We start from the raw sequence: 57093 nt of genomic DNA on the forward strand, positions 1-57093 counted from the left end.
TCCCGCTCGAAACGATGTGGCTGTCGGCATTGCAGGATCCGACCGCGAACAGAACCTTGTTGATCCGCGCCTGCGCCGCAAGCTGGTCCGCGATGCGTTCGACCCGAACGGGTTCGAGGGCCGCGCTACTCCGCCGCGTCGACCGTCAGCGGCAGAAGCCGCTCGCGCGACGCCGCCAGCAGGCCCGTCATCGCCGCCGCCGCATCGTCCGGCCGGCGCGATACGATCGCCTGGCACACCGCCGCATGCAGCGCGATGTCCTCGGCCGGCTGCGTGGCGTTGCGCTGCAGCATCTCCGAAGACACCCGCAGCGCCGACTTCACCGCGCTGCCGATCGTCACAAACAGACCGTTATGCGACGCGTTCAGGATCGCCAGGTGGAAGCCCAGCGCCGATTCCGACGTCGCCTTGATCGGCAGCTTCTGATCATACGCCGACACCAGCTCGTCAAAATAATGCTCGATCTGCGCAAGGTCCTCCGACGTGCCGTCGCGGGCCGCAAGATACGAAGCGCGAGGCTCGAAGCACAGCCGCATCTCGAAGATGTCCTCGACGATCTTGTGGTCGAACTGCGCCTGCAGGCGCCAGGCGAGCACGTCGCGGTCGAGCAGGTTCCATTCGGCGAAGGGCAGGACCCGCGTACCAACCTTCGGGGACACCTCGATCAGCCGCTTGCCGGCGAGGCTCTTCACCGCCTCGCGGATCGTCGTGCGGCTGACGCCATAGGTCTGGCAGAGCTCGCTCTCGATCGGCAGCGAGGTTCCGGGCGCGAACTCGCCCGACACGATCCGGACGCCAATGTGATTGGCGACCTGCGCGCTCATCGTGCCGACCGATAGAAGCTCACGCTCCAGCATTACGCCCTCTCCCGCCAAGCTCGTTCCTTTACGCGGTTTCCGATGCGCTGGCCAAGTCCCCGCATGCGGCTGCGGCTCGCTTTCCGAACCGGGGACCCTTTCCGAAGCGGAAATGCGGCCCGAAAGTCGGATTGACAAAGCCTCGGATCAAAATCATGATCGATGCATATGATAATACCATTAGCGGTCTCTGGGGAGGGGCCACGGTGGGAAATCGTATGGGGCCGAAATCGGGGGAGATCCGGTAGCAGGCCAGAATCGGGATCGCGCACCGAGCGCGGCGTGAGCCGGCGGTGGCGGCGCGGATCTGTGGCGCCGGTCGGCGGCACGGGTTCGTGTCGGCCGGGCGATGCCGGAAGCGCCCGGCTTGGGCGGGCGAACGAGACGGAATGTCGCCGGAGGACAGGCCTTGTTGGGAGGCCTGAGGCGCGACGAAAAGCGGAGGAATCGCATGATGCGGAAGCTGATGACGAAGGCGCTCGCCACGGCGGCGCTGCTGGCCCTGACCGTTGGGGCGCAGGCCAAGGAAACCGTGGTCTGGTGGGACTTCCTGTCCGGCGGCGACGGCGTCCGGATGAAGGCACTGATCGACGAGTTCAACAAGACCAACCCGGATATCGAGATCCAGGCGACGACGCTCGAGTGGGGCGTGCCGTTCTATACCAAGGTCCAGACCTCCGCCGCCGTCGGCGAGGCCCCTGACGTCATGACCTATCACCTGTCGCGCCTGCCGCTCGGCGTCGATTCGGGCGTCTTGCGCGAGCTGTCTGCGGACGAGCTGAAGGCGGCCGGCATTGACGGCGCCAACTATGCGCCGGCCAACTGGAAGGCCGCCCAAGTCGACGGCAAGCAGTATGCCGTGCCCTTCGACATCCATTCGATCGTCCTCTACTACAACAAGGACGCGCTGAAGAAGGCCGACCTGCTCGGCGAGGACGGCAAGCCGAAGGGCCTCGACGGAATCGAGAATTTCGACGCCGCGCTGAAGAAGCTGAAGGATTCCGGCTCCGAATACGGCATGACGTTCCAGACCGCCGGTGACGGCGGCGTCTGGCGCATCTTCTACTCGCTCTTCAACCAGCAGGGCGGCGAGTTCTTCAAGGACGGCAAGTTCCTCGACGGCGACAATGTCGACAAGGCCGCCAAGGCCGCCGGCACGATGGCGAAGTGGGTCTCGGACGGCGTCGTGCCGAAGCAGACCGACTACAACCCATCGGTCGCGCTGTTCACCTCGGGCAAGGCCGCCACGATGATGAACGGCGTCTGGGAAGTGCCGACGATGGCCGACCTCGCCAAGCAGGGCAAGCTCGGCTTCGAGTGGGGCGCGGTGCAGATCCCGACGCTGTTCGACAAGCCGGCGACCTGGGCCGATTCGCACGCCTTCGCGATTCCGGACCGCAAGGGCAAGGAAATCTCGCCCGAGAAGCTCAAGGCCGTTCTTGCCGTTATCAAGTGGATGAACGAGCACTCGATCAGCTGGGCGAATGCCGGCCACATCCCGGCCTATCTGCCGGTCACCCAGACCGAGGCGTTCAAGACGATGGAGCCGAACGCGACCTATTCGTCGCTGGCCGCCACGGCGGTGTTCGATCCGTCCTCGAAGCTCGCCGGCGTCGCTTCGCCCGTCTATGAGGCGACCGCCAACAACATCACCACCACGGTGAACGGCGACATGGACCCGCAGGAAGGCGCCGAGGGTCTGCGCGACGAACTCCAGGGCCTCGTCGACTAAGTCGAGCGACTGCCGCTTCTCGACCCGGCCGGTTCGCCGGCCGGGTCATCCGTCTGACGCCCGGATGCCGCCCATGCAAAGCTCATCGCGCGAAAACTGGATCGCGGCCGCCTTCGTCGGCCCCTTCGTGATCGCCTATCTCGTCCTGTTCCTGTACCCGACCGTGCGGATGGTCATCCTCACCTTCACCGACGCTCCGCTGATCGGCGAGGGTGCGTGGGTCGGATTCAAGAACTATGTCAGGCTCTTCAACGACAAGGCCTATCTCAACGCCGTCTGGCACACTTTCTATTTCGTGCTCTTGACGGTGATCCCGAACACCTTGCTCGGCCTGGTCTTCGCGATGATGGTCAACCGCCAGAAGGGCTACATGCAGAGCCTGATCCTGGCGGCGTTCTTCCTGCCTTACATCCTGCCGGTCTCCGTGGTCTTCCGCATCTGGGAATGGATCATGGACTACCAGTTCGGCATCGCGCAGTACGCGTTCGACGCCGTCCTCGGCGAGCGGATCGCGGTGTTCCGCAACAAGTACTGGGTGATGCCCATGATCGCCTTCGTGACGATCTGGTGGACGATCGGCTTCAACGTGCTGTTGTTCATCGCCGGGCTGCGCAACATCTCGCAGGACATGTATGACGCGTCGGCCCTCGATGGCGCCGGCCGCTGGAAGCAGTTCCGCTACATCACCTGGCCGCTGATCTGGCCGGTCACGGCGCTCGTGCTGACGATCCAGCTGATCCTGCAATTGAAGATCTTCGACCAGCTCTACCTGCTGACGCTCGGCGGCAACGTCAACAACTCCATGGTGCTGGTGCAGTACATCTACAAGCAGGCCTTCCAGCTCAACAAGGGCGGCTATGGCGCGACGGTGGCGTTCTCGCTCTTCGTCATCATCGTCGTCGTGTCCGTGCTGCAGTACCAGGCTCTGAGGGCCAAACCCCGATGAACATCCAGAAGATCGATTTCGCGGGTAGGCTGTTCTCGCTGCTGACGCTGGCGCTGGCCATCATCTGGGCCTTCCCGCTCTACTGGGCCCTCGTCACGACGCTGAAGCCCGAGTTCGAGGTGGTCCAGCCGGGCTTGAACCTGCTTCCCAAGACCTGGACGCTCGAGGCCTACACCCATGTGCTGACGACCACCAAGATCGGCGTCTGGTATGTGAACTCGATCGTCGTCTCGCTGGTGGTGACGTTTCTGGTGGTGCTGATGGGCGCGCTTTGCGGCTATGCCCTGTCGCAACTGCGCTTCCGCGGCCGCACCCTGCTCTGGTTCACCGTGCTCGCCAGCTTCATGGTGCCGATCCAGGCCCTGATCGTCACCCATTTCGTGCTGATGAGCCAGTTCGGGCTGATCAATACGTGGCTCGGCATCGTCCTGCCGCAGCTGATCGTCCCGGTCGTCGTCATCGTCTACAAGCAGTTCTTCGACAGCGTGCCGAAGGACTTTCGCGAGGCGGCGCGTGTCGACGGTGCCAGCGAGCTCAACATCTTCCTGCGCGTCTACCTGCCGATGAACTGGGGCGTGACCACCGCGCTCGCGATCATCACCTTCATCGGCGCCTGGAACAGCTTCCTCTGGCCCTTCCTCGTGTCCACCTCCGAGGAGACGATGACGATCACGGTCGGCATCACCCAGGTGAAGGAGAATTTCGGCGTCCAGTACGCCCGCAATCTGGCCGCCGCGGTGCTCGCGGCGCTGCCCGTCGCCATCGCCTACCTGATCTTCCAGCGTCGCGTGACGCAGGCGATCATGCTGTCCGCCGGCATCAAGGGCTAGCGGCGCCGTTCACCGCCGCCGCCCGGCTCTGGCCGGCGGCGGCTCCCCCACGACCCTCCGAAGACCAATCCGAGAGCTTTCGTCCATGTTGAATGCCAAACTCATCGTCGACCGCGACTTCGTCGTCTCCGATCTCGACAGGCGCATGTTCGGCACCTTCGTCGAGCATATGGGCCGCTGCGTCTATGGCGGCATCTACGAGCCCGGCCATGCCACCGCCGACGAGGACGGCTTCCGTGGCGACGTGCTGGAGCTGACCAAGGAGCTCGGCACCACCATCGTCCGCTATCCGGGCGGCAATTTCCTGTCCGGCTACAATTGGGAAGACGGCGTCGGCCCGGCCGACAAGCGCCCCGTTCGCCGCGACCTCGCCTGGTTCTCGACCGAGACGAACCAGTTCGGCACCAATGAATTCATGAAGTGGGCCGCGAAGGCCGACATCGAGCCGATGTTCGGCGTCAATCTCGGCACCAAGGGCCCCGACGAGGCGCGCCAGTTCCTCGAATATTGCAACCACGAGGGCGGCTCGGCGCTGTCGGATCTCCGCAAGGAGCACGGCTACGAGAAGCCGCACGACATCAAGTTCTGGTGCCTCGGCAACGAGATGGATGGCCCCTGGCAGATCTGCCACAAGACGGCCGAGGAATATGGCCGCGTCGCGCTCGAAACCGCCAAGGTGATGCGCTGGGTCGATCCGACCATCCAGCTCGCCGCCTGCGGCTCGTCCCACCGCAACATGCCGACCTATGGCTCGTGGGAGTACCAGGTCCTCGATCATTGCTATGACGAGGTCGACTTCATCTCGCTGCACACCTACTTCAACAACCACGCGGATTCGACGGCCGAGTATTTCGGCGTCATCGAGCTGCTCGACGCCTTCATCAAGGAAGTGGCGGCGATCTGCGACGCGGTCGGCGCCAAGCGTCGCTCGCACAAGAAGATCATGCTGTCGCTGGACGAATGGAACGTCTGGTACAAGACCCACAAGATCGAGAACATGCGCGTGCCCGGCTGGCCGGAAGCGCCGAAGCTGATCGAGGAGGTCTACAACACCGAGGACGCGCTGATCGTCGGCGGTGCCCTGATCGCCATGCTCAACAATGCCGACCGCGTGAAGACCGCCTGCCTGGCGCAGCTCGTCAACGTCATCGGCCCGATCATGACCGAGACCGGCGGCGCCGCCTGGCGCCAGACGATCTTCCATCCCTTCGCGCTCGCCTCGAAGTACGGCCATGGCCGCGTGCTGAAGAGCGTGGCGGAGTCCGGCTCCTACAGCGCCAAGACCTTCCCGGAGATCCCGTATCTCTACGCCACGGTGATCGATAATCCGGCCGATGGCACGACGACCGTGATCGCGCTGAACCGCAGCCTGTCGGATTCGATGGAGGTCGAGGTCGAGCTGCGTGGCCTCGGCAAGGATCGCGAGCTGGTGCACGCGACGGAGCTGCACCATTCGAACCTCAAGGCCGTCAACACCAAGGACGCGCCGAATACGGTCGCGCCGAAGGAAAACAAGGACGTCAAGATCGACGGCGAGCGGATGACCATCCGCCTGAAGCCCGCCTCCTTCAACGTCATCACCACCAAGGCGACGCCGGCCGGCAACGCCTGATCGGCCTGCTCGGTCCCGAAATCGACGCCCGCATCCTCTCGATGCGGGCGTTTTCTTTTGGCGCGGCTCAATCGGTCGCGTTGCGAAGTTCACCACCTGACCCTATGACATCGGCATGGCCCTGCTCGACCTCGCCAATCCGACGCGCTTCATGTCGCTCACCGACCGTCTCCTGCCCTGGCTGTGGGCGGCGACGGCGATCGTGCTCGGCGCGGGGCTCTATCTCGCCTTCTTCGTCGCGCCCGCTGACTACCAGCAGGGCGAGACGGTCAAGATCATGTTCATCCATGTCCCGGCCGCGTGGCTCGCCATGTTCGGCTACGGCATGATGGCGGTGTCGGCGCTCGGCACGCTGGTCTGGCGCCATCCGCTCGCCGACGTCGCGGCCAAGGCGACGGCGCCGATCGGCGCCGCCTTTACGCTGGTGGCGCTGATCACCGGTTCGCTCTGGGGCAAGCCGATGTGGGGCACCTGGTGGGAGTGGGACGCGCGCCTGACCTCGGTGCTGATCCTGTTCCTGATGTATCTCGGCCTGATCGCGCTCTGGAACGCGATCGAGGATCCGAACAAGGCCGGCCGCGTCGCCGCCGTTCTGATCCTGGTCGGCTCGATCAACATCCCGATCATCAAGTTCTCGGTCGACTGGTGGAACACGCTGCACCAGCCGGCCAGCGTCTTCCGCATGGGCGGCTCGACCATCGCGCCGAGCATGCTCTATCCGCTGCTGATCTGCGCCGTCGGGGCGACGCTCCTGTTCCTGGCATTGAGCCTGATGGCGATGCGCAACGAGATCCTGCGCCGCCGTATCCGCGCGCTGCGCCTCGTCGCCGCCGCGAGCCCTGCGGGAGCCGCCGCATGATCGAAATGCTCGGGCCGCATGCCGGCTTCATCCTCGCCGCCTATGGCGTGACGATCGCGATCGTGCTGGCGCTCGTCGCCTGGATCCTGCTCGACGGTCGCACCCTGCGCCGCCAGCTCGCCGATCTCGAGACGCGCGGCATCCGCCGCCGTTCGGCGCGCAAGGCCGGCATCGACCGGACCGCGACGCCATGAGGACGCCATGAGCGAGACGAAGGTTCCTGGCGAAACGAAGCCGCCGCGCTCGATCGGGCGCCGCCTTGCCATTCTCGCGCCCGCCGCCATTTTCGCCGCGCTGGCCGTGATCTTCATCATCCGGCTGGAGCAGGGCGGCAATTCCTCGCTGATCCCGTCGGCCCTGATCGACCGGCCCGTGCCGGTCACCGTGCTGCCGCCGCTCGCCGGCCTCGACAGGCCGGGCATCGACAGCGCCGACTTCCTCGGCAAGGTGACGCTCGTCAACATCTGGGCGTCCTGGTGCGGCCCCTGCCGCGAGGAGCATCCCTTCCTCGAGCAGCTCGCGACCGACAAGCGCATCAACCTCGTCGGCATCAACTACAAGGACCAGCCGACCAATGCGCGGGCCTTCCTCGGCCAGCTGGGCAACCCCTACGCGGCCGTTGGCGTCGACGAGAAGGGCCGCAGCTCAATCGACTGGGGCGTCTATGGCGTGCCGGAGACCTTCGTCGTCGGGCGCGACGGCACCATCCGCTACAAGTTCGTCGGCCCGCTGAGCGCGGAAAGCCTCGAAAAGGTGATGATGCCCGAGATCGAGAAGGCGCTCGCCGGATCGTGATCGGGTTGCGTCCTGCAGCCTAAGGGCGCATTCGCAGGATCGCGTCGCCCCGGCGGAGGCCGGGGCCCATGAACACCCGGCCAGGCAATTCCGGCTCAGCCTTCAGGCCTACGGGCCGGTGGGTCTGGATCCCGGCCTTCGCCGGGATGACGACCGAGGGGTGGCACGGCCTGAGCCGCTCATCGACGGCGTGGGTCGCACTGCGTGCTTCGAGACCGCCCTTCGGGCCTCCTCAGCATGTTGAGAGCGATGTTGCGTGAAGGTCTGCTCAGGAAGACGTGAAGAGCAGTGCCCGCCCCTCAGCGGGTCGGCTGCGTGCCCGTCTCGTCTTCCGCAATCGTCGTGCGGGTGATCAGCGGCAGCTGGAACAGGGTGAACAGGAAGGTCAGCGGCATGATGCCGAACACCTTGAAGTTGACCCAGAGATCCGTCGCTGCCTTGGCGTCGGCCGTGTAGTAGGCGTCGGCGCCCTTCCAGACGACGATGTTCAGCACCGCCAGCGCCAGGAAGAACAGGCCCCAGCGGAAGGTGAGCTTGTGCCAGCCCTCATTGGTCAGCCGGAACACCGAGTCGAAGACATAGCCGAGCAGCGGCCGGCCGAAGGCGAGGCCGCCGAGCAGCACAGCGCCGAACAGCGTGTTGACGATGGTCGGCTTCAGCTTGATGAAGGTGTCGTCGTGCAGCCAGAGCGTCAGCCCGCCGAACACGACGACGACGATGCCGGTGACCAGCGGCATGATCGGCAGCTTGCGCGTCATCGCGTAGGAAACGGCGAGCGCCACCAGCGTGGCCCCCATGAACAGGCCCGTCGCCCAGTAGATGTCGGCGCGCGCATTGGCGAAGAAGAAGACGCCGAGCGGTCCGAGCTCCAGCGCCAGCTTGAGGAGCGGGTTGAGCTCCTTGCGGGCGGGGTCGTTGGGGGCGCGTTCGATTTCGATGGTCATGATCGGCTTTCGGTGCTGGTCGCCAACAGATAGGGCCCATAAGGCGGCTGATCTATGGCGTCGGTCACGCGATCGTCACGCCGCGATACCGGCGATGGCACGGGCGAAGTCGTCTGCGGCGAACGGTTCGAGGTCGTCGATGCCCTCGCCGACGCCGATGAAGTGGATCGGCAAGCCGTATTTGGCGGCGATGGCGACGAGGATGCCGCCGCGCGCCGTGCCGTCGAGCTTGGTCATCACGAGCCCGGTGACGCCGGCGACGCGGCCGAAGATCTCGACCTGCTGCAGCGCGTTCTGGCCGGTGGTGGCGTCGAGCGTCAGGAGCACGCTGTGCGGCGCGGTCGGGTCCTGCTTCTTGATGACGCGAATGACCTTCTCGAGCTCCGCCATCAGCTCGGTGCGGTTCTGCAGGCGGCCGGCGGTGTCGATCATCAGCACGTCGGTGCCGTTCGCCTGCGCGTCCTTGAGCGCGTCGAAGGCGAGGCCGGCGGCGTCGGCGCCGATCGAGCGCGCCACGACGGCGGAGCCGGTGCGCTGGCCCCAGATCTTCAATTGTTCCACCGCCGCGGCGCGGAACGTGTCGCCGGCGGCGAGCATCACCTTTCGGCCCTCGGCGCTGAGCTTGGCGGCGAGCTTGCCGATCGTCGTCGTCTTGCCGGTGCCGTTGACGCCGACGACGAGCACGACATGCGGCTTGCGGGCGGGATCGATGGTGAGCGGCTTCGCCACCGGCGCAAGGACCTTGGTGACCTCCTCGGCGAGGATCGCCTTGACCTCGTCGCCGTCGATCTCCTTGCCGAAGCGGCCCTTCTTCAGCGCCTCGATGATCGCCGATGACGTCGTCAGGCCGAGATCTGCCTGGATCAGCACGTCCTCGAACTCTTCCAGCGTGTCGGCATCGAGCTTGCGCTTGGTGAAGACCGAGACGATGCCGTCCGAGATCGCGTTGGACGAGCGCGACAGGCCGGCCTTGAGGCGCTGGAACCAGTTCTGCTTCGGCGCCGGCTCGGGGGCAGGGGCGGGCGCGGAAGGCGCGGCGAAGAATCCGGTCGGGCGCGGCGCGCTGACGGGCGCCGGGATTGGCGCGGGCGCGGGTTCGACGACCGGCTCGGCCGGCGCAGGAGCGACAGCGACTTCCGGCTCGGCCGGCGTCGGCCCGGGCTCGGGTTCGACCTCGACCACCGGGGCAGCCGGCGCGACGGGCTCCGGCGCTTCGGCGGGGGCGTCGACGACGGTCGCCGGGCTCGCGGGCTCGACGACGGCCAGCTCAGGCTCGGCGGCGACCGGTTCGGGCGCCGGGGCCTGCGCCGGCTCCGGCGCGACAGCCTCTTCGGCTTCCGCCGGCTTCGGGGTGTTGCCGCCGAACCAGCGACGGAACAGGCCCTTCTTTTCTTCTGCCATGGTTCAGGCGGCCTCTGCGAGTGGGGTGGCGAGGAGGCCCGAAGCGGTCCGTCCAACGATGTGGGCCGGAACGATCGTTCCGGCCGCGAGTCCCGGCATGGAGACCGGGGTGAAATGCTCGGTGCGGCCGACGCCGCCCTTTTCCATCAGCACGCGCCGGGTGGTGCCGATCTCGCGCGCGAGATGCGCCTCGAGCGTCGCCTTGCCCTTTTCGCGCAGGCGCGCGGCGCGGGCCTTGATGGTCGCGTGGTCGAGCTGCGGCATGCGCGCGGCCGGCGTGCCGGGGCGCGGCGAGAACGGGAAGACATGCAGATGCGTCAGCCCGCACTCATCGACGAGGGCGAGCGAATTCTCGAACATCGCCTCGGTCTCGGTCGGGAAACCGGCGATGATGTCGGCGCCGAAGACGATGTCGGGCCGGAGCCGCCGGGCCTCGGCGCAGAAGCGGATGGCATCGGCGCGGCCGTGCCGGCGCTTCATCCGCTTCAGGATCATGTCGTCGCCGGCCTGCAGCGACAGGTGCAGATGCGGCATCAGCCGCTCGTCCTCGGCGATCGCCCGCATCAGCGCATCGTCTACCTCGATCGTGTCGATCGAGGAGAGTCTTAGACGCGGCAGTTCCGGAACCAGTTTCAGGATCGTCGCGACCAGCGTGCCGAGCGTCGGCTTGCCCGGCAGGTCGGCGCCATAGGCGGTCATGTCGACGCCGGTCAGCACGATCTCGGCATGGCCGGTCTCGACGAGCTGGCGGATCTGCTCGACGATGGCGCCCATCGGCACCGAGCGGGAAGGGCCGCGGCCATAGGGGATGATGCAGAAGGTGCAGCGATGGTCGCAGCCGTTCTGCACCTGGACGAAGGAGCGCGTATGCCCGTCCATGCCGCCGACGAGGTGTCCGGCGGTCTCGCGCACGTCCATGATGTCGGCGACCTTGACGCGCTCATGCTCGGCGATGGCAAGTCCGAGCGGGCGGTAGGCGGCGGCGGTCAGCTTTTCCTCGTTGCCGAGGATGAGGTCGACCTCGGCCATCGCCGCGAAAGTGTCGGGGTCCGTCTGAGCGGCGCAGCCGGAGACGACGATCTTGACGTCCGGCCGCTCGCGGCGGGTCCGGCGGATCGTCTGCCGCGCCTGGCGTACCGCTTCGGCGGTCACGGCACAGGTGTTGATGATCACCGCGTCGGCAAGCCCTGCCTCCGCCGCTTTCGTCCGCATTACCTCGGTCTCGAGCGTGTTCAGGCGGCAGCCGAAGGTGATCGTCTCGATCGTCATGCGCGGCGGGCAACCGTGTCCGGTGCGACCTCGATCCGGATGTCGTCGCCGAGGCGGATGACGCCTTCGTGCTCGAATTCGGCTGCGCCGGTCATCCAGATGTGGTTGTCGGGTCGCCATTCGATGTTGAGCACGCCGCCGGGCAGGCGGACGTCGACGGTGCGGCCGGTCTTGCCGAGCCGGGCGGCCGAGACGGCCGTGGCGCAGGCGGCGGTGCCGCAGGCGAGCGTCAGGCCGGCGCCGCGCTCCCAGACGCGCAGCGTGATCGAGCGGTCGGAGGTGACTTCGGCGATCGAGATGTTGGCGCGCTCCGGGAAGATCGGGTCGTGTTCGAGGATCGGGCCGATGCGGCCGAGATCGATCGCCGCGACGTCGTCGACCCAGTAGATCACGTGCGGATTGCCGATGCTGGCGGCGGACGGACGCGACAGGATCGGCGCGTCGACCGGGCCGAAGCTCAGATCGATGGCGGTCGTGTCCTCGAACGGGATCGCGAGCGGGATGTCGGCCCAGCCGAAGCGCGGCTCGCCCATGTCGACGGTGATGGCGTCGGCATTTTCGACGCGCACGTCGAGCAGGTCGGCGGAGGTCTCAAGCTTCAGCGCGTCGCGGCCGCTCTCGCGGTTCAGCACGAGCGCGACACAGCGCGTGCCGTTGCCGCAGGCGCCGGCCAGCGAGCCGTCGGTGTTGAAGATCGTCATGAAGGCGTCAGTGCCGGCGGTCCTCGGCGACTCGATCACCATCAGCTGGTCGAATTCCGTGCGCGGATCCTCGGCGAGGGCGCGCGCCTGCGCGGCGTTCAGCCGCGTCTCGGCGCCGCGCATGTCGAGCACGGTGATCCGGTTGCCGATGCCGTTCATCTTGGCGAAGGGGGCGTTCATGACGTTCCGTTCATCACGCGGCGGGCCATGTCGGCGGCTCGCTCTTTCGGCGCATATATGGCGGAAAGATCAGAGAAATTCCATACTGCCGCGCGGTTTCCGGCATGGGCGCGCAGGCAGGCGCCGGTCGCGGGCCCGATCGAGCCCGGCGACCAGCCGCGGCTCGCATCGCCGGCAGTGAAAAACAGGCCGCAAAACAGGGGGGAAGTGACGTAAACTGCCAGCCGGTAACGGCTTCTCTGCACAGCCGACTTGCGGGCGGACGCAGGGGCTGCTTCATTGGCGGGCCACGTTGCAAGGATTTCGCCCGCCTCTCGACCGCCCCGTCATCCGATCGCCCGTATGAGGGCCGAGACCGGGCCCGTCTTCCGCTACGGACATTCACATGTCGCTCGATATCGCCACCCGCGTGTACAACCACGGCTTTCGCATCGACCCGATCGTGCGGACGCTGCTCGACACGGACTTCTACAAGTTCCTGATGTTGCAGCTGATCCGCGCCAGGTCGCCGGACGTGCGGGCGACCTTCGGGCTGATCAACCGCACCAAGTCGGTGCGGCTCGGCGAGGTGATCGACGAGCAGGAGCTGCGCGACCAGCTCGACCATGCGCGGACACTGCGCTTCCAGAAGAACGAGCTGATCTGGCTGGCCGGCAATACGTTCTATGGCGTGAAGCAGATCTTCAAGCCGGACTTCCTCGACTGGCTGGAAGGCTTCCAGCTGCCGGAATACGAGCTACGGCGCACCGAGGACGGGCAATACGAGCTGCTCTTCGAGGGGCTCTGGTCCGAGACGACGCTCTGGGAGATCCCGGCGCTCGCCATCGTCAGCGAGCTGCGCGCCCGCGCCGCGATGAAGGGCATGAGCCGGTTCGAGCTCGACGTCCTCTACGCCAAGGCCAAGGCCAAGCTCTGGGGCAAGATCGAGCGGCTGCGCCTGCTGGCGCAGGAGGGACCGCTCAAGGTCTCGGATTTCGGCACCCGTCGCCGCCATGGCTATCTCTGGCAGAAATGGTGCGTCGAGGCGTTGCAGGAGGGTCTCGGCGAGAACTTCGTCGGCACCTCCAACGTCAAGATGGCGATGGCGGCCGGGCTCGAGGCGGTCGGCACCAACGCGCATGAGCTGCCGATGGTCTATGCGGCGCTGGCCGAGGGCGACGAGGCGCTGCGCGACGCGCCCTACCAGGTGCTGCGCGACTGGCAGGAGATGTATGACGGCAATCTGCTCGTCATGCTGCCGGACACCTATGGCACGACGCAGTTCCTGCGCAACGCGCCCGACTGGGTGTTGAACTGGAAGGGCCTGCGCCCGGATTCGAAGCCGCCGATCGAGGGCGCCGAGGAGGCGATCGCCTGGTGGCAGCTGCATGGCTGCGACCCGCGCGAAAAACTGATCGTTCTGTCGGACGGCATGGACATCGACACGATCGAGGAGGCGGCGCGCCATTTCCGCGGCCGGGTCAACCTGTCGATCGGCTGGGGCACCAACGTCACCAATGATTTCCGCGATTGCGCGCCGGACGGCAAGAATGATCGCCTGCAGGCGATCTCGCTGGTCTGCAAGGTTGTCTCGGCCAATGGCCGGCCGGCGGTCAAGCTCTCCGACAACGCCAACAAGGCGACGGGGCCGGCCGAGGAGATCGCCCGCTACCGCCGCGTCTTCGGCCACCAGGACCTGATGGCGCAGCCGCTTCTGGTCTGAACGAAGGGAGGCACCCGAGCGGGTGTCGAAGACGCCTTCCGTCTGAATGACTACGGCGCGTGTGCTTCGCCTCTCCCCGAGGGAGTAGACCGACGGCCGTGTCCGGAGTGGCCCAGTCATTCGATACATTGGCTCCGACCGAGCCCCCCGCTCGCCGTCATCCCGGGCTTGACCCGGGATCCATTCGGCCGGGTTGTCGGTCGGTCGAACCTCCCGAGGCGCGGCTGTATGGATCCCCGCCTGCGCGGGGATGACGGGGAGGGGTATGGCCGCTGAAGCCGCTTACCTTCTACGCCACTGGCGCCCCCAACAGATGCGGGCTCTTGAAATCGAGCCTCTGGAGGCCGCGCCGGATCTCGGGGTCGCGCATGACGAGGTCCCAGACGAGGCCGCTGCGGTGGTTCTCGATCATCACGACCTGCGGGCCCTGGTCGATGGCGAGGTGGGTCTTCGCCGTCCAGTTCGCGCTGTCGCTGAAGGCGTCGAAGAAGCCGTATTCGCCGAACAGCTGGTCGCCGCGATCGTCGTGAAAGTGGCGGAGCACCGGCATGATCAGCTCCGGCGCATAGGGCAGGCTGGAAATGGCGGCCGTCGGCGCGATGACGCCGCGGTCGTTGTCCGGAGAATGGGCCGAATAGCCCTCGGGCCCGTCGCTCGCCGTCAGCCCCCAGCTCTTCGGACCGTAGCCCTCGAAGCCGCCGGGATTGGCGATGCAGTGCGCCCGGTTCAGCCGGGTATGGGCGACGTTCTGGGCCCAGTAGTCGGCATAGCGGTCGGCCAGGCCGCGCGGATCGAGCCCCAGGAACGAGTAGTGCGCGAAGAACAGGGGGCCGCCGCCATCGGGGCCGAGCGGCAGCAGGATGCCGCGCTGCGGGCGACGATTGTCGAAGGTCCGGCCCTGGGCGAAGCCGTTGTGGTAGGCGGCCGGGCGGATCGAATGTTCTTCGGCGCCCGCCGCCAGCACATAGGCGATCAGGCACTCGTTCCAGCCGCGCAGCTCGAGGTTCATGGCGAAGCCGTTGTTGGGGCTCCAGTGCCAGGTCAGCACGTCGCGGCCGTCGCGGGTGAACCAGTCCCATTCGACCGCGCGCCGCATCTGTTCGATCCGGCCGCGCAGCCAGGGTTCCTTGCCGTCGGCGCGATCGAAGAAGTGCTGCGCCGCGATCAGGCCCTGGATCCAGAGCGCCGTCTCGACCAGGTCGGCGCCATCGTCCTTGCGGCTGAAGCGCACCGTCGCGCCGGTCGCGCCATGCATGAAATGCGGGAAGGCGCCGTGATAGCTCGGCGCCCGCTCCAGGAAGCCGATCATCCGGTGCAGCCGGTCGACCGCCTCGTCGCGCGCGATCCAGCCGCGCGCCACGCCGACGACGATCGCCATGACGCCGAAGCCGGAGCCGCCGAGCGTGACGACGTCGTCATTGCCGAGGGTGCGGTCGCGGGCGAGGCCGCTCGTCGGATGGCCGAAATCCCAGAAATAGCGCAGCGTCCGGCGCTGGACGCGATCGAGCAGGTCCGCGTCGGAGAGGCGCGCGGCCGGCCGGGGGGCCTCGCCGGCGGCCTGCGTCGTCGCGCCCTTCTCGCGCGCGGACGCGCTAATTCGCCTCGGCGATGCCTGCCGCGTCGGTGTTCTGGTTGTCATCCGCTGCCGCTCGCTTGCTGTCCGCTGGTTCCGCGGCTTCCGTCCGGGCCGCCGCCGCTTCTGGTTCCGCGCCGGAATCGTCGAGGACGAGATTCACGGTGCGCGTATAGAAATCCGTCGCCGAGGCCCGGCTCGAGACCGTGACGAGCCCCGCCTTCGCCAGCTCGTCTCGCAGGATCGAGGTGAAGATGGCGCGCTGGTCCTCGTCCATTCCGTCGATGGTCTGCTCGGTGAAGATCCATTGCGGCTTCAGCAGCAGTAGCCGGGCGAGCGTCAGCCGCACCTCGTCGTCATAGGAGATCTCCTTGGCCCAGCGTGCGCGGCGATCGAGCGAGGCGCCGAGCCGCGGCAGGCCGACCCGCTTCAACGAGGCCGTCAGCTCGTCTTCGCTGAAGGCGGTGGACGCGAGCGGATAGGTGAGGGCGGCGCGCAGCGAGCCGTCGGGCACATAGGGCCGTTCCGGCATGAACATCACCTTGGCGCGCGGCGGCAGGCTGATCTTGCCGGCGCCCCAGGGCCAGAGGCCGGCGAGCGCCGAGAACAGCGCGCCATGGGCGGAATCGGTTCGGTCGACGATCAGCACGCGGTCGCCGGGCGAAACCTCGACGAGCGGCGCGTCGAGGCGGGCGCGCTCGCCCATCCACGTTACCGCGACGTTGTCGAGCTCGAGATGGCCGAGCGGCTCGAGGTCGTATTCGATCCGCTCGCCGCTGTCGCGCGGCTGCTCCAGCGTGGTCAGCGCCTCGCGGAAGCTCATGACGCGGGCCAAAGTGGCGCGCCAGTCGGCGATGGCGCTGAAATTATCGACGAACCAGCGCAGGCAGTTCTGCACCTGGTTGAAGGCGCCGACCACCATCATCAGCTCGCCGAAGGAGAGTTTGCCGCCGAAATAGCCGGGAGCCGCGATGACGATCGGCGCGACGATGCCGATCCAGCCATAGCCGGCCGTCACCCAGGTGAGGCGCGCCACCGCGTTGACGAAGCGGCGCATGACGTCGAGCACGCGGTCGAGCTCTTCGTTGAGGCGCTTCTTCTCGTCGGTCTCGCCGGCGTTCAGCACGATGCCGCTGGCGTTCTCGCTGACCTGGACGAGCGCGAAGCGGAGGTCGGCCTCGCGCGCATAGCGCTCGACGCCGAGGCCGATCAGCGGCCGGCCGACGCGCCAGCTGACCCAGGATCCGGTCATGGCGAAGACCAGCGCGCACCACACCATGTAGCCGGGGATGACGAAGCTGTAGCCGCCGAGCGTCAGCACCACGCCGCTCGACAGCACCCAGAGCACGCCGACGAAGCTGAACAGCAGCAAGGTCGACTGGAACAGGCCGATGCCGAGCCCGGTCGAGAGCTCGGCCAGATGCTTGGCGTCCTCGTGCACGCGCTGGTCGGGGTTGATGCCGATCTCGCCGGCATCGCCCAGCATGACCAGGCGGCGCGGCGCCAGCCATTGCTCGATCAGGTCGCGCGTCAGCCATTTGCGCGTCTGCTGCGTGATCATCTGGGCCAGCCAGGTCTGCGCTACGTTGAGCGCGAGCAGGATGCTGGCGATGCCGCCGAAGATCATCAGATAGTAGAGGAAGGACGAGACGTTCTTGGTCTCGATGGCGTTGTAGAACGGCTTGTTCCAGGCGTTCAGCACCACCTGCATGCCCGACGTCGCGATGATGACGCCGATGATCGAGACGGTCAGCAGGATGAAATTTCGGCGGCCGGACGAGTTCCACAACGCGGCGATGAAGGCGCTGAACTGCTGCACGAGCGCTGCGAAGGATTCTCTCGTGCCGAACTCGATTTCCGATTCGGCCGCGTCATCGGGTCTTTCCGTCATCGCCTCGATTATCCGGCTTCGACGACGACAAGCATATCAACCGGCCGGTCAAAGTTCCGCATCATTCCATCCGCATCCGTCTCGCGCATCCTTTCCCGATCCAACTGTTGCAGATCGACATCAAGTCAAGGCGGCGGCTCCCTCGCGCTCGGAGCGGCGAATCGTTAGCATCGTTTCGAAAACGGGTTCCGGACGTGTTCTTGCGATGGCCCGCTGGCGCGTCACCTGGGTGGCGGCAAGCGGCGGGTCGCGCGCTCAGATCGGCCCGCAGGCAGTTCGGGGAGGACCCAATGAGCAGTTTCATCCTGGCGATCGACCAGGGCACGACGTCGACGCGCGCGATCGTCTTCGACGGCCACTACCAGGTCTGCGGCGTCGGCCAGCAGGAGTTCCCGCAGCATTTTCCCCGTTCCGGCTGGGTCGAGCACGACCCGGAGGACATCTGGCGCACGGTGCAGGAGACGATCCGCTTCGCGCTCGCCAACGCCAATCTGGCGCTGACCGACATCGCCGCGATCGGCATCACCAACCAGCGCGAGACGACGATCGTCTGGGACCGCGCGACGGGCCGGGCGATCCACAACGCCATCGTCTGGCAGGATCGCCGCACGGCGGATCTCTGTGCCGAGCTGAAGGCGGCCGGCGCCGAACCGGGGCTGACCGAGAAGACGGGCCTGCTGCTCGATCCCTACTTCTCCGGCACCAAGATCGCCTGGATCCTCGACCATGTCGAAGACGCGCGGGCGCGGGCGGAGCGGGGCGAGCTGGCTTTCGGTACGGTCGACAGCTTCCTGCTCTGGCGGCTGACGGGCGGGCGCGTGCATGCGACCGACGCCACCAACGCCGCGCGCACGCTGCTCTTCAACATCCGCACCGGCGAATGGGATCGCGACCTGCTCGAACTGCTTCGCGTGCCGGAGGCGGTCTTGCCCGAGGTCCGCGATTCCGCCGCCGATTTCGGAGTCACGGACGAATCCGTGGTTGGCGCGGCGATCCGCATCGCCGGCATCGCCGGCGACCAGCATGCCGCGGCGCTCGGCCAGGCCTGCTTCAAGCCGGGCATGCTGAAATCGACCTATGGCACCGGCTGTTTCGCCCTGCTCAACACCGGCGCGGACTTCGTGCCGTCGCAGAACCGGCTGCTGACGACGATCGCCTACCGGCTCGACGGCAAGACGACCTATGCGCTCGAGGGCTCGATCTTCGTCGCCGGCGCGGCGATCCAGTGGCTGCGCGATGGGCTGCGCCTGCTCGATCGGGCCGACCAGTCCGGGCCGATGGCCGAGGCGGCGGATCCGCATCAGGAGGTCTATCTGGTTCCCGCCTTCACCGGGCTCGGCGCGCCGTGGTGGGACGCGGAGGCGCGCGGCGCCCTGTTCGGCCTGACCCGCGCCACCGGCCCGAACGAGTTCGTGCGCGCGGCGCTCGAATCGGTCTGCTTCCAGACGCGCGACCTGCTCGACGCGATGCGGCGCGACTGGGCGCAGGCTGGCGAGACGGTGCTCCGGGTCGATGGCGGCATGGTGGCGAGCGACTGGACCATGCAGCGCCTGGCCGACATTCTCGACGCGCCGGTCGACCGGCCGGTGGTGCTGGAGACGACGGCGCTGGGCGCGGCGTGGCTGGCTGGCCGGCAGGCCGGCGTCTGGCCGGCCGAGGACGGTTTCGCGGCGAGCTGGCGGCTCAATCGCAAGTTCCTGCCCGCCATGACCGCGGCGACGCGCGAGGCCAAGCTCGCCGGCTGGCGCGACGCGGTGCGGCGGACGCTGACGCACTAGGTCCGCACCAGGTTCGCACTTGGGCGGCGGTGACTGATGTCACTGCCGCCGTCGCGCGGCGGGGCGTATGCTGCGGCGATCGGTCAGGAGGTCGCCATGCCCCACGGGATCGCAGCCATCGTCGTCGCCATTACAGCGGTCTTCGTCGCCGGCGAGGCCGGCGCCGAGCGCGCGCAGACGCCGCCGCAATGCCGGAAGTCGGATCGCTGCACGCCGCCGGGCGGCGAAACCGATGACAAGGCCGGCCAGCCGGGCGGCAAGGCGCGGCACGACACCGTCAAGAACTCGATCGGGAATGTGCGATAGCGCGGCGCGAAAGCGGCCGGCGCGATGACGATCGGGTGCGGCCGCGACGCATGACGTCTACGTCAGCGGAAATTTGGGCAAAGAAAAAGGCCCGTCGGGGAGGAGGTCGACGGGCCTTCTAGTTGATGGCACCGCGCGAGGGAGGAGGTTCGCGGGTGCCTAATCGCAGGGAACGAGGGAGGAGGTTCGTTCCCCAACGAACTCGGAATTTCTCAGTATCCAGCGGCCTGCTTGGCGATCGCCTTGATGTCGGCGCGGTTGATGCCCAGATCGCGGAGCTCACGGTTGTCGAGGCGCGACAATTCGCTGCGGGTCTCGCGATACTTCATCCAGGTCTTGTAGGAGGCAACGAGGCTGACCATCGTCTGTTCCTTTCCACGCCGGTCATCGGACTTATCAGCGGCGCCGGATTTCTCTGTCGCCGTTCTGATGAGCTGAATTTAGTCGGCGTCCGCAGGAATGAGCAGTGCGAAAAAACTCATGCCTGCCCTGCGCTGGATGCAGAGCAGCATTCGACCCTAACGTCATGGTGCGATGCACAAAAACGAGCTGACGTTCACGTCAGCTGCGCTTGTGCGAGGCGATCGCGAGGCTGGCGGTGATGGCGCAGGCGAACCACAGCCCCGGCAGGCCGATGGCGCCATAGGTGACGGCGCCGAGCAGGGCGCCGAAGCAGAGCGACGCCCAGAGCAGCAGCACCGGCAGGAAGGCCCAGCGATCGCCGCCGCGCAGCGCCGACGCCAGGCGGTGGCCGACCTTGACCAGCGCGCCGGTGACATAGGTCAGCCCGATGCCGGGCACGCCGTTCTTCTGGAACACAGCGTTCTCGACGCCCATCGCCAGCGCCATGGCGACCGTGCCGATCACGGCGATGCTGAAATGGCCTGCCAGCGCGGCGATGGCGAGCAGCGCCGTTTCCGTCCACAGGATGGCGGCGCGGCGGCTGCGCTGGCCCTCGTTGCCGATCAGCGCGCCGAGGGTGGCGCCGCCGACGAAGACGGCGATGATGCCGACGATCTCGGCCGCGCGGTACCAGTCCGCCATGGCGACATCGACGCCCAGGCGGGTCGTGTTGCCGCTCATGAACGAGACGAACAGGCCGCCGAGATGGCGGAAGCCCATGGCGTCGACAAAGCCTGCGGTGCCGGCCAGCACATAGGCGAGCGCCTTCTGACGATGGGTATAGTCCTTCATGCGGTCGATCCGGAAACGAGGGCCGCGGGCAAGCCGATGCTCGCCATGCGGGAGGCGGTGAAGGATTGTTAACCCTGTTTTCCTAAAATTCGGTCAATGACAGTCGCCTGATGCCGCGTCGTTTCTGGCATGGAGTCCCGCCTTGTTGGTCGTCCTTTCCCGCATGATGCTGACGTCGTCGCTGGTCGTGCTCTGCACCGCCGCGCCAGTCCTCGCGCAGCAATGGCGCGAGCAGCCGGACTACGGCTACGAGCCGTCGCCGGCCTATGACCAGCGCGGCTACTATCCCGAGCCGCAGGCCTATGAGCGGCCGCAGCCCTATTCGCGCGATCCCTATGAGGTGCCGCCGCCGGCCGGCTATGCGCAGCCCCAGGCCGCGCCGGCGCCGGTCGCGTCCACGCCCGCCCCCGCCGCGACCGTGGCCCGCCGCGCGCCGGTCGCGCCGCTTCCGGCCGATTTCATCGAGCAGGTCAATTCGGCGCCGCATGGCGCCCTGCCGGCGAAGACCGACAAGCCCGATCCCGTCATCGTCATGCTGCAGGTGCTGCTCGACCGCGCCCATGTCTCGCCGGGCGTCATCGATGGCCGCCAGGGCGGCAACCTGACCAAGGCGATCTCGGCGTTGCAGTCGATGCACAATCTGCCGGCGACCGGAAAGCTCGGGCCCGACATCTGGGATATCCTGCAATCCGTCGCCGACCGTCCGGTGATGACGGACTACACCATCACCGCCAAGGACGTGGCCGGACCGTTCGTGCCGGACATGCCGAAGGACTATGCCGAGATGGCGAAGCTGCCGGCGCTGTCCTACCGCGACCCGGTCGAGGCGCTGGCCGAGCGCTTCCACATGGACGAGACCTTCCTGCGCCGCCTGAACCCGGAAGCCGACTTCAACCAGCCCGGCACGATCATCGCCGTCGTCGATGTCGGCGCCAACGCCAAGGCCAAGGTCGCGCATCTGGTGGCGGATGCGAGCACCCGGCAGCTGCTCGGTTACAACGAGAACTGGGACGTCGTCGTCGCCTATCCGGCGACGATCGGCAGCGCCGCCCTGCCGTCTCCATCCGGCATCCACGCGGTCAAGGCGGTCGCCGAGAATCCCGACTACTGGTACCGGCCGCAGGTCAATTTCCAGCAGGGCGACAACACCAAGGCGCTGCGCCTGCCGGGCGGGCCGAACAATCCCGTCGGCACGGTCTGGATCGGCCTCGACAAGCCGACCTATGGCATTCACGGCTCGCCAGAGCCGAGCAAGATCGACAAGACCAACAGCCATGGCTGCCTGCGCCTGACCAACTGGGATGCGCAGGAGCTGGTGAAGCTGGTGAAGGTCGGGGTCGATGTCGAGTTCGTCGACCAGACGCCGACCGCCTCGGTCGCGCCGGCCGCTCCCGCCGCGCCGCGACCCGCGCCCTACCAGGCGGCCGACGGCTATCAGGAGATGCCGCCGGCGCTGCGCTGACGCGGGTCGATCGGGCGGCGCGGCCACACCGCGCCGCAAAATCCACCCCTGCCGGCCGCCGGGCTTGAAGCCGGCCGCGACCTCTTGATAGCTATCCCGATCATTTCCCGAGGATTCCGCATGAACCGTTCCGCACTGACGCTGGCCCTGGCCGCCTTTTCCGCCGCGATCGCCCTCGGCCCGAGCGCCGGCCTCGCCAAGACCAAGGCGGCGGCGCCGGCCGGCGATCCCGCCTGCAAGCAGACGCGTTGGGACCTGAAGGGCGCCGGCGCCAAGACGATCGTCGATGGCAGCGTCGACCGCGTCTGGCGCGTTTCGATCGGCGGCGTGCCGCCCAAGGCGTCGGTGGTGCTCGAATACACCCGCAGCAACGGCACCAAGGGCGAGGTCGGCATGCCGTCCGGCTACGCCACGCTGGTCGAGGGCTCGTCGGTCCGCATGATCCTGCAGTCGCCGGGCTTCGCCAGCGGCGTCGCGGTCGCGGGCACGATCAACGCCCAGTGCGGCAAGGCGCGCTAAGGCGCAACCGCCCGAACGGATCGGTTTCGGCCCGGCGCCCGCATGGACGCCGGGCCTTTTTCTTGAGGTGGGCCTAGCCTTCCAGGAAATGCCCGAGCGGGTTGAGCGGGCGGACGCCGTCGCAGATGATCTTGGCGATGGCGAGCATCGGTACGGCGAGGATCGCGCCGGGAACGCCCCACATCCAGAACCAGAAGATCAGCGAGATGATCACCAGAACGGGGTTCAGCGTGAACCGCCGCGCCAGCAGCATCGGCGTGATCGCCTCGCCCTCGAGGATGTGGATCAGCAGGTAGAGGCCGGCCGGCAGCAGCGCCTGCCAGAGCGGGTCGATGGTGAGCAGGCCGGCGAGCAGGAACAGCACCACGCCGGCGAGCGGTCCCATGATCGGCACGTAGTTGAGCAGGAAGGCGACCGTGCCCCAGAGCACGGGATCGCCGAGGCCGCAGGCCCACATCACGAGGCCAGTGGCGACGCCGACGGCGAGGTTCATCAGCGTGATCGTCACCAGATAGGCCGAGACGTTCTCCTCGACCTGCTGCGACAGCTCGACGACTCGGCGCTTGTCGCTGAAGCTCGGCACGATCTCGACCATCCGCCGCAGGAAGGTGTCGCCCGAGACGAGCAGGAAGAACAGGATCAGGATCGTCTCGAAGAAGCCGCTGGCGAAATGCTGCGTGCCCTTCATCAGCGTTTCCGCCAGCGTCGGCCCCGAGGCGCCGCCGCTGGCGCCGGCCACGCCGTCGAACTGGTGCAGGAATTTCTGCAGCGCGCCGATCGGCTGGCTCAGGAAGCGCAGCCGCTCCTCCAGCCGCTGCACGCCGCCGGGAAGCTTCTCCGCCCAGGCCGTCGCCGGCCCCGACAGGGCCGCGCCGACGCCGACGATGAAGCCGAACACGGCGAAGATCAGCAGCAGCGCCGCGAGGCTGCGCGGCACCCGCAGGCGCTCCAGCAGCCGCATGCCGGGCTGGAACAGGAGCTTCAGGATGATCGCCAGGATGATCGGCAGGATGATGCTGGCGGCGACATAGCAGACCACCAGCACCGCGATCGCCAGCAGGCAGGCCTGGATCACCAGCTTCGGGTCGGAGGCGAGGGGCCCCCGCATGGTCTCGGGCGGTTCCAGCGCCTCGGTCTCGGTGGTGGGGATCTCGATGCGGAGGGGATCGGCCATGGGCGATATCGCTTTCTGCGTCTGGCGTTCCATCGAAACGCCGGCCACGCGATTTCGTTGCCTCGTGCGCGGACGGTCAGTCGACCAAGGGACCGATCGAATCGGCGACGCTGGCGCCGCGCTTGCCGAGCGGCTTCGCCGGCCCGGTGGTGGAGTCGCGCGCGGTCTGATGCTCCATCTCGGCGTTCAGCTCGGCGCCGATCAGGATCACCGTCGCCGACAACCAGATCCAGGTCATGAAGCCGATGATCGCGCCGAGCGCGCCATAGTTTCGGTTGTAGCTGCCGAAGCTCGACACATACCAGGAGAAGCTGATCGAGGTGATGATCCAGAGGATCGCCGCGACCGTGCTGCCCCAGGTCACCCAGCGCCATTTCGGCTGCGCCCGGCAGGGGCCGAAGCGGTAGAGGATGGCGAGCGCGATCCAGACGAAGAAGCCGAGCACCGGCCAGCGCAGCCACTTGATCCAGGTTTCCGAGGTACTGCCGACCTCGAGGACCTGGAAGGCGATCGGCACGGCGACGATGAACACGATCGCGCCCATCCCGGCCGCGATTCCGAGGAAGGTGAAGATCAGGCTCTCGACGTTCAAGGCGATGAAGCTGCGCGTCTCGCGCTCGCCATAGGCGACGTTGAGGCCGTCGATCGTCGCCTTGATGCCGGCATTGGCGCTCCAGAGCGCGAACAGGAAGGAAAGCGCGAAGCTGAAGCTCAACGTGCCGCTCGAGGCCTTCACCGCCAGGTTGACCTGGTCGGCGATCAGTTCGAAGGCGCCGGCGGGCAATACGAAGGCGAGGCCGGAAAGATGGTTGTTGATGGTCGAACTGTCGGCGATCAGCCCGTACAGCGTGACCATGGCGCTGAGGCCGGGGAACAGCGCCAGCAGGCAGAAGAAGGCCATGCCGCCGGCCAGCGACAGGACGCGGTCCTCGAGCGAACTCTCGAACACGCGCCAGAGGATGTCGCGCCAGCCGCGCGCCGGAATGTCGGCCGGGGCGTCGGCGAGCCGGCCCCTGCCGGGTTCGGCGCGCTCGATCGCCTGCTCGACGAGGTGCGGAGGCAAGCTGCCGTCCAGGAGTTCGGGGGGAAGTTTCGCGGTCGCCATCGGCCCTGTCTTCGTCTCGATGTCCAGCGGGGCTGGTGGTTTCCCGGCCTCGGGAGGAAGCCCGTGGCGCGTCGCGCCGCCCGGCGGCTATTTGCCGGAGCCGGGCCGGGTGCTCAAGCCGCTGGTTCCCCCGAAGGACGTGCCGAACTTAACATAGCCGCCGATCTTCAGGCAGGCGCCGGTCGCCGGGGAGTAGGTGAATCCCTCGCCGAACGCGTCGCACATCCGGGCATAGACGGCATCGTCCGCCGTTTCCGGCTCGAGCTGGCGCGAATCCGGCGCGGCCTTGTCCTTGCCGGCGACCGGAGGCGGATCCAGCCGGAGCGCGTCGGCTTGGGCAGGGACGGTCGCGATCAGGCCGATCATGGCGGCCACCGCCAGTCCCGGCCGGGCTCTGCCCGCGATCGTCCTCCCGTTTGCTCGCATCCGGAAACTCCCTGTCAACGACGTGTCGCGGCTATGATAGCGGAGCCGGGCCCCGCATGTCATGGCGCGCAAGCGCTTTCCCGCCAGCCAATGTTCCGGCGGGCCGCATCCGGGATTTGTGTCACGCAGCACCATCCCCTACGCTTCGCGCGGGCAGTGGGATCGACGAGGGAGGTGCCGCGGGTGCGCAATCCCCCGGCAAACGCAGCCAACGCCATCCGCGCGAGCCTGCTCTTGCTGGCGCTGGTGGGGAGCGCCGGCCTCTCCGGCGTGCCCGCGCGCGCCGACGGCCCGCTCGATTCCTGGGAAAACGCGACCATCAGCGCCGTCCGGATCGCGATCCCCGACATGGCCGATTCCCCCGCGCGGCGGGCGCTCGAGGATCGGGTGCGCAAGACGCTGGATCTCTATCCGGGTTCGCCCTTCCACAACCTGATGCTGGACTGGGGGCTGGGCCGGGTTCGCGCGCTTCCGGGGATCCAGTCGGTCACCCCGCAGATCACGCCGGGCGATACCGGCGGCGTCGTCATCGACCTCTCCGTCACGGTTTCGGGCGCCGCGGTCGGTGGCGGCGAACCGGGCCCGCGCTTTCCCTATCTCTCCCAGAGGGCGGATTCGCTCCTCAAGCTCAAATTCGAGGCGGCGGGACTCGCCTACGCCAATCGCGACGCGTGGTACGGCGATCCCGACGCCTTCGTCGGCGCCAATCCGCTCGCCGACAGTCCGTCCGGCGCCGGCTGGGGGCCGTCCGTCGAAGGCTATGCCGAGCTCGGGCTGCAGGGCATCGCGCCGATCGCGCCCTCGACCTATGTCTATGGCAGCCTTTCCTACCTGCTCGCCGGCACGCTGGGGCAGGAGCTGTTCACCGACGAGACGCGCGGGTCCGGCGGGCTCGAGGATGCGTTTGTCGGCCTGGTCACCGGCAAGACCTGGGAGGATGGTTCGCGACTGGTCGTCAATCTGACGACCGGCCGGCAGCCGTTCCAGATCGCCGACGGCATGCTGATCCGGCTCGACGCCGGCAACGGCTTCGATCGCGCCGCGCTCCAGCTCAATCCCCGCATCGCCGCCGACAATCTCTCGATGGTGGAGGCGCGCTACAACACGACCCGGCTGCAATTGTTCCAGCTCGATCCGGACGAACTGCCGGACCTCGACAGCGGCACGATCATTCGCGGCCTCAATCTGGAAACGGGGCTCGGGCGGGTCTGGCAGGCGGGCGTCACCTATCTCCACGTGCCGGAATCGAGCTTCGGCTACTACACGCGCACCGCGGCCGGCACGCGCGCCGGGCTCAACGTCATCGATGGCCGCCTCGCCTGGATGCCGACCGTCGAGGGGCGGTCCGGCCCCTATGCGCGGGCCGAGCTCGGCTATCAGTGGAATGACGAGAACAGTTTTCCGATGCGGGCGTGGGGTGGCTATGGCGAGCTCGGCTACACCTTCGCCGATCTGCCCTGGCGCCCGACCGTCAGCTACCGTCTGTCGAGCTTCTCGGGCGACGATCCCGATACGGCGACCTATGAGCGCTGGGATCCGCTGCTCTCCGGCGGCACGCCCGAGGAATGGGTGCAGGGCATCAACCACTACAAGATGTTCCAGGACACGAATCTGACGGCGCATCGCCTGCAGCTGCGGCTGCGGCCGGCGTCGCGCTGGGAGCTGGTGCCGCAACTCTGGCTGTTCGAGGCGAACCAGCGAAACAATCTGGGCGGCACGCTGAGCACGCTCGCCGACGGTCCGCTCGGCTACGAGGCCAATATGACCGCGAAATATTTCGCGAGCCGCAATGTCTATTTCCAGATGAGCGCCGCCGCGACCTTCCCCGGTCCCGGCGTCGCCGACGCCGTCAACGACGCGCTGGAGCCCTGGTACAGCCTCAGCGCACTGCTGCGGATCGCCTATTGAGGAGGAGACGATGGTGAGACGAAGGACCGTGCTTCAAGGCATCGCGGCGGGCGCCGCGACGTTGCCGTCGTTGCAGGCCGTTTCGGCCCAGGCGGCCACGACCGAGACCGGCGAGATCGCGGCGGCGCCGGAGAACCACAATCTCGCGGTCCCGCCCGTGGACCCCGCCTATTTCGTGCCCGACCGCTTCAAGGGCAAGACGCTCGTCATCACCGGGTTCGCGCGTGGCATGGGGCGGGCGGCGGCGATCCGCGCCGCGCGCGAGGGCGCCAATGTCGTCGGCATGGACTGGTTGCCCGACGAGGCCGCCAGGACGGCGGCCGAGATCGAGGCATCCGGCGGCCGCATCGCCTTCCGGGTCGGCAACGTCGCCAGGACGGCGGATTGCGACGCGCTGGTCGAACTCGCGGTCGCGCGCTTCGGCCGGCTGGACCTCGCGCTCAACAATGCCGGCGTGATGGACGGCGTCTATTCCGGCGACCCGATCGACTACGCCAAGCAGAAGGACTTGGTCTTCGCGCGGATCGATCGCGCCACCGACGAATATTGGGACAACGTCTTCGCCACCAACGCGACCGGGGTCTTCAAGTCGATGCGGGCCGAGCTCCGCCAGATGGTGGCGCAGGGGCAGGGCGGCGCCATCGTCAACGTCGCCTCGATCGCCGGGCTGACCGGGCTCGCCGGCAATCCGGCCTATGTCGCCAGCAAGCATGCCGTGAACGGGCTGACGGCGAATGCGGCGATCGACTACGCGCCCCACGCCATCCGCGTGAACTCCGTGAACATGGCCGCCACCGACACGCCGATGATCGCGCGCGCCGGTGAGCTGGTCGCCATCATGAACCGGGAGGGCCAGGGCGACAGCATGGGCCGGATCAAGACGCAGTCGATCCTCTCCTATGCCGATCCGAAGCATCGCCCGGCGACGGTGTGGGAGCAGGTGGCGGTCATGCTGTTCATGCTGTCGCCGGAAGCGTCGAACCTGACCGGCGCGACCTACGCCACGGATGGCGGCTGGACGGCCTATTAGGAAGCCGGCGGCCCTGAAGGGCGGTCCGGGTCAGGAGCTTGGATAGCCGAGCCAGGGCTCCAGCGCCTCGAAGGTGGCGTCGATCGGCCAGGTCGGTCCGAAGGGAATGGAGAAGTGGCCGTAGCGCAGCGCGATCTGGTCTTCGGCCGCCTCTTCGCCCAATTTCGCCACAGCGGCGACATAGAGCGCCGCGGCGAGGCCGGTGCGGTCGCTGCCATCGGCGCAATGGATGAGGACGGGCTTGGCCGCGGTCTTGAAGATATCGACCAGCGCGGCCGCCTCGTCCTGGGTCAGCTCGGTGCGCGACGACATCCGGAAATCGACATGGGCGATGCCGCGCCGCGCGGATTCGGCGATCTCGCCGTCATACCAGGGCGCGCCCGGATTGGCGCCGCGCAGGTTGATGATGGTGCGGATGCCGTAGTCGCGCGCATATTGGTCGATGCGCTGCGGCGAGGGCTGCGCCGAACGATAGAGGGTGCCGGCGATGACGGTGTGGAAATTGCCCGTCAGCAGCAGCATCCCGACATAGAGCAGCACGGCGAGGAGGGGAACGGCGAGCAGCGTGCCGCCAAGGGCCAGGATGCGCTTGCGATTCACGTTCGGTCCAATCGCCCCGTATCGAGCCGGAGAATGCCGGCGCCACTTGCCCGCACGCGGACTGTGTCCGGCCAGACGGGTCATTCTATATCGAATATGGGGGGAAGTGGTGCCGCTTACAGGATTCGAACCTGTGACCCCATCATTACGAATGATGTGCTCTACCAGCTGAGCTAAAGCGGCGTACCCGGGACTTCACGAGGCGCCGCGCGGGGCAGCGGTGAAATCGAGGGGGTTCATAGCCATATTCCCGGAGCGTTTCAAGCCTTAGTCGCGCTTCTCCACCGGCTCATTGCAGGCGCAGCCGATCTGCGGCCGCGGGCTCGGGATCCTCGATGCCGGGATCGTCGGGAATCGGCGGCACCGCGACGGCCTCCGCCACGCCGCCATTGACCGGCGCCGGCGACGCTGCCCGGGCTTCCGCCGCGGCGGGGCGAGGTGGTGCCGGTTCCGAGGGGCGCGGCGAGACATCGGCCGGCTTCGGCACCGGGTTCGCCTCGATCACCAGCGGCTCGGGCGCATCCTCGTCTTCTTCTTCGACGACGAGGTCGATCGCCGGGCGCTGGTCGTCGGCGAGCGCCACGGTCGGCGTGCGCCATTCGAACGCGTCGAGCCGGCCGGTGATCGGCGAGATCGGCGCCCAGGCCGGGAAGACGTAGCCGTCGGCCATCCATTGCGGATCGCGCGGCGCGCGGACGGCGCGCGAGAGCCATTCGCGGACATGGCCGCGATTGCCATCAGGCCCCTCCTCGATCTCCGCCATCAGCAGGCAGAAGCGCTCGGTGCGGTCCTTCTCGTCGATGGCGGCGAGTTCGCGCCGGGCAAGCGGCCAGTCGCGCGCGTCGATCGCGGCGCGGGCGACGGCGAGGCGGCTTTCGAGATGGCCGGGGCGGAGCGTCGCGAGGCGCTGCGCCCGCTTCAGCCGGTCAAGCGCCGAATCGCCGGCGCGCACCGCGCCATAGGCCTCGGCGAGCTCGGGATGTGGCTCGTGCCGCCAGGCGGTCTCGATCAGGCGCACGGCGCGCTTGATGTCGCCCTGACGGGTGAGGAGCCGCGCCGCAAGCGTCGTCGCCGGCACGAGGCCGGGGGCGAGCTTGGCGGCCTCCTGCGCCGCGGCGCGCGCCTCTTCGGGACTGGCGGCTTCCTGCTCCATGCCGCGCGCCGTCAAAAGCACGGCCCGCAGGCGGTGGGCGCGGCCGCGCTCGATCAGCTTGGCGTGCAGGTTGGCGCCGAGCGTCGTCAGCGCCGCCTGCCATTCGCCATGCGCGGCCTGGTCGTCGAACAGCGCCGTGCCGGCCCAGGCGACGCCCGGTGCCGCCTTGGCGGCTTCCTCGGCATAGTGGCGGGCCGCCTCGTGCTCGCCGCTCCGCTGCGCCTCGACATAGAGGCCGCGCAGGCCGAGCAGCCGGGTTTCCGGCTCGTCCAGCATGGTCTCGAAGGCGGCGCGGGCGCCGGCGCCGTCGCCGGAGAGCTGAGCCGTCTGCGCGGTAAGCAGCAGCGTCAGCGGCTCGCCTTTCAGGATCTTCTGCGATTCCGTCGAGAATCGCTTGGCGCGCTTCAGGTCGCCGGCGCCGATGGCGATCATGCCGCGCGACAGCGCGCGGTAGCCGCGGTCGCGCTTGCGGCCCGAAAGCCAGCCGCCGAACAGGCGCGGCGCCCGCACGGCGGCGAGGATCAGCCAGAGCACGATCGCCAGCGCGACGAACAGCACGGCGAGCGCGACCGCCGCGACCATCAGGCTGGTCTGGATCTCGTAGCCCTGCCAGGTCAGCGCGATGGCGCCCGGCCGGTCGGCGAGCCAGGCGAAGCCGGCCGCGATGGCGAAGACCAGGGCGACATAGACCAGGATGCGGATCATGGTCTCTCCGTCAGTTCACGGGATTGCCGGCGGCGGCGAGGCCGCCGAGCGCGGTGTCGATGGTGATGCGCGAGGCCGCTTTCGCGGCCCAGTCGGCGAGCGGGGCGCGGGCGATCGCGTCGAGCGCCTCGCTCTCGCGCAGTGCCTCGGCGAGGTCGCCCGCCTTCACGGCGGCTTCCATGCGCGAGACGATCGCAGTCGCCGAGCTGCCGGCCATCGGACCGGCCGGCTTGACCGAGACGAGCGAGCCGGCCGAGGCGGCAAGCCGGTCGATCAGGCTGGAGCCCGGATCGACCTTGGCGGCGGCGAGGCGGATCTGTTCAGCGACGGCCGGGAAGGCGGCGATCAGATCGGCCTTCGACGGCGCGCCGCTGCCGGCGATCGGTTCGAGCGCGGCAAGGCTGGGGCCGGTTTCGCCGAGCGCGGTCACCGCCGCGAGCTCGGTGGCGAAGGGGCCGGAACCGGTCGCGGCCTGGCGCAGCGCCGTCACTGCGATGACGCGGGCGGCGGCCTCCGTCTTCGGATCGGCCGGCGGATGCGCCTCGACGGCGTCGAGGCGGGTGGTCAGCGCGTCCAGCCGCGATTGCAGCGGCGACAGGTCGACCGGCGCCTCGGCGGTCGGCGCGGGGCGCGATTCGAGCGCGGCGAGCCGGTTCTCCAGCGGCGCGAGATCGACCGGCGGCGCGGATACGGCCGGAGCGGCGGGTTCCGGGGTGGGCCGGCTCGCCGCCTCCTTCAGCGCCGCGATCTCCTTTTCGAGACCGGCGAGGCGGACGGGATCGATCGTGGGGGCAGACACCTGGGTTTCGGCTTTCTCGAGCCGGTCGAGCCGCGCCGCGACGGCGGCGAAGCGCGAATCGAGGCTGGCGCTCGTGACCGGATTGGATCCGGTGGAGCTCGACAGCAGGGCGACGACCAGGCCGCCGACAACGCCGCCGCCAATCGCGGCGAGGATGGGAATGACGAAGCGGCCAGCGCTCGGACGGTCGGCGGCTTCAGCGGCTTCGTTTGCCGTCACGCCGGCCTCCGGCTCGTAAGGGGGGGAAACTGGCGGTTCCGGAGCAGCGTCCGCGACCGGCGCTTCGGCCGCGCTCGCCGCCGCCGGCTCGGCAGGCGGCGTCGCGCTGCTCGATTCGGCCTCGAGGTCGATGGTGACCGGCGGTCGCTTGCGGCGCTGTCCGGGCTTGTCGCCTGTCGGATTGAAGGTGTCGTCTTCGGCCATGTCCCCTCGATCTCGTCGGTCGCTTGCGACCCAGTATAGACGATTGCGTTAACGGACGCCTCTCCGGGATGTTCCCATGCCTCAGCCGATCAGCGCCAGCAGCGCGTCCTCGGTCGGCTCATTCGCCGCAAGCACGCGGTCGAAATCGAGCGCGGCCGCGACGTTCGGCGACAGGGCATAGAAAGCCACGTCGGCGAGCGGCAGTGGCGGCTGGACGGCCTTCAAGGCCCGCGACAGCGTGCTCGCGGTGCGCGGCGAATAGGCGAGGATGCCGTCGATCGTCTCTTCGCGCAGCGCGGTCACGACCGAATCGGCCAGGTTCGTCACCGGATCCATGCGATAGGCCTCGACGAGCCGCACAGTGAAGCCGGCGGCGATGAGGCGGTCCGGCCAGTTGCCGGCGCGATCGGTCGCCGCGGGATAGAAGAGCGGTCCCCGCTTCGGATCGAGCGACGCGATCGCCAGCGTGGCGAGCGCCTCGCCGTCGCCGTCGGCGGAGCGGACGTCCCGGAAGCCGGCGTCACGGGCCGCCTCGGCCGTGCGGTCGCCGACGGCGAGCACCGGCAGAGCGAACCAGCCGGCCGGCAGGGTCCAGCGCGTCAGGCTGCGCACGCCGTTCAGGCTGGTGACGAGGATCGCGGCCGGATCGATCGCCGGCAATTTCGGGTCGAGGAAGACGGTTTCGAGCATCGGCGCGATCACCGGCTCGTGGCCGAGGGCGCGCAGGCGTTCCGCCGTGCGCGTCGCTTCGGGTTCTGGCCGGGTTACGAGCAGCCGCATCGCGTGCCTCAGCCGGTCGTGAAGAAGGTCTTGCCGCCCCGTGCGATCAGCGCGTCCGCCGCCGCCGTGCCGAGCTTTTCGGCATCGGCGATCGGCGCGGTCATGCGGGTCTCTTCCGATTTCCGGCCGTCCGGCGACAGCACGATGCCGCGGAACAGCAGGTCGCCCCCTTCGAGCGTCGCCAGCCCGCCGATCGGCGTCCGGCAGGAGCCGTCGAGCCGGGTCAGGAAGGCGCGCTCGGCGCGGAGCGCGATCTCGGTCGCGGGATCATTGATCGCGGCCAGCAGCTCGCGGACGCGGACATCGTCGGCCCGGCCCTCGACCGCGACGGCGCCCTGGCCGACGGCGGGGAGGAAATCGTCGAGCTCGATGATCGACGTGGCGAGGTCGGCGCGGCCGAGCCGGCGCAGGCCCGCGAGCGCCAGCAGCGTGCCGTGCGCGACGCCGCTTTCGAGCTTGGCGAGTCGGGTCTGCACATTGCCGCGGAACTCTACGACGACGAGATCGGGACGGACGCGCAGCGCCATGGCGCGCCGGCGCAGTGACGAGGTGCCGAGCAGCGCGCCCTGCGGCAGCTCGCGCAGCGAAGGAGCGACCGGCGACAGGAATACGTCGCGTACGTCCTCGCGCGGCAGATAGGCGATCAACGTCAGCCCCTCGGGGAGGAAGGTCGGCACGTCCTTGGACGAATGCACGGCGATGTCGATGCGGCCGTCGATCAGCGCCTCTTCCAGCTCCTTGGTGAAGAGCCCCTTGCCGCCCGCCTCCGACAGCGAGCGGTCCTGGATGCGGTCGCCGGAGGTCTTGATGACGACGATCTCCATCGCAGCCTCGTCGAGGCCGTGTGCGACGGCGAGGCGGGCGCGCGTCTCATGCGCCTGGGCGAGCGCCAGCGGGCTGCCGCGCGTGCCGATGCGGAGGAGGGGAAGCGAGGCTGCGGATTGCACGGGATCGGGTCCGGATGTTAGGGCCTGTCGGGAGACGCCCGTCAGGGCAAAATTTCGGCGCCAGTCTAGCCACGACGCGCCCATCCGCAAGCAAGCCGCGAAACGCGCGGCGAAAGGCCCCGGTGACAGGTTCTTCCGTTCTGGTCCTCGGTATCGAGACGAGCTGCGACGAAACGGCGGCGTCCGTGGTGGCGCGCGACGCCGACGGGCGCGGCACCATCCGTTCCAATGTCGTGCTGTCGCAGATCGACGATCACGCCGCTTTCGGCGGCGTCGTGCCGGAGATCGCCGCGCGCGCCCATGTCGAGGCGCTCGACCGGGTGGTGCAGGCGGCGATGGACGAGGCAGGCGTAGGCTTCGCCGATCTCGACGCGGTGGCGGCGACGGCCGGGCCGGGCCTGATCGGCGGCGTCATCGTCGGGCTGACGACGGCGAAGGCGCTGGCGCTCGCCGCCGGCAAGCCGTTGGTCGCGGTCAATCATCTCGAAGGGCACGCGCTGACGGCGCGGCTGACCGATGGCGTCGCCTTCCCCTATCTGCTGCTGCTCGTCTCCGGCGGCCACACCCAGATCCTGCTGGTGCGCGGCATCGGCGAGTACGAACGCTGGGGCACGACGATCGACGACGCGCTGGGCGAGGCCTTCGACAAGACGGCGAAGCTGCTGGGGCTGCCCTATCCCGGCGGCCCGGCCGTGGAACGCGCCGCTTCGCGCGGCAATCCCGACCGCTTCGCGCTGCCGCGGCCGATGGCCGGCCGGCCCGGCTGCGATTTTTCCTTCTCCGGCCTGAAGACGGCGCTCCGCGTCGAGGCCGAGGCGGTCGCTCCGCTCTCCGACGCCGATGTCGACGATCTCTGCGCCGCCTTCCAGCGCACGGTGACGGCCGTCGTGCGCGATCGCGTCGGCCATGCGCTCGACCGCTTCCGCTCCGAGTTTCCCGATATCACCGAACCGGTTCTGGTGGTCGCCGGCGGCGTCGCCGCCAACAAGGCGCTGCGCGCCGGTCTCGATGCCGAGCTTTCGGCGCGCGGCTTCCGGCTGATCGCGCCGCCGCATGCACTCTGCACCGACAATGGCGCGATGATCGCCTGGGCCGGCGCCGAGCGATTGGCGCTGGACATGGTCGACGATCTGTCGGCCCCGGCGCGGCCGCGCTGGCCGCTCGACCAGCTCGCCGCGCCGATGATCGGCTCGGGCCAGAAGGGAGCGAAGGCGTGAGCGACGCCGCCATCATCCGCAAGAGCAAGGTCGTGCTCTACGCGACCTGGCGCGGACGGCTCTTGGTCTTCCGCGAGCCCGATTTTCCCGAATACGGCATCCAGGTGCCCGGCGGCACGATGGAGCCGGGCGAGACGCCCGAGCAGGCGGCGCGGCGTGAATTCCTGGAGGAGACCGGGCTGGTCGCGCCGGATCGGATGGTCCTGCTCGGCGAGCGCGCCTATGGCTATGCGCCGCCGGACGGCCCGGAGCGGCAGCATCGGCGCTGGTTCTTCCACCTGCCGCTCGAAGGCGACTTCGCCGAGACCTGGGAACAGATGGAAATGCATCCCGATGCGGGCGGGCCGCCGATCCGCTTCGCGCTGTTCTGGCTGAGGTTGCCGCTCGGCGAGGCGCTGTTCGGCGAACTGGACGCGCTGCTCGACCATCTGCCGGCGCTGGAGACTGCAGGATGACGATCGACCACATCGCCGTCGTCGGCGCGGGTGCCTGGGGCACGGCGCTGGCGCTCGCGGCGCACCGCGCCGGAAGGCAAGTGACGCTCTGGGGCCGCGACGTCGCCGGGATGGTGGAACGGCGCGAGAACGTCGTGCATCTTCCCGGCGTCGCGCTGCCGGAAGCGATGCGCGTCACCGGGCGGATCGCCGACGTCGTCACCGCCGACGCGATCCTGCTCGCGACGCCGGCCCAGACGGTGCGCGAGGTTGCCGGCCATCTCGGCGCGATCGCCGAGGACACGCCGGTCGTGCTCTGCGCCAAGGGGCTCGAGAAGGGCACGGCCCGGCGCATGAGCGAGGTGCTGAGCGAGGCGCTGCCGCCGGCGGCGCCGGTCGTGCTCTCCGGCCCGAGCTTCGCCACCGACGTGGCGCGCGGCCTGCCGACCGCCGTCACCGTCGCCGCGCCGGATCTGAGGCTCGCCATGGCGCTCTGCCATGCGCTCGGCTCGTCGAGCTTCCGCCCCTATGCCGAGACCGACGTGCTCGGCGTCGAGATCGGCGGCGCCTTCAAGAACGTGCTGGCGATCGCCGTCGGCGTCGTCGCCGGCCGGGCGCTCGGCGCCAGCGCCAGCGCGGCGCTGATCGCGCGCGGTTTCGCCGAGATCCGCCGCCTCGGCGAGGCGATGGGCGCGCTGCCGGAGACGCTGATGGGCCTTTCCGGCCTCGGCGACCTGGTGCTCACCTGCTCGTCGCTGCAATCGCGCAACTTCGCCTATGGCCATGCGCTCGGCAGCGGTGCGCCGCTGCCGCCGGCGCTGGCCGAGGGCGCCGCCACCGCGCCGGTGGCGCGCGATCTCGCCCGCAGTCTCGGCGTGCCGATGCCGATCACCGAGGCGGTCGCCGCCATTCTCGAGGGGAAGCTCTCGGTCGATGCCGCCGCCGAGGCTCTGATGCTGCGGCCGCTGAAGCGCGAGGTCGACTGACGGTTGACGGGGCCGCTCGCGGCCCTTTCAACGTCTGCGTTCAGCCATACCCTTTACGCGCGGAGGCACGCCGCCTAACGTGCCGCCGCAATTCCAGAACCGCTCCGTGCTTCCTGGAAACGCGGAACGACGCCAACTCTTTGTTCGATCGCGTTTTCTTCACGCGAACCGGTATCCACTTCGCTCGAAAACGCTTCAGGAGGATTTCATGCATTTCGTCGCCATTCTCACCGACAAGGACGACGGCCTGCCGGTTCGTATGGAGAACCGTCCCGCCCATATCGAGTGGCTGAAGGAAGCCGGCGTGGCGATCGCCGGACCGTTCCTGGACGCGAGCGGCGACATGTGCGGCTCGCTGCTGATCGTCGAGGCCGAGGACGAGGCCGCGGCGCGCGCCATCCTCGCCGGCGATCCCTATGCCAAGGCGAACCTGTTCAAGGAAACCGTGGTGCGCCCGTGGCGCTGGGCCGTCGGCAAGCCGGCCTGATCCGGCCGCGTCAGCCTTCTTTCCAATTTCGACCCGGAGCGTCCCATGGCCTACTGGCTCTTCAAGTCCGAACCCGACGTGTTTTCCTTCGACGATCTGACGAAGAAGGGCGCCGCCGGCCAGGAATGGGACGGGGTCCGCAACTACCAGGCGCGCAACAACATGCGCGCCATGCAGCTCGGCGATCGCGGCTTCTTCTATCATTCCAACATCGGCAAGGAGATCGTCGGGATCGTCGAGGTGGCCAAGCTGGCCCACCCCGATTCGACCGATGATTCGGGCCGCTGGGAATGCGTCGACCTGCGCGCCGTGCGGCCGGTGCCGAAGCCCTACACGCTGGAGGCGGCCAAGGCCGAACCCCGCCTCGACGGCATGCCGCTGGTCAGCAATTCGCGCCTTTCCGTGCAGCCGGTGAGCGATGAACACTGGAAGCTCATCTGCGAATTGTGCGGCCTCGACCCGGCCGCGATCTGAGCCCGGCTTGATCGCCGACCCCGCGCGCTTCATCGAAGAGCAGACCCGGCTTTCGCCGGTCGCGTTCGTTCCGGAGATTCGCCTGCACCAGGCCGACGAGGCGACCGCGCTTTGGCACCTGACCGAGGCGACGCTCGACCGGGAAGACCTGCCGCCGCCCTTCTGGGCCTTCGCCTGGGCCGGCGGGCAGGGGCTGGCGCGCTACATCCTCGATCATCCGGAAACCGTGCGCGAAAGGCGCGTGCTCGATTTCGCCTCCGGCTCCGGGCTGGTGGCGATCGCCGCGGCCCAGGCCGGTGCCCGTCATGTCGCGGCCGTCGACATCGATCCCTTCGCCGTCGCGGCGATCGCGTTGAACGCGGCTGCGAACGGCGCCGCGATCGAGGCGCAGCGGGCCGACCGGATCGGCGACGACCTGGCGGATGTCGACGTGCTGCTCGCTGGCGACGTTTTCTATGATCGCGGCTTCGCGGTTCGATTGCTGCCCTGGCTGGAAAGGGTTGCCCGCGCCGGCGTGACGGTCATCGCCGGCGATCCGGACCGTGCCTATGCACCTGTGACGGGTCGCCGCGACCGCGCTGTCTACGATGTTCCGGTCCATCCCGCGCTGGAGGACGCGGCGACGAAACGGGTGCGCGTGCTGCAGCTCGGCTTTTCCGAACTTTTCTAGTCTGCCTTGCCCGGCCGCCCGGGATTCGCATAATGCGCCGCGGTATCACGGCGCGCTTCGCTTCGCGCGGCGCTGCCAGGGAGGAAAGACGATGGAAGACAAGATCTATCCGGTCTCGGACGACTGGGCGAAGAACGCGCAGATCGACGAGCCGACCTATCGCGCCATGTATGAGCGCTCGGTCGCGGATCCGGATGGCTTCTGGGCCGATCAGGCCAAGCGGATCGACTGGATCAAGCCGTTCACCAAGGTCAAGAACACCTCGTTCGCGCCGGGCAATGTCTCGATCAAGTGGTTCGAGGACGGCGTTCTCAACGTCTCGGCGAATTGCGTCGACCGGCATCTCGCGGCGCGCGGCGACCAGGTGGCGATCCTGTGGGAGGGCGACGACCCCACCGAGAGCCGCTCGATCACCTATCGCGAGCTCTCCGAGCAGGTGAACGTCTTCGCCAACGTGCTCAAGGAGATGGGCGCCAAGAAGGGCGATCGCGTCACCATCTACATGCCGATGATTCCCGAAACGGCTTTCGCGATGCTCGCCTGCACGCGCATTGGCGCCGTGCATTCGGTGGTGTTCGGCGGCTTCTCGCCGGACAGCCTCGCCGGCCGCATCCAGGATTGCGCTTCCAATCTCGTGATCACGGCGGATGAGGGCCTGCGCGCGGGCAGGAAGATCCCGCTCAAGGCCAATGTCGACGCGGCGCTGGCCAAGGTCGGCGGCGGCGTGCGGACGATCGTCGTCCAGCGCACCTTCGCCGATGTCCCGATGCAGGCCGGTCGCGATTTCCTCTATTCCGATCTCGCCAAGACGGTGCCGCAATATTGCGAGCCCGAGGCGATGGGCGCCGAGGATCCGCTCTTCATCCTCTACACCTCCGGCTCGACCGGCAAGCCGAAGGGCGTGCTGCACACCACCGGTGGCTACCTGGTCTATGCCTCGCTGACGCACAGCAAGGTGTTCGACTATCGCGACGGCGACATCTACTGGTGCACCGCCGACGTCGGCTGGGTCACCGGCCACTCCTACATCGTCTACGGCCCGCTCTCGAACGGCGCCACGACGCTGATGTTCGAAGGCGTGCCGAGCTATCCGACCAACTCCCGCTTCTGGGAAGTGATCGACAAGCACAAGGTCAACATCTTCTACACGGCGCCGACGGCGATCCGCGCGCTGATGCAGGCCGGCGACGCGCCGGTGAAGAAGACCTCGCGCGCCTCGCTCCGCCTGCTCGGCTCGGTCGGCGAGCCGATCAATCCGGAGGCGTGGGAGTGGTATCACCGCGTCGTCGGCGAGGACCGCTGCCCGATCGTCGACACCTGGTGGCAGACCGAGACCGGCGGCATCCTGATCACGCCGCTGCCGGGCGCCATCGCGCAGAAGCCGGGCTCGGCGACGCTGCCCTTCTTCGGCGTCAAGCCGGCCATCGTCGACGGCGAGGGCAAGGTCCTGGAGGGCGTCGCCGAGGGCAACCTGATCCTGACCGATTCCTGGCCGGGCCAGATGCGCACCATCTTCGGGGACCATGCGCGCTTCATGGAGACCTATTTCTCCACCTACAAGAACGCGTATTTCACCGGCGATGGCTGTCGCCGCGATGCCGATGGCTATTACTGGATCACCGGCCGCGTCGACGACGTGCTGAACGTCTCCGGGCACCGCATGGGCACGGCCGAGGTCGAGAGCGCGCTGGTCGCGCATGAGCATGTCTCGGAAGCCGCCGTGGTCGGCTATCCGCACGACATCAAGGGCCAGGGCATCTATGCCTATGTCACGCTGATGGCGGGCGTGCAGCCGACCGACGAGCTGCGCAAGGCGCTGGTGGTCTGGGTGCGGGCGGAGATCGGCCCGATCGCCTCGCCGGACCTGATCCAGTTCGCCCCTGGCCTGCCGAAGACGCGCTCCGGCAAGATCATGCGCCGCATCCTGCGCAAGATCGCCGAGGGCGAGTTCGGCAATCTCGGCGACACCTCGACGCTGGCCGATCCGGCCGTGGTCGACGACCTCGTCGCCAACCGCCAGAACCGGCACTAGCCGCACGATAACCATCCGCCGGCCCATCGAGGCCGGCGGATGCGCCTTTGGCGACATTGTGATCAGGCCGGTCGCGAAGCCTCGCCTCGGAATCCCGACATCCAGGCCCTATGGATCTCTTGCACGGCGCGCATGACACCCTCGCCGTCATCCCGGGCTTGACCCGGGATCCGTCCCTCAACGGACTCGGTGGTCGTTCTTGGTCACCGACCTATGCGCCGACGGCCTCAGGCCGTTGCGACATGGATCCCGGATCTTCGCTTCGCTGCGTCCGGGATGACGGCGAGGGTGTGGAGGCCCCAGCGGCAAGCTGGCGGGGCCGTCGAGCTCGGGCGAGCTGTCGGAAACCTCAGAAATCGCTGGCGATGCCCTTGTTCTCCCAGTCGCCATAGCGGACCGGTTCGGGGCCGGATCGGCCGAGGATCTCGCGCGGGCGCTTCGTCGCGGCGTCGATCTCGGCGCGGCGGGCCTCGGCCTCGGCGAGCGCGCGGCGCGCGGCCTCGCTCAGCGGGCGAGGGGCGGGCGGTGGGGTTGCTTCTTCGGTCATGGGCCTTGGATGTCTGGAGCCGGAAGGGAGCGGAAATCCGGTCGAGGGGGCCGAATGGCGCGGGAGCCGATGCCCCGACCGCAACTTGCAGGTCGACCTGCATCTTCCCATCATATAGGTCGATCCCGCGCGGCATCGCAATGCGCCGTCCGCGCCCCGCCCGAACCGGAGCGGCCCAAGTCTGGAGTGACTCAAGTCTGGAGCGACCGATGAACATTATGCGCACTGCCATGCTGATCGCGGCGATGACCGCCCTCTTCATGGGAGTCGGCTATCTGATCGGCGGTTCGAGCGGCATGATGATCGCCTTCCTGATCTGCGCCGGCATGAACATCTTCAGCTACTGGAACTCCGACAAGATGGTGCTGCGGATGTACGGCGCCCATGAGGTCGACGAACGCAGCGCGCCGGAGTACTACGGCATCGTCCGCGATCTGGCGCAGCGTGCCGGTCTCCCCATGCCGAAGGTCTACGTCATCGATTCCGCCCAGCCCAACGCGTTCGCGACCGGCCGCAATCCGCAGAACGCCGCCGTCGCGGCCTCGACCGGCCTGCTGCAGGTGCTGAACCGCGACGAGATCGCCGGCGTGATGGCGCATGAGCTGGCGCATGTGAAGAACCACGACACGCTGACCATGACGATCACGGCGACGCTCGCCGGCGCGATCTCGATGCTGGCGAATTTCGCCTTCCTGTTCGGCGGCAACCGCGATCGCGAGGGTGGTGGCGGCCTCGGCATGATCGGCACGATCGTCATGATGATCGTCGCGCCGATGGCGGCCATGCTGGTGCAGATGGCCGTGAGCCGGACGCGCGAATATTCGGCCGACCGCCTCGGCGCCGAGATCTGCGGCAATCCGCGCGCGCTCGCCTCGGCGTTGAACAAGATCGCTCGCGGGGCCGAGCACATTCCCAATGAGGCGGCGGAAGCCAATCCGGCTTCCGCCCATCTCTTCATCATCAACCCGCTTTCCGGGCAGCGCATGGACAATCTCTTCTCGACCCACCCCGACACGGAGAACCGCATCGCGGCCCTGATGGCGATGGAGGCCGAATTCGGCGGCTCCGCCTCGGGCTTCGGCGGCGGCGCTTCCGGCCGGCCCCAGTCCCGCGTCGACCTGCCCGGCGGCTTCCGCGCCGCGCCGCGCCCGACGCGGTCGCAGGGCCCCTGGGGCCAGGGCGGCTCCGGCTCGAACGGCGCCTCCGGCCGGGGGCCATGGGGTTGAGTGAGAAGCCGAAGTCCGGAAAGGCTACCGGAAACCGCCCCGCCCGCAACGCGCCGCGCAAGCCGCGTCTCGGGCCCGGCGTCGCAGCCCGCATGGCGGCCACCACCGCCTTGATGGCCGTCCTGGCCGAGCATCGCCCGCTCGACATCGCGATCGACGCGACGGACGGTCCGTTCGAGACGCTCGATCCGCGCGAACGCGGGCTGGCGCGGGCGATCCTCGGCATCTCGCTGCGCCGGCGCGGCCAGATCGAGGATGCGCTCGGCCGCTTCCTCGACAAGGCGCTGCCGCGCAAGTCGGGTCCGCTGCCGGCGATCCTGCATGTCGCCGCGGCGCAGATCCTGTTCATGGACGTGCCGGATCATGCCGCCGTCTCGATCGCCGTCGAGAGCGCCGAGGCGGATCGTGACGCGCGTCATTTCAAGGGGCTGGTCAACGCCGTGCTGCGCCGGTTGACCGAGCAGCGCGACGCCATCCTCGCCTCGCAGGACGCGGCGCGCCTCAACGTGCCGGATTGGCTCTACGAACGCTGGCTGGCGGACTATGGCGCCGCGACGACCGAAGCCATCGCCAACGCCCATCTCCTCGAGCCTTCGCTCGATCTCTCGGTCAAGTCGGATCCCGCCGGCTGGGCCGAGAAGCTCGGTGGCGTCGTGCTGCCGACGGGCAGCGTGCGGCTGATCGCGCATGGCCCCGTCGACGGCCTGCCCGGTTTCGCCGAGGGCGAATGGTGGGTGCAGGACGCCGCCGCCGCGCTGCCGGCGAGGCTGCTCGGCAAGGTGGAGGGGCTCGACGTCGCCGATCTCTGCGCCGCGCCCGGCGGCAAGACCGCGCAGCTCGCCGCTTCTGGCGCCAAGGTGACGGCGGTCGACATCTCGGATGCCCGTCTGGCCCGCGTTAGCGAAAACCTCGCGCGACTGAAGCTTTCCGCCGAGACGGTCGCGGCCGATGTCGAGAGCTTTGAGCCGGGTCGGCAGTTCGACGCCATCCTGCTCGACGCGCCGTGCTCGGCGACCGGAACCATCCGCCGCCACCCCGATGTCGCCGTCTTGAAGCGGCCGGGCGACGTGACGGCGCTGGCGGCCCTGCAGGCGCGGCTGATCGCACGCGCGACGGCGATGCTGAAGCCGGGCGGTGTGCTCGTCTATTGCACCTGTTCGCTGGAGCGGGCCGAGGGGGAGGACCAGGTGGCGCCTGCGCTCGCGAGCCTGCCGCTGGCGCTCGAGCCGATCCGGCCGGACGAAGTCGGCGGCGTCGAGGCGATCTGCCGCGACGGTTTCCTGCGCACGCTGCCGTCGGACCTGCCCGATGCCGAGCCGCGGCTCGGTGGCCTCGACGGCTTCTTCGCGGCCCGGTTCCGTCGACTCTAGGGGCCGGCGGCACCAGCAACCATGCGTTTGCCGGAGGTGGGCCACTACACCAAAGCCGGGCGTCCCGCGCCGATTCCCTTGGGATGGAGCATGGCGGGGGCGTCCGGAAACGGTTTCCATTTCCGCCAAGGCGCAATTAGATGGGGCCGAAAGGCCGGTGGACTGATTCGTTCGCCCCGTCGAATGACAGATCAGAGAAAAATCAGCGGCAGATGAGGGAGCGAGACGGTATGGCGTTCGGAGCAGGATCCGGCAGGGGTCGGCTCGTCCGCTTCGCACTCGCGTCCGCGTGGCGCCGCGCGCGCTATGCGTTCCATTCCAGCCCGTTCTATCGCTGGCGCTATTATGGCCAGGTGCCGGAGCGGCTACTGATCGCGCCGACCGACCTCAGGACCGCCGATCCCACCATCGCCAACGACATCTATGCCGGCCGTTTCGTGTTCGCCGGCGAGGTGGTCGACGTCGCCGGCTTCTCCGTGTTCGAGGTCGAGGCGCCGTCGCGCGCCTGGGCCGAGCGGCTGCACGCCTTCGGCTGGCTGCGGCATCTGCGCGCCTCCGACCTCGCCGTCTCGCGCTCGAACGCAAGGGCGCTGGTCGACGAGTGGATCCGTTTCCAGAAGAAGCACGACCCGGCGGCGCGCGATCCCGACGTGACCGCGCGGCGGATCCTGTCCTGGCTGGCGCAGACGCCGCTCTTGCTCGAGGGCTGCGACCACGGTTTCTACCGCCGCTTCATGGGCACGCTCACCCGCCAGGTGCGGCAGCTGCGCCGCGTGGCGCGCGACGTCACCCCCGGCCTGCCGCGTCTCCGCGTGATGATGGCGCTGGCGGCCGCCGGCCTGTCGCTCTCCGACCAGCCGCGCCTGGTGCGGCAGGCGTCGCGCTGGCTCGACCTGGAACTGCAGCGCCAGATCCTGCCCGATGGCGGCCATGTCGGCCGCAATCCCGGCGTCATCCTCGAAGTTCTGGTCGACCTGTTGCCGCTCCGCCAGGCCTTTACCGCCCGCGGGCAGCAGCCCTCGGCCGTGCTGCTCGGCGCCATCGACCGGATGATGCCGATGCTGCGCTTCTTCCGGCACAGCGACGGCTCCTTCGCCAAGTTCAACGGCATGGGCGAGACGCAGCTCGGCCTGCTCGCCACCGTGCTCGCCTATGACGACGCGCGCGGCTCGGCCGGCCGCAACGCGCCCTATGTCGGCTATCAGCGGCTCGACGCCGGCGACACGGTGATCCTGATGGATACGGGCGCGCCGCCCGCGCCGGTCCTGTCGCTCGACGCGCATGCCGGCTGTCTCGCCTTCGAGATGAGCGTCGGCCGCCAGCCGCTGATCGTCAATTGCGGCGTGCCGGGTCCCGGCGCCACGGCGCTCCGCCGCATGGCGCGCACCACCGCCGCGCATTCGACCGTGACGATGAACGATTCCTCGTCCTGCCGCTTCCTGACCGGCAACTATCTCGCCGACAAGCTGGGCGAGGCGATCATCGCCGGCCCGAGCCCGATCACCGTGGCGCGGGAGGAAGACCGCGGCCAGATGAGCGTCTCGGCCGCGCATGACGGCTATGTCGCCCGTTTCGGCATCCGCCACGAGCGCAAGCTGGTGCTGGCGCCCTATGGCGACCGCCTCGACGGCGTCGACGCCTTCACCGGTCCGACGGGCGGCACGATCGCACGGGGCGGGCGCGACGCCTTCGTCCTCCGCTTCCACTTGCATCCGGCGGTGGCCGCGCAGCGCTATGGCAGCGGCGATGCCGTGCTGCTGTCGCTGCCGGACGGTTCGGCCTGGGAGTTCGCGGCGCCGGGCATCGAGGTCGGGCTGGAGGAGAGCATCCGCCTCTCCGACATCCGCGGCAACCGGCGCGCCGAGCAGATCGTCATCTATGGCCGCGCGCTCACCCATCCGATGGTGCAGTGGCATCTGCAATGCGTCGTCGAGCCCGGCGGCCGGCCGCGTCATCACGACGATGATGGCGGCGATCTGCCGCTCGGGGCGTGAAGCGGGCTGCATCGCTCCAAAATTCGTGCTATCGCGCGGGCTTCACCGACAACCCCCGCGAGGATGCCATGGCCGTTCCGCCGTCAAAGGTCGCCCTTCCCGAACTAGTTCCGATGAAGCGGGCGCTTTTTTCGGTCTCCGATTCCACCGGCCTGATCGACTTCGCGCGGGCGCTGCATGCGCGCGGCGTCGCCCTCGTCGCGACGGGATCGACCTGCAAGGCGCTGCTTGACGCCGGCCTGCCGGCGACCAACGTCGCCGACGTGATCGGCTTCCCCGAGATCCTCGGCGGCCGGGTCAAGACGCTGCATCCGAAGATCCACGGCGGCCTGCTCGGCATCCGCAACGATCCCCAGCACGCGGCCGAGATGGAAGAGCACGGCATCGAGGGCTTCGACCTCGTGGCGGTGAACCTCTACCCGTTCGAGAAGACCATCGCCGCGACCGAGGACTACGCCACCGCCGTCGAGAACATCGACATCGGCGGTCCGGCGATGACGCGTGCCGCCGCCAAGAACCACGGCTTCGTCTCGATCGTCGTCGACCCGGCCGACTACGCCTCGGTGCTGGAGGCGCTCGACGCGAATGGCGGCTCGACCCCGCTCGCCTTCCGCAAGCGCCTCGCCGCCAAAGCGTTTGCCCGCACGGCGGCCTACGATGCGGCGGTCTCGGGCTGGTTCGCCCGCGTGCTCGAGGAGCCGGCGCCGGCCTGGCGGTCGTTCGGCGGTTCGCTCCGCGAGATCATGCGCTACGGCGAGAACCCGCATCAGCAGGCGGCCTTCTACGCCACCGGCGAGGTCCGCCCCGGCGTGTCGACGGCGAAGCAGCTGCAGGGCAAGCAGCTCTCCTACAACAACATCAACGACACCGACGCCGCCTTCGAGCTGGTCGCCGAGTTCGATCCGGCCGAGACGGCGGCCGTCGCCATCATCAAGCACGCCAATCCCTGCGGCGTGGCGACCGGCGCGACGCTGGCCGAGGCCTATGACAAGGCGCTGCGCTGCGATCCGGTCTCGGCCTTCGGCGGCATCGTCGCGCTGAACCGCACCCTCGACGCGGAAGCGGCAAGCAAGATCGTCGAGATCTTCACCGAGGTGATCATCGCCCCGGACGCGACCGACGAGGCGGTGGCGATCGTCGCCGCCAAGAAGAACCTGCGCCTGCTCGTCACCGGCGGCCTGCCGGATCCGGCGGCGAAGGGCACGACGGTCAAGACGGTGGCCGGCGGCCTTCTGGTGCAGGACCGCGACGCCGGCCGCGTCCAGAAGTCGGATCTGAAGGTCGTCACGAAGCGTGCTCCATCGGACGCCGAGCTCGACGATCTCCTGTTCGCCTTCCGCGTCGCCAAGCACGTCAAGTCGAATGCCATCGTCTATGTGAAGGACGGCGCCACGGTCGGCGTCGGCGCCGGCCAGATGAGCCGCGTCGATTCCTCGACCATCGCCGCCAAGAAGGCGGCTGATGCGGCCCGCACCGCCGGCCTGCCCGAGACGTTCGCCAAGGGCTCCGTCGTCGCCTCCGACGCCTTCTTCCCCTTCGCCGACGGCCTGCTGGCCGCGGCCGAGGCCGGCGCGACGGCGGTGATCCAGCCGGGCGGCTCAATGCGCGACGACGAGGTGATCGCCGCCGCCGACGAAGCCGGCCTCGCCATGGTCTTCACCGGCATGCGCCACTTCCGCCACTGAGCGGAGCGGGTCTTCTGCAGGATAAGAACGCGGCCTCCGGGCCGCGTTTTTCGTTTTTGAACGGCCACCGGGCCTCGACCATCATCCTGAGGTGCCCGGCATGGCCGGGCCTCGAAGGAGGGTCCAGGGAACGCCCCGGATATGGGGAGATTTCGTCGGACTTTGTCTGCGCCCTGGAGCGTCCGTTGGATCCTCCTTCGAGGCTTCGCTTCGCGAAGCACCTCGGGATGATGGCGGAGATGTCGAAGGCGGAGCCGAGGGGCTCTTAGTCCATCCCGGCGCGCAGCGCCGCGGCGGCGGCGACCGGGCCGATCACGGCGCTCGCCATGGAAAGCGCGACCAGGATCAGGAGCGGCGGCATCACCGGCAGGCCCGTCGTCGTCACCGCCGTGATCGTGCTGACGCCGAAGATCAGCACGGGAATGGTGAAGGGCAGCACCAGCACGGCGACGAGCAGGCCGCCGCGCCGGAGCGCCGTGATCAGCGCCGCGCCGATCGCGCCGATGAAGATCAGAGCCGGCGTGCCGATCAGCAGCGTCAGCGTGACGAGGCCGATCGCCGTGGCGTCGAGGCCGAGGATCAGGCCGAAGACCGGCGCGCCGAGCACCAGTGGCAGGCCGGTCGCCAGCCAGTGGCCGATCGCCTTGGCGAGCGCCACCAGCTCGAGCGGCAGGCCGGAGAGCATCAGCTGGTCGAGGCTGCCGTCGTCGCGATCGTCCTGGAACAGGCGGTCGAGGCCGAGCAGGGTGGCGAGCAGCGCCGCGATCCAGAGCATGGCCGGGCCGATGCGGGCGAGCAGCTTCATGTCCGGACCGACGCCGAACGGCACGACCGCCACTACCGACAGGAAAAAGATCAGCCCGACGAAGGCGCCGCCGCCGGCGCCGAGCGAAAGCTTCACGGTGCGCCCGACCAGGGCCAGGAACAGGCCCGTCATGCGGCACCGATGCGAAGCGTCGCGGCGGTCGCGACGGGGAGGGGGCGATGGGTCGCGGCGATGGCCAGGCCGCCGGCGCCAAGATGCGCCGCGAGCAGCGCGCCGAACACGGCTTCCGAGCGCGCGTCGAGCGCCGAGGTCGGCTCGTCGAGCAGCCAGAGCGGCCGGCGCACGACGAGTAGCCGCGCCAGGCTCGCCCGGCGCCGCTGGCCGGCCGAGAGATAGCCGGCCGGCATGTCGTCGAGATGGTCGAGCTCGACCTCTTCCAACGCCTCGATCACGGAGACGCCGGGGACGCCCATGACGCGGGCCCAGAGCGCCAGGTTGTCGTGCACGGTGAGCGACGGCTTGAGCCCGTCGAGATGGCCGAAATAATGAGCGCTTTCGCTGACCGGCCTCGGCTCGGTATCGGCGGTTTCGAGGCGGATGGAGCCCGCCGCGAGCGGCAGCAGTCCGGCGACGGCGCGTAGCAGCGTCGATTTGCCCGCCCCGTTGGCACCGGTCACCGCAAGCAGTTCGCCATCCTGCAGACGGAACGAAATATCAGAAAAAATGCTTCTGCCACCGCGATTTACGGCAATTTCTCTCGCCGACAGCTGGCTGGACGCACGATTCATGCGCAGCCCCGGCCCGGAGCTGACGTCGGGTTCGGTTGCGGTTGAGCAGCTTTGAAAGATTCCAAGCGCGGCGACTTTCGTTGATCTGGCTTCTCCTTACGAAATTCATTATAAGGCCTGCAACCCGGCGCGCCGGTCGCGCCGCGGTCGAGACCTGCGTCACCACCCCAGGGATGGACCGCGTGCCGAGCCATACTCCGCCGCCTCCTTGGGTGCGCCTGACCGGGTCGGGCACGCTTCGTGCTTCGACTTCGGCTAGGCGTTTCCGCGACTGAACCGAGGACGAATCCTACCGTGAGCACCCAGCATCCCGACAGCTTCAAATCCCGCAAGACCCTGCAGGTCGGCGCGGAGAGCTATGTCTATTTCAGCCTGAAGGACGCGGAGCAGAACGGGCTTCCCGGCATCTCCACGCTGCCCTTCTCGTTGAAGGTGCTGCTCGAGAACCTGCTCCGCAACGAAGACGGCCGCACCGTCACCAAGACCGACATCATCGCCATCAAGGATTGGCTGGTGTCGCGCGGCAAGGACGAGCGCGAGATCGCCTATCGCCCGGCGCGCGTGCTGATGCAGGACTTCACCGGCGTTCCGGCCGTGGTCGACCTCGCCGCCATGCGCGACGCGATGGTCAATCTCGGCGGCGACGCCAAGCGGATCAACCCGCTGGTGCCGGTCGACCTGGTCATCGACCACTCGGTCATCGTCAATTTCTTCGGCAACCAGCAGGCCTTCGGCAAGAACGTCGCCGAGGAATACAAGCAGAACCAGGAGCGCTACCGCTTCCTGAAGTGGGGCCAGTCGGCCTTCGACAATTTCCGCGTCGTGCCGCCCGGCACCGGCATCTGCCACCAGGTCAACCTCGAATACCTGGCCCAGACCGTCTGGACCAAGACCGAGAACGGCGAGACCGTCGCCTATCCCGACACCTGCGTCGGCACCGATAGCCACACCACCATGGTGAACGGCCTCGGCGTGCTCGGCTGGGGCGTCGGCGGCATCGAGGCCGAGGCGGCCATGCTCGGCCAGCCCGTCTCCATGCTGATCCCGGAAGTCATCGGCTTCAAGCTGACCGGCAAGCTGAACGAGGGCATCACCGCCACCGATCTCGTGCTGACCGTCACGCAGATGCTGCGCAAGAAGGGCGTCGTCGGCAAGTTCGTCGAGTTCTTCGGCCCGGGCCTCGAGCACCTGTCGCTCGCCGACCGCGCCACCATCGGCAACATGGCGCCGGAATATGGCGCGACCTGCGGCTTCTTCCCGGTCGACGGCGAGACGATCGCCTATCTCGACGAGACCGGCCGCGACCCCAAGCGCATCGCGCTGGTCGAGGCCTACACCAAGGCGCAGGGCCTGTGGCGCGAGCCCGGCTCGGCCGACCCGCTGTTCACCGACGTGCTCGAGCTCGACATCGGCTCGGTGCTGCCGTCGCTCGCCGGCCCGAAGCGCCCGCAGGACCGCGTCCTGCTCTCCGACGCCAAGTCGGGCTTCCTCGCCTCGCTCGAGGGTGAGTTCAAGAAGGCCGGCGAGGCCGACAAGCGCTTCGCCGTCGCCGACACCGACTACACCATCGGCCATGGCGACGTGACGATCGCCGCCATCACGTCCTGCACCAACACCTCGAACCCGAGCGTGCTGATCGCCGCCGGCCTGCTGGCCCGCAACGCGGTCGCCAAGGGCCTGAAGTCGAAGCCGTGGGTCAAGACCTCGCTGGCACCGGGATCGCAGGTGGTCGAGGAATACCTCGCCTCCGCCAACCTGCAGAAGGACCTCGACGCGCTCGGCTTCAACCTGGTCGGCTTTGGCTGCACCACCTGCATCGGCAATTCCGGTCCGCTGCCGGAGAACATCTCGGCCGCCATCAACCAGGGTGACCTGGTCGCCGCCGCCGTGCTGTCGGGCAACCGCAACTTCGAAGGTCGCGTCAATCCGGACGTCAAGGCGAACTACCTCGCCTCGCCGCCGCTGGTCGTCGCCTATGCGCTGGCCGGCTCGCTGCAGATCGACCTGACGACCGAGCCGCTCGGCACGGGGTCAGACGGCCAGCCCGTCTACCTCAAGGACATCTGGCCCTCGAACCAGGAAATCGCGACCTTCATCCGCGAGAACGTCACCAAGAAGATGTTCCAGACGAAGTATGCCGACGTCTTCAAGGGCGACGAGAACTGGCAGAAGATCGCCGTTCCGCAGGGCGAGACCTACGCCTGGGACAACAAGTCGACCTACGTCCAGAACCCGCCCTATTTCGTCGGCATGCAGCGCAAGCCGAGCGCCATCACGGACATCGAGAACGCCCGCGTGCTCGGCCTGTTCCTCGATTCGATCACGACCGACCACATCTCGCCGGCCGGTTCGATCAAGCCGGCCTCGCCGGCGGGCAAGTATCTGTCGGACAACGGCGTCGCCGTGGTCGACTTCAACCAGTACGGCACGCGTCGCGGCAATCATGAGGTCATGATGCGCGGCACCTTCGCCAACATCCGCATCAAGAACCAGATGCTGGGCGGCAAGGAAGGCGGCTTCACGCTGCACGAGCCGGACGGCGTCGAGATGCCGATCTACGACGCGGCGATGAGGTACAAGACCGAGGGCACCCCGCTGGTGATCTTCGCCGGCAAGGAATACGGCACCGGTTCGTCGCGTGACTGGGCCGCCAAGGGCACCAACCTGCTCGGCGTCCGCGCCGTCGTCGCCCAGTCCTTCGAGCGCATCCATCGCTCGAACCTGGTCGGCATGGGCGTCGTGCCGCTCGTCTTCGAGGAGGGCACCTCCTGGCAGACGCTCGGCCTCAAGGGTGACGAGACGGTGACGATCAAGGGCATCGCCGGCGATTTGAAGCCGCGCCAGATGCTCGACGCGGAAATCACCTTCGCCGACGGCTCGAAGAAGATCGTTCCGCTGCTCTGCCGAATCGATACGCTCGACGAGCTCGACTACTTCAAGAACGGCGGCATCCTGCAATACGTGCTCCGGAACCTCGTCGCCTAAGCGTTTCGCAGACCCCTGCGATCGCATTTTCGTGATCGACCGCGCCGCTGCCTTCCCGGGCCGCGGCGCGGTTTTTTTGTATGGACATCTGTCGGAGGGCGCCGAATCCTCACGTGTGGTCACCGCGATTTGAATGGCTTGGCGGCGGGGGCGGATCTAAGGTTTGAAGCGACACGCGCCGCGCGCCGCGCGCGCTGCAATGCTCAGGACAAGTTGCGGGGCATGTTCATTCCAAGATCCGGCCTGATCGTCGCTGCTATCGGCGCGTGCCTTCTGACGGCGATCTCGGCCTGGGCGGCCGAGACCGTTCCAGCCCCGGCGACGCCGGTGACGGCGGTCCTGGAGCTCTTCACCAGCCAGGGATGCGCGTCCTGCCCGCCGGCCGACGAGGTCCTGGAGGATTTCGCCAAGCGTCCCGACATCGTCGCGCTGTCGCTGCCGGTCGACTACTGGGACTATCTCGGCTGGAAGGACACGTTGGCGCGCAAGGAGTTCACGCTGCGGCAGAAGGCCTATGCCAATGCCCGCGGCGACCGCCAGATCTACACGCCGCAGATGATCGTCAATGGCCGCACGCATGTGGTCGGCAGCGACCGCGCCGCGATCGACGCCGCGCTCAAGGCGGAAGTGCCACTCGGCGTGCCGATCGAAATCGGCATGACGGCCGATGCCATCAAGGTCGCGATCGGGGCGACCAGGGATCCGTCGACGCCGAAGGCGCGCAAGGGTACGATCTGGCTGGCGCTCTACAAGCGCCATGTCGACGTGCCGATCCGCAAGGGCGAGAACCAGGACCGGACGCTCACCTACTACAATGTCGTCACCAAGCTCCGGCCGATCGCCATGTGGCGCGGCGACGCGACCACGGTCGACCTGCCGATGAGCGAATACCGCCAGGCGCATGCCGATGGCTGCGCCGTGCTGCTGCAGGCGGAAACCGTCAATGGCGAGCCGGGCGAGATGCTCGGCGCCGCCTTTTTCGAGAAGGACGCGGAATGGGTGAGCGCGCCGGCCCCGTAGCCGCGGCGCGTCAGGCCGCTCCGGAAAGCGTCTTTTCCATCAGGCTCGCCAGCGCCTTGGCGAAGGCGGCCGGATCGTCCGGCGCCTCGCCGTCGAGGATGCGCGCCAGGCCGAAGATCAGCGGCGCCGCCGCATCGACGCTCGCCGCCGCCGCGCCGCCTTCGGCCGCCTGCGCCGCCAGGCCGGCGATCAGCGGATGCGACGGGTTCAGCTCGAGGATCGCCGCCATGCGGCCGCCGGCGCCGTCACGGCTCGCCAGGATCTTTTCCAATTGGCGGTCGGGACCGAATTCCGGCGCCACCAGGCAGGCCGGGCTGGTCGCCAGCCGGGTCGAGCCGCGCACCTCCGCCACCTTGTCGCCGAGCGCCTGCTTGAGGCGGGCGGCGAGCGCGGCGAGCGCCGCGTCGGAGGTCTTCTCGTCGGTCGCCGAGGCGTCGTCGAGGGCGGGGATCGCGTCGAGCTGGGCTGCGCCCTGCGTGACCGATTCGAACGGCTTGCCGTCGAAGCCGAGCGCCGTGCGGACCCAGAAGGCGTCGACCGGATCGGCGAGCATCAGCACCTCGATGCCGCGCTTGGCGAAGCCTTCGAGATGCGGACTGGCGGCGATCGTCGCGGCATCGTCGCCGAGCGCGTAGTAGATCGCTGTCTGGTTCGGGCGGAAGCCGGCGACGATGTCGGCCAGGCTGCGCCAGGCGTCGCCGCCCGTCGTCGTCTTGAAGCGGGCGAGCTTGAACAGCGCGTCGCGGCGGTCGGGCGCCTCGTAGAGGCCTTCCTTCAGCACGGCGCCGAAGGCCTCCCAGACCTTCGCGAAGCGCTCGGGATCGTCTGTGGCGAGCTTGTCGAGATCCGTCAGCACGCGGTTGGTGACGCCCTTGCCGATCGCCTCGATGACCGGGTTCTTCTGCAGCATCTCGCGCGACAGGTTGAGCGGCAGGTCCTCGGAATCGATCACGCCGCGCACGAAGCGCAGCCAGGGCGGCAGGATCTCCGCCTCGTCGGTGATGAAGACGCGGCGGACATAGAGCTTGACCTTGCCGCGCCGCTCCGGCTCGAACAGGTCGAACGGCCGCGACGAGGGCACGTAGAGCAGCACGGAATATTCGGTGCGGCCCTCGGCGCGATAGTGGATGGTCACGGCCGGGTCGTCGAAGCGGCCGCCGACATGGCCGTAGAACTCCTTGTATTCCTCTTCCGTCACGGCCGATTTCGGCTTGCGCCAGAGCGCGCTGCCATCGGCGAGCTGCTCCTCCTCGCCGTCGGCAAGCTTCAGCACGATCGGCACGGGCACATGCGCCGAATAGGCGGTGACGATGCGCTCGATCGTCTCCGTCTCGGCATAGGCGGCGCTCTCCGCGTTGAGATGCAGCACGATGCGGGTGCCGCGCGCCGGCGCGTCGGCGAGGTCGACCGGCTCGACCTCGTAGGCGCCCTTGCCGTCGGAATGCCAGCGCCAGGCCTCGTCGGTGCCGGCCTTGCGCGAGGTCACGGTGACGCTGTCAGCGACCATGAAGGCGGAGTAGAAGCCGACGCCGAACTGACCGATCAGCGCCGAACCCTTGGCGCCTTCGCCGGCCTGCTTGAGGAAGGCCCGCGTGCCCGACTGGGCGATGGTGCCGAGATTGTCGATCAGTTCCTGCCGGCTCATGCCGATGCCGTTGTCGGCGATGGCGAGGCCCGGCGCGGCCTTGTCGGCCTCGATCTCGATTTTGAAGGCTTCGTCGCCCGCGGCTAGCGCCGGCTCGGCCAGCGCCAGCGTGCGCAGCTTCTCGCAGGCGTCGGCGGCGTTGGAGACGAGCTCGCGCAGGAAGACGTCGCGGTTGGAATAGACGGAATGCACCATCATGTGCAGCAGGCGCGAGACCTCGGCTTCGAACGAGCGGGTCTCCGCGGCGGGCTTTGGATCGGACACGCTTTTCCTCCGGCGTCGGACCGTCCCGGGCGGCGGATCGCCGTCGCGGGGGCGGTTGGTGGGCGGGCGCCCCGCGCAGGGGGCGGCGCTGATATCGCCGGTCGGCGTCGCAGTTTCAAGACGATCGCGGTCGTCGAAGCGTTTTCGGGCGAATTGGAGGCCGGTTCGGGCGCAGGCGCGCGCTCCGCCACGCGGGCCGCGTGGCGAAAGAAAATGGCCGGGCGGGACCGGCCAGAGGGCAATTTTGGGAGGGGAATGCGCTTCGGAAGCCTTGGTTCGAAGGTGGTCCGACCCAACCGAGGACCCCGGGGGGCTGGGGGGCTGAGAAATTCCGAAGCCTTGATCAGGCCGGACCGTTCGAAGCGATGGTGATGTTTTGCCAGTCCAATGCGGCCGGTGCCGGGCCGAAAAAGGGCGGAATAGTGAATTTTTCGAAAGGTCCTTCACGCCTTCGTGAGCTGCCGCAGCGGAATGGCCGGCCGCCGGCGGGGCCGGCTTGCCACGCCCGGTCATCGGAGCGATCATGACGGTTTGACGACGGTGCAAACTGGCAACGGGAGGCGCCTGTGAGCGACGGAGAGGAAAAGGCGATAGCCGGTGGCGGCGCGATGCTTCTGTCGCTCACCCCACCGGAAACGGCCAAGGCCGTTCCCTTGATCAGCTTCAACCGGCTCGAACTGAACGAGATCCTCAGGGTGTATGGCCGCATGGTCGCCGCCGGCGAATGGCGCGACTATGCGATCGATCACCTGCGCGACAAGGCCGTGTTCTCGATCTTCCGGCGCTCGTCCGAGATGCCGCTCTACAAGGTGATCAAGGACCCGGAGCTGCGCAACCGCCAGGGCGCCTATTCGGTGGTGGCGGCGGGCGGCTATGTGATGAAGCGCGGCCATGACCTGCGCCAGGTGCTCGCCGTGCTCGACGGCAAGCTGAAGCTGGTGCATGGCTGAGGGCATTCCGGACGCCTAGGAAGGCAGACGGGCCGACATCCTGCATGATCCTGAGGTGCTCCGCATGAGCGCAGCCCCGAGGGACGAGCGCCCTCTAGGTTCGACGTTGGCGGTGTTTCCCCGACGATCCTTCGAGGCCCGGTTTCGCCGGGAGCCTCCATGAGGGTCGAGTCTCGGACATGCGCCAGCTCTACAGGCTCGGCGGCGTATCGCTGCCGGTGCCGAGGGTTCGCTGCATCATCACGCAGTCGAGCCAGCGTCCGTGCTTCCAGCCGACATTCTCCAGGATGCCGACATGGCGGAAGCCGAGCGCGGCGTGCAGCCGGATCGAGGCCTCGTGGCGGGAATCGCCGATGATGCCGACCATCTGGCGGAAGCCCGCTTCGGTCGATGCCTCGATCAGCGCGGTCAGCAGCAGCCGGCCGATGCCATGGCCCTGCGCGTCGGCGGCGAGATAGATCGAATCCTCCACCGTCGAGCGGTAGGCGGCGCGCAGCCGGTAGGGGCCGGCATAGGCATAGCCGACGACCCGTTCCCCGCTCGTCGCCACCAGATAGGGATGGCTCGCCGCCTTCAGCATGGCGTGCCGCCGCCGCATCTCGTCCTCCGATGGCGGATCGAGCTCGAAGCTCGCCGTGCCGTGGTGGACGGCGTGGGCATAGATGGTGGTGATCGCGGCCAGATCCTCCACCGCGACGGGGCGGATCAGGATCGCATCCGGGGCGGTCGGCATCGCATTCTCCATGGCGGGGCGGGCAAGCCTAGCAGCGCTGCGGAGCGCGGCAAGAACCGCCGAAACAAAAAGGGCGCGGCCTTGGCCGCGCCCTCCGTCTCGTCGCTGATGCCCCGCCTTAGCGGCGGTCGCCGAACAGGCGCAGCAGCATCAGGAACAGGTTGATGAAGTCGAGATAGAGCGTCAGCGCGCCCATGATCGCCTTCCGGCCGGCGACGGTACCGTCATCGCCGACATAGTACATTTCCTTGATCTTCTGCGTGTCATAGGCGGTCAGGCCCGTGAAGATCAGCACGCCGAGGACCGAGATCGCGAAGCCCATCGCCGACGAGCCAACGAAGATGTTGACGATCGAGGCGATGATGATGCCGATCAGGCCCATGAACAGGAACGAGCCCATTCCGGTCAGGTCACGCTTCGTCGTGTAGCCATAGAGGCTCATGGCGCCGAAGGTGGCGGCGGTGATGAAGAACACCTGCGTGATCGACTGCGCCGTGTAGGCGACGAAGATCGTCGTCAGCGAAACGCCCATCAGGGCCGAATAGCCCCAGAAGGTCATCTGCGCGGCGGGGACCGACATGCGCTGGATCCCGAAGGACAGCACGAACACCAGCGCCACCGGCGCCAGCACGATCACCCACATCAGCGGGCTGCCGAACAGCACCTGGCCGAGCGCCGTCGGCTGCAGGCCGGCCGCCGTCTCGACGAAGGCCAGCTTGAACATGCCGATCGAGGCCGCGCCGGTGATCAGCAGGCCGATCGCCATGTAATTGTAGACCTGCAGCATGTGGCTGCGCAGGCCCTGGTCGACAACACCGGTTTCGGCACGCGCTGCGCCAAACGGTGAGACGCGATTGTCGAAATCTGCCATCGAAGTCCTCTCCGAACCAAAAAATCCGCGGACGTTCTGCCGCGAAACCCCCGTTTCCACCGCCCGGCGTCAGGAACCATTTCGGTTCCGCCCGGCGACAAACCCTCGGGTGCTCATGCGATATGGGCATCCCGACTGTACCCCGCAAGTGACCCGCCCGATGATTTCGGACGGTTGCGTGACCCAATTATCGCGATGGTAATCGATGACCGTTTCTGCGCCTACAGGTTTCTGAGCACCGGCGCGGCCTTTTGGCCGAGCAACCGCCAGGTTCCGGCGAGGCCGAGGCCGATGGTCAGCGCCACCGCGATCAGCGCCGCCGCCGCGGCGGTCACCGGGAAGACGGTG

52 protein-coding genes and 1 tRNA gene (1 of these 53 only partly in view) are annotated in these 57093 nt (G+C 68.2%); 28 read left to right on the plus strand and 25 right to left on the minus strand.

Translation table 11 applies throughout. The annotated features are described in order from the left end of the window. Positions 1-125: 125 nt before the first annotated feature. Positions 126-857, minus strand: a complete 732-nt coding sequence (locus G539_RS0108870; protein WP_035830893.1) for a FadR/GntR family transcriptional regulator — start codon at positions 855-857, stop codon at positions 126-128. Positions 858-1311: 454 nt separating this feature from the next. Here G539_RS0108870 and G539_RS0108875 point away from each other — a divergent pair, with 454 nt between their 5' ends. The 7 genes from G539_RS0108875 to G539_RS0108905 all read left to right on the plus strand — a co-directional run bounded on the left by G539_RS0108875 (position 1312) and on the right by G539_RS0108905 (position 7631). Continuing rightward, the gene (locus tag G539_RS0108875) at positions 1312-2589 is read left to right on the plus strand and encodes an extracellular solute-binding protein (RefSeq protein WP_029074881.1); all 1278 of its coding nucleotides are present in this window, start codon (positions 1312-1314) and stop codon (positions 2587-2589) included. 73 nt (positions 2590-2662) lie between these two features. Beyond that, positions 2663-3535, plus strand: a complete 873-nt coding sequence (locus G539_RS0108880) for a carbohydrate ABC transporter permease (protein ID WP_029074882.1) — start codon at positions 2663-2665, stop codon at positions 3533-3535. Then, the gene (locus G539_RS0108885; RefSeq protein ID WP_051231238.1) at positions 3532-4365 is read left to right on the plus strand and encodes a carbohydrate ABC transporter permease; all 834 of its coding nucleotides are present in this window, start codon (positions 3532-3534) and stop codon (positions 4363-4365) included. Before G539_RS0108880 ends, G539_RS0108885 begins: the two co-directional genes overlap by 4 nt. An 88-nt stretch (positions 4366-4453) precedes the next feature. Beyond that, complete coding sequence (arfA, locus tag G539_RS0108890) at positions 4454-5977, plus strand: arabinosylfuranosidase ArfA (protein ID WP_210162810.1); 1524 nt, start codon at positions 4454-4456, stop codon at positions 5975-5977. A 115-nt stretch (positions 5978-6092) separates the two neighbouring features. Beyond that, positions 6093-6836, plus strand: a complete 744-nt coding sequence (locus G539_RS0108895) for a heme ABC transporter permease (RefSeq protein ID WP_029074885.1) — start codon at positions 6093-6095, stop codon at positions 6834-6836. Beyond that, the gene (gene ccmD, locus G539_RS0108900) at positions 6833-7030 is read left to right on the plus strand and encodes a heme exporter protein CcmD (RefSeq protein ID WP_210162802.1); all 198 of its coding nucleotides are present in this window, start codon (positions 6833-6835) and stop codon (positions 7028-7030) included. Before G539_RS0108895 ends, ccmD begins: the two co-directional genes overlap by 4 nt. Positions 7031-7037: 7 nt before the next feature. Then, positions 7038-7631, plus strand: a complete 594-nt coding sequence (locus G539_RS0108905; RefSeq protein WP_029074887.1) for a DsbE family thiol:disulfide interchange protein — start codon at positions 7038-7040, stop codon at positions 7629-7631. Between the two features lie 299 nt (positions 7632-7930). Here G539_RS0108905 and G539_RS0108910 read toward each other — a convergent pair whose 3' ends face one another. The 4 genes from G539_RS0108910 to dapF all read right to left on the minus strand — a co-directional run bounded on the left by G539_RS0108910 (position 7931) and on the right by dapF (position 12126). Continuing rightward, complete coding sequence (locus G539_RS0108910; RefSeq protein WP_029074888.1) at positions 7931-8575, minus strand: septation protein A; 645 nt, start codon at positions 8573-8575, stop codon at positions 7931-7933. A gap of 75 nt (positions 8576-8650) precedes the next feature. Further along, positions 8651-9976, minus strand: a complete 1326-nt coding sequence (gene ftsY / locus G539_RS0108915; RefSeq protein WP_029074889.1) for a signal recognition particle-docking protein FtsY — start codon at positions 9974-9976, stop codon at positions 8651-8653. A gap of 3 nt (positions 9977-9979) precedes the next feature. Beyond that, a complete protein-coding gene (mtaB, locus tag G539_RS0108920; RefSeq protein WP_029074890.1) occupies positions 9980-11245 on the minus strand; it encodes a tRNA (N(6)-L-threonylcarbamoyladenosine(37)-C(2))-methylthiotransferase MtaB in 1266 nt (421 codons plus the stop codon). Next, the gene (gene dapF, locus G539_RS0108925; RefSeq protein WP_029074891.1) at positions 11242-12126 is read right to left on the minus strand and encodes a diaminopimelate epimerase; all 885 of its coding nucleotides are present in this window, start codon (positions 12124-12126) and stop codon (positions 11242-11244) included. Before dapF ends, mtaB begins: the two co-directional genes overlap by 4 nt. 385 nt (positions 12127-12511) lie before the next feature. Here dapF and pncB point away from each other — a divergent pair, with 385 nt between their 5' ends. After that, complete coding sequence (pncB, locus tag G539_RS0108930) at positions 12512-13828, plus strand: nicotinate phosphoribosyltransferase (RefSeq protein WP_029074892.1); 1317 nt, start codon at positions 12512-12514, stop codon at positions 13826-13828. Positions 13829-14117: 289 nt separating this feature from the next. On the opposite strand, the gene G539_RS24210 is transcribed toward pncB, so the two are convergent. Then, positions 14118-15467, minus strand: coding sequence for a glucoamylase family protein (locus G539_RS24210; protein ID WP_084639901.1), 1350 nt, complete (start codon positions 15465-15467; stop codon positions 14118-14120). Then, a complete protein-coding gene (locus tag G539_RS24215; RefSeq protein ID WP_051231239.1) occupies positions 15421-17292 on the minus strand; it encodes an ABC transporter ATP-binding protein/permease in 1872 nt (623 codons plus the stop codon). The genes G539_RS24210 and G539_RS24215 overlap by 47 nt, the downstream gene beginning before the upstream one ends. A gap of 290 nt (positions 17293-17582) precedes the next feature. Between G539_RS24215 and glpK the strand changes: the two genes are divergently transcribed. Both glpK and G539_RS0108955 read left to right on the plus strand, forming a co-directional pair. Next, complete coding sequence (gene glpK, locus G539_RS0108950; protein WP_029074893.1) at positions 17583-19070, plus strand: glycerol kinase GlpK; 1488 nt, start codon at positions 17583-17585, stop codon at positions 19068-19070. 36 nt (positions 19071-19106) lie between these two features. Continuing rightward, positions 19107-19376, plus strand: a complete 270-nt coding sequence (locus G539_RS0108955) for a hypothetical protein (protein ID WP_029074894.1) — start codon at positions 19107-19109, stop codon at positions 19374-19376. A gap of 212 nt (positions 19377-19588) precedes the next feature. On the opposite strand, the gene G539_RS26615 is transcribed toward G539_RS0108955, so the two are convergent. Both G539_RS26615 and G539_RS0108965 read right to left on the minus strand, forming a co-directional pair. Beyond that, a complete protein-coding gene (locus G539_RS26615) occupies positions 19589-19738 on the minus strand; it encodes a DUF1127 domain-containing protein (RefSeq protein WP_084639903.1) in 150 nt (49 codons plus the stop codon). Between the two features lie 199 nt (positions 19739-19937). Further along, a complete protein-coding gene (locus G539_RS0108965; RefSeq protein ID WP_029074895.1) occupies positions 19938-20570 on the minus strand; it encodes a YoaK family protein in 633 nt (210 codons plus the stop codon). A 142-nt stretch (positions 20571-20712) separates the two neighbouring features. On the opposite strand from G539_RS0108965, the gene G539_RS26140 reads away from it, so the two are divergent. Beyond that, positions 20713-22032 (plus strand): L,D-transpeptidase family protein, encoded by a 1320-nt coding sequence (locus G539_RS26140; RefSeq protein WP_156911918.1) that lies wholly within the window; start codon positions 20713-20715, stop codon positions 22030-22032. Positions 22033-22152: 120 nt separating this feature from the next. Then, the gene (locus tag G539_RS0108975) at positions 22153-22551 is read left to right on the plus strand and encodes a hypothetical protein (protein WP_029074896.1); all 399 of its coding nucleotides are present in this window, start codon (positions 22153-22155) and stop codon (positions 22549-22551) included. 73 nt (positions 22552-22624) lie between these two features. Here G539_RS0108975 and G539_RS0108980 read toward each other — a convergent pair whose 3' ends face one another. From G539_RS0108980 to G539_RS27700, 3 genes are all read right to left on the minus strand, one after another. Beyond that, positions 22625-23725 carry an AI-2E family transporter gene (locus tag G539_RS0108980; RefSeq protein ID WP_029074897.1) on the minus strand — a complete coding sequence of 367 codons (1101 nt, stop codon included), beginning with the start codon at positions 23723-23725 and terminating at the stop codon, positions 22625-22627. Positions 23726-23801: 76 nt separating this feature from the next. Next, complete coding sequence (locus G539_RS24225) at positions 23802-24830, minus strand: YihY/virulence factor BrkB family protein (protein ID WP_084639904.1); 1029 nt, start codon at positions 24828-24830, stop codon at positions 23802-23804. A gap of 87 nt (positions 24831-24917) precedes the next feature. After that, on the minus strand, positions 24918-25196 hold the full coding sequence (locus G539_RS27700) for a porin (RefSeq protein ID WP_084639948.1): 279 nt from the start codon (positions 25194-25196) through the stop codon (positions 24918-24920). A 243-nt stretch (positions 25197-25439) separates the two neighbouring features. On the opposite strand from G539_RS27700, the gene G539_RS0108995 reads away from it, so the two are divergent. Together G539_RS0108995 and G539_RS0109000 are read left to right on the plus strand one after the other, a co-directional pair. After that, complete coding sequence (locus tag G539_RS0108995; protein WP_169516628.1) at positions 25440-27164, plus strand: alginate export family protein; 1725 nt, start codon at positions 25440-25442, stop codon at positions 27162-27164. A 10-nt stretch (positions 27165-27174) separates the two neighbouring features. Further along, entirely contained in the window at positions 27175-28194 is a 1020-nt protein-coding gene (locus tag G539_RS0109000; protein ID WP_245576845.1) for an SDR family NAD(P)-dependent oxidoreductase, read from the plus strand. 30 nt (positions 28195-28224) lie between these two features. On the opposite strand, the gene G539_RS0109005 is transcribed toward G539_RS0109000, so the two are convergent. The 6 genes from G539_RS0109005 to hemC all read right to left on the minus strand — a co-directional run bounded on the left by G539_RS0109005 (position 28225) and on the right by hemC (position 33601). After that, positions 28225-28794: a tyrosine-protein phosphatase gene (locus G539_RS0109005; RefSeq protein WP_029074901.1), complete on the minus strand. Its 570-nt coding sequence runs from the start codon at positions 28792-28794 to the stop codon at positions 28225-28227. Between the two features lie 107 nt (positions 28795-28901). Next, positions 28902-28977: transfer RNA gene (locus G539_RS0109010), tRNA-Thr, on the minus strand. A 106-nt stretch (positions 28978-29083) separates the two neighbouring features. Next, a complete protein-coding gene (locus G539_RS0109015; RefSeq protein ID WP_029074902.1) occupies positions 29084-30652 on the minus strand; it encodes a heme biosynthesis protein HemY in 1569 nt (522 codons plus the stop codon). Between the two features lie 10 nt (positions 30653-30662). Continuing rightward, on the minus strand, positions 30663-31874 hold the full coding sequence (locus G539_RS0109020; RefSeq protein ID WP_029074903.1) for a COG4223 family protein: 1212 nt from the start codon (positions 31872-31874) through the stop codon (positions 30663-30665). Positions 31875-31955: 81 nt separating this feature from the next. Then, on the minus strand, positions 31956-32654 hold the full coding sequence (locus G539_RS24230) for a uroporphyrinogen-III synthase (protein WP_051231241.1): 699 nt from the start codon (positions 32652-32654) through the stop codon (positions 31956-31958). A gap of 8 nt (positions 32655-32662) precedes the next feature. Beyond that, on the minus strand, positions 32663-33601 hold the full coding sequence (gene hemC / locus G539_RS0109030; protein WP_029074904.1) for a hydroxymethylbilane synthase: 939 nt from the start codon (positions 33599-33601) through the stop codon (positions 32663-32665). A gap of 122 nt (positions 33602-33723) precedes the next feature. Between hemC and tsaD the strand changes: the two genes are divergently transcribed. The 7 genes from tsaD to acs all read left to right on the plus strand — a co-directional run bounded on the left by tsaD (position 33724) and on the right by acs (position 39901). Then, entirely contained in the window at positions 33724-34818 is a 1095-nt protein-coding gene (gene tsaD / locus G539_RS0109035) for a tRNA (adenosine(37)-N6)-threonylcarbamoyltransferase complex transferase subunit TsaD (RefSeq protein ID WP_029074905.1), read from the plus strand. Continuing rightward, positions 34815-35273, plus strand: coding sequence for an NUDIX hydrolase (locus G539_RS0109040; RefSeq protein ID WP_029074906.1), 459 nt, complete (start codon positions 34815-34817; stop codon positions 35271-35273). The genes tsaD and G539_RS0109040 overlap by 4 nt, the downstream gene beginning before the upstream one ends. Next, a complete protein-coding gene (locus G539_RS0109045) occupies positions 35270-36238 on the plus strand; it encodes an NAD(P)H-dependent glycerol-3-phosphate dehydrogenase (RefSeq protein ID WP_029074907.1) in 969 nt (322 codons plus the stop codon). Before G539_RS0109040 ends, G539_RS0109045 begins: the two co-directional genes overlap by 4 nt. A gap of 208 nt (positions 36239-36446) precedes the next feature. Continuing rightward, positions 36447-36725, plus strand: coding sequence for a YciI family protein (locus tag G539_RS0109050; protein ID WP_029074908.1), 279 nt, complete (start codon positions 36447-36449; stop codon positions 36723-36725). 45 nt (positions 36726-36770) lie between these two features. Continuing rightward, complete coding sequence (locus G539_RS0109055; RefSeq protein ID WP_029074909.1) at positions 36771-37199, plus strand: EVE domain-containing protein; 429 nt, start codon at positions 36771-36773, stop codon at positions 37197-37199. 7 nt (positions 37200-37206) lie between these two features. After that, the gene (locus G539_RS0109060) at positions 37207-37869 is read left to right on the plus strand and encodes a class I SAM-dependent methyltransferase (RefSeq protein ID WP_029074910.1); all 663 of its coding nucleotides are present in this window, start codon (positions 37207-37209) and stop codon (positions 37867-37869) included. Positions 37870-37960: 91 nt separating this feature from the next. Continuing rightward, on the plus strand, positions 37961-39901 hold the full coding sequence (acs, locus tag G539_RS0109065; RefSeq protein WP_029074911.1) for an acetate--CoA ligase: 1941 nt from the start codon (positions 37961-37963) through the stop codon (positions 39899-39901). Positions 39902-40250: 349 nt separating this feature from the next. Here the strand turns inward: acs and G539_RS0109070 are convergent, their stop codons facing one another. After that, the gene (locus tag G539_RS0109070; RefSeq protein ID WP_029074912.1) at positions 40251-40448 is read right to left on the minus strand and encodes a DUF1674 domain-containing protein; all 198 of its coding nucleotides are present in this window, start codon (positions 40446-40448) and stop codon (positions 40251-40253) included. Positions 40449-40657: 209 nt separating this feature from the next. Here G539_RS0109070 and htpX point away from each other — a divergent pair, with 209 nt between their 5' ends. The 4 genes from htpX (at position 40658) to purH (ending at position 46723) form a co-directional block, all read left to right on the plus strand. After that, positions 40658-41674 (plus strand): zinc metalloprotease HtpX, encoded by a 1017-nt coding sequence (htpX, locus tag G539_RS0109075; protein WP_029074913.1) that lies wholly within the window; start codon positions 40658-40660, stop codon positions 41672-41674. 92 nt (positions 41675-41766) lie between these two features. After that, positions 41767-43044, plus strand: a complete 1278-nt coding sequence (locus tag G539_RS0109080; protein ID WP_245576846.1) for an RsmB/NOP family class I SAM-dependent RNA methyltransferase — start codon at positions 41767-41769, stop codon at positions 43042-43044. A 230-nt stretch (positions 43045-43274) separates the two neighbouring features. Continuing rightward, positions 43275-45038 (plus strand): heparinase II/III family protein, encoded by a 1764-nt coding sequence (locus tag G539_RS0109085; RefSeq protein WP_029074915.1) that lies wholly within the window; start codon positions 43275-43277, stop codon positions 45036-45038. A 68-nt stretch (positions 45039-45106) separates the two neighbouring features. Next, positions 45107-46723, plus strand: a complete 1617-nt coding sequence (gene purH, locus G539_RS0109090; RefSeq protein WP_029074916.1) for a bifunctional phosphoribosylaminoimidazolecarboxamide formyltransferase/IMP cyclohydrolase — start codon at positions 45107-45109, stop codon at positions 46721-46723. Between the two features lie 265 nt (positions 46724-46988). Here the strand turns inward: purH and ccmB are convergent, their stop codons facing one another. Continuing rightward, positions 46989-47660 (minus strand): heme exporter protein CcmB, encoded by a 672-nt coding sequence (ccmB, locus tag G539_RS0109095; protein ID WP_029074917.1) that lies wholly within the window; start codon positions 47658-47660, stop codon positions 46989-46991. Further along, positions 47657-48277, minus strand: coding sequence for a heme ABC exporter ATP-binding protein CcmA (gene ccmA / locus G539_RS0109100; RefSeq protein ID WP_029074918.1), 621 nt, complete (start codon positions 48275-48277; stop codon positions 47657-47659). The genes ccmB and ccmA overlap by 4 nt, the downstream gene beginning before the upstream one ends. A 294-nt stretch (positions 48278-48571) precedes the next feature. Between ccmA and acnA the strand changes: the two genes are divergently transcribed. Together acnA and G539_RS24235 are read left to right on the plus strand one after the other, a co-directional pair. Beyond that, positions 48572-51262, plus strand: coding sequence for an aconitate hydratase AcnA (gene acnA / locus G539_RS0109105; protein WP_029074919.1), 2691 nt, complete (start codon positions 48572-48574; stop codon positions 51260-51262). Positions 51263-51484: 222 nt separating this feature from the next. Further along, positions 51485-52282 (plus strand): DUF1223 domain-containing protein, encoded by a 798-nt coding sequence (locus tag G539_RS24235; protein ID WP_051231242.1) that lies wholly within the window; start codon positions 51485-51487, stop codon positions 52280-52282. 10 nt (positions 52283-52292) lie between these two features. Here G539_RS24235 and htpG read toward each other — a convergent pair whose 3' ends face one another. Next, on the minus strand, positions 52293-54191 hold the full coding sequence (htpG, locus tag G539_RS0109115; RefSeq protein ID WP_029074920.1) for a molecular chaperone HtpG: 1899 nt from the start codon (positions 54189-54191) through the stop codon (positions 52293-52295). Between the two features lie 608 nt (positions 54192-54799). Here htpG and G539_RS0109120 point away from each other — a divergent pair. Then, positions 54800-55141, plus strand: a complete 342-nt coding sequence (locus G539_RS0109120; protein WP_029074921.1) for a DUF2794 domain-containing protein — start codon at positions 54800-54802, stop codon at positions 55139-55141. A gap of 190 nt (positions 55142-55331) precedes the next feature. On the opposite strand, the gene G539_RS0109125 is transcribed toward G539_RS0109120, so the two are convergent. The 3 genes from G539_RS0109125 to G539_RS0109135 all read right to left on the minus strand — a co-directional run. Further along, complete coding sequence (locus G539_RS0109125; RefSeq protein WP_029074922.1) at positions 55332-55874, minus strand: GNAT family N-acetyltransferase; 543 nt, start codon at positions 55872-55874, stop codon at positions 55332-55334. Positions 55875-55992: 118 nt separating this feature from the next. After that, positions 55993-56745, minus strand: coding sequence for a Bax inhibitor-1/YccA family protein (locus G539_RS0109130; protein WP_029074923.1), 753 nt, complete (start codon positions 56743-56745; stop codon positions 55993-55995). Positions 56746-56966: 221 nt separating this feature from the next. Further along, on the minus strand, positions 56967-57093 hold the 3' portion of the coding sequence (locus G539_RS0109135; protein ID WP_029074924.1) for an ABC transporter permease. It continues 2447 nt past the right edge of the window; 127 of the gene's 2574 nt are visible here — the last part of the coding sequence; its start codon lies beyond the right edge, outside the window; the stop codon is at positions 56967-56969.

This window comes from Kaistia adipata DSM 17808, from assembly GCF_000423225.1.
Classification (GTDB): domain Bacteria; phylum Pseudomonadota; class Alphaproteobacteria; order Rhizobiales; family Kaistiaceae; genus Kaistia; species Kaistia adipata.

Excerpts from the sequence above, each read along its gene's own strand:
- ftsY (WP_029074889.1), bottom strand. The coding sequence starts at position 9,976 with ATGGCAGAAGAAAAGAAGGGCCTGTTCCGTCGCTGGTTCGGCGGCAAC.
- G539_RS26615 (WP_084639903.1), bottom strand. The coding sequence starts at position 19,738 with ATGGTCAGCCTCGTTGCCTCCTACAAGACCTGGATGAAGTATCGCGAG.
- G539_RS24230 (WP_051231241.1), bottom strand. The coding sequence starts at position 32,654 with ATGCGGCTGCTCGTAACCCGGCCAGAACCCGAAGCGACGCGCACGGCG.
- G539_RS0108910 (WP_029074888.1), bottom strand. The coding sequence starts at position 8,575 with ATGACCATCGAAATCGAACGCGCCCCCAACGACCCCGCCCGCAAGGAG.
- dapF (WP_029074891.1), bottom strand. The coding sequence starts at position 12,126 with ATGAACGCCCCCTTCGCCAAGATGAACGGCATCGGCAACCGGATCACC.
- ccmB (WP_029074917.1), bottom strand. The coding sequence starts at position 47,660 with ATGACGGGCCTGTTCCTGGCCCTGGTCGGGCGCACCGTGAAGCTTTCG.
- G539_RS0109000 (WP_245576845.1), top strand. The coding sequence starts at position 27,175 with ATGGTGAGACGAAGGACCGTGCTTCAAGGCATCGCGGCGGGCGCCGCG.
- pncB (WP_029074892.1), top strand. The coding sequence starts at position 12,512 with ATGTCGCTCGATATCGCCACCCGCGTGTACAACCACGGCTTTCGCATC.
- G539_RS0109070 (WP_029074912.1), bottom strand. The coding sequence starts at position 40,448 with ATGACCGAAGAAGCAACCCCACCGCCCGCCCCTCGCCCGCTGAGCGAG.
- G539_RS0108895 (WP_029074885.1), top strand. The coding sequence starts at position 6,093 with ATGGCCCTGCTCGACCTCGCCAATCCGACGCGCTTCATGTCGCTCACC.
- G539_RS0109045 (WP_029074907.1), top strand. The coding sequence starts at position 35,270 with ATGACGATCGACCACATCGCCGTCGTCGGCGCGGGTGCCTGGGGCACG.
- G539_RS0109130 (WP_029074923.1), bottom strand. The coding sequence starts at position 56,745 with ATGGCAGATTTCGACAATCGCGTCTCACCGTTTGGCGCAGCGCGTGCC.
- G539_RS0109085 (WP_029074915.1), top strand. The coding sequence starts at position 43,275 with ATGGCGTTCGGAGCAGGATCCGGCAGGGGTCGGCTCGTCCGCTTCGCA.
- G539_RS0109020 (WP_029074903.1), bottom strand. The coding sequence starts at position 31,874 with ATGGCCGAAGACGACACCTTCAATCCGACAGGCGACAAGCCCGGACAG.
- glpK (WP_029074893.1), top strand. The coding sequence starts at position 17,583 with ATGAGCAGTTTCATCCTGGCGATCGACCAGGGCACGACGTCGACGCGC.
- G539_RS0108875 (WP_029074881.1), top strand. The coding sequence starts at position 1,312 with ATGCGGAAGCTGATGACGAAGGCGCTCGCCACGGCGGCGCTGCTGGCC.
- G539_RS24225 (WP_084639904.1), bottom strand. The coding sequence starts at position 24,830 with ATGGCGACCGCGAAACTTCCCCCCGAACTCCTGGACGGCAGCTTGCCT.
- G539_RS0109015 (WP_029074902.1), bottom strand. The coding sequence starts at position 30,652 with ATGATCCGCATCCTGGTCTATGTCGCCCTGGTCTTCGCCATCGCGGCC.
- G539_RS0108880 (WP_029074882.1), top strand. The coding sequence starts at position 2,663 with ATGCAAAGCTCATCGCGCGAAAACTGGATCGCGGCCGCCTTCGTCGGC.
- ccmD (WP_210162802.1), top strand. The coding sequence starts at position 6,833 with ATGATCGAAATGCTCGGGCCGCATGCCGGCTTCATCCTCGCCGCCTAT.
- G539_RS0109080 (WP_245576846.1), top strand. The coding sequence starts at position 41,767 with ATGGCGGCCACCACCGCCTTGATGGCCGTCCTGGCCGAGCATCGCCCG.
- G539_RS27700 (WP_084639948.1), bottom strand. The coding sequence starts at position 25,196 with ATGATCGGCCTGATCGCGACCGTCCCTGCCCAAGCCGACGCGCTCCGG.
- G539_RS0108885 (WP_051231238.1), top strand. The coding sequence starts at position 3,532 with ATGAACATCCAGAAGATCGATTTCGCGGGTAGGCTGTTCTCGCTGCTG.
- G539_RS0108965 (WP_029074895.1), bottom strand. The coding sequence starts at position 20,570 with ATGAAGGACTATACCCATCGTCAGAAGGCGCTCGCCTATGTGCTGGCC.
- mtaB (WP_029074890.1), bottom strand. The coding sequence starts at position 11,245 with ATGACGATCGAGACGATCACCTTCGGCTGCCGCCTGAACACGCTCGAG.
- G539_RS24210 (WP_084639901.1), bottom strand. The coding sequence starts at position 15,467 with ATGACAACCAGAACACCGACGCGGCAGGCATCGCCGAGGCGAATTAGC.
- G539_RS0108980 (WP_029074897.1), bottom strand. The coding sequence starts at position 23,725 with ATGGCCGATCCCCTCCGCATCGAGATCCCCACCACCGAGACCGAGGCG.
- htpX (WP_029074913.1), top strand. The coding sequence starts at position 40,658 with ATGAACATTATGCGCACTGCCATGCTGATCGCGGCGATGACCGCCCTC.
- acs (WP_029074911.1), top strand. The coding sequence starts at position 37,961 with ATGGAAGACAAGATCTATCCGGTCTCGGACGACTGGGCGAAGAACGCG.
- G539_RS24215 (WP_051231239.1), bottom strand. The coding sequence starts at position 17,292 with ATGACGGAAAGACCCGATGACGCGGCCGAATCGGAAATCGAGTTCGGC.
- G539_RS0108955 (WP_029074894.1), top strand. The coding sequence starts at position 19,107 with ATGTCACTGCCGCCGTCGCGCGGCGGGGCGTATGCTGCGGCGATCGGT.
- G539_RS0109055 (WP_029074909.1), top strand. The coding sequence starts at position 36,771 with ATGGCCTACTGGCTCTTCAAGTCCGAACCCGACGTGTTTTCCTTCGAC.
- G539_RS0109120 (WP_029074921.1), top strand. The coding sequence starts at position 54,800 with ATGCTTCTGTCGCTCACCCCACCGGAAACGGCCAAGGCCGTTCCCTTG.
- G539_RS0108975 (WP_029074896.1), top strand. The coding sequence starts at position 22,153 with ATGAACCGTTCCGCACTGACGCTGGCCCTGGCCGCCTTTTCCGCCGCG.
- ccmA (WP_029074918.1), bottom strand. The coding sequence starts at position 48,277 with ATGAATCGTGCGTCCAGCCAGCTGTCGGCGAGAGAAATTGCCGTAAAT.
- G539_RS0109050 (WP_029074908.1), top strand. The coding sequence starts at position 36,447 with ATGCATTTCGTCGCCATTCTCACCGACAAGGACGACGGCCTGCCGGTT.
- G539_RS0108905 (WP_029074887.1), top strand. The coding sequence starts at position 7,038 with ATGAGCGAGACGAAGGTTCCTGGCGAAACGAAGCCGCCGCGCTCGATC.
- G539_RS0108870 (WP_035830893.1), bottom strand. The coding sequence starts at position 857 with ATGCTGGAGCGTGAGCTTCTATCGGTCGGCACGATGAGCGCGCAGGTC.
- G539_RS0109125 (WP_029074922.1), bottom strand. The coding sequence starts at position 55,874 with ATGCCGACCGCCCCGGATGCGATCCTGATCCGCCCCGTCGCGGTGGAG.
- G539_RS24235 (WP_051231242.1), top strand. The coding sequence starts at position 51,485 with ATGTTCATTCCAAGATCCGGCCTGATCGTCGCTGCTATCGGCGCGTGC.
- purH (WP_029074916.1), top strand. The coding sequence starts at position 45,107 with ATGGCCGTTCCGCCGTCAAAGGTCGCCCTTCCCGAACTAGTTCCGATG.